General features: G+C 72.0%; 56 protein-coding genes and 1 tRNA gene (1 of these 57 only partly in view). 34 read left to right on the top strand and 23 right to left on the bottom strand.

Going from position 1 to position 55038, the window contains the following annotated elements; genetic code table 11:
• The 3 genes from SOM13_RS09510 to SOM13_RS09500 all read left to right on the top strand — a co-directional run.
• Positions 1–427, top strand: the end of a protein-coding gene (locus SOM13_RS09510; protein ID WP_320479541.1) for a sugar ABC transporter permease. 530 nt of this gene lie to the left of the window's left edge; only the last 427 of its 957 coding nucleotides appear in the window; its start codon lies beyond the left edge, outside the window; it ends in the stop codon at positions 425–427.
• Positions 428–516: 89 nt separating this feature from the next.
• Entirely contained in the window at positions 517–1350 is an 834-nt protein-coding gene (locus tag SOM13_RS09505) for a carbohydrate ABC transporter permease (RefSeq protein WP_320479609.1), read from the top strand.
• Between the two features lie 115 nt (positions 1351–1465).
• On the top strand, positions 1466–2800 hold the full coding sequence (locus SOM13_RS09500; protein ID WP_320479540.1) for an ABC transporter substrate-binding protein: 1335 nt from the start codon (positions 1466–1468) through the stop codon (positions 2798–2800).
• A gap of 145 nt (positions 2801–2945) precedes the next feature.
• Here the strand turns inward: SOM13_RS09500 and SOM13_RS09495 are convergent, their stop codons facing one another.
• On the bottom strand, positions 2946–4088 hold the full coding sequence (locus tag SOM13_RS09495; RefSeq protein ID WP_320479539.1) for a hypothetical protein: 1143 nt from the start codon (positions 4086–4088) through the stop codon (positions 2946–2948).
• Between the two features lie 420 nt (positions 4089–4508).
• Between SOM13_RS09495 and SOM13_RS09490 the strand changes: the two genes are divergently transcribed.
• Both SOM13_RS09490 and SOM13_RS09485 read left to right on the top strand, forming a co-directional pair.
• Positions 4509–4955, top strand: coding sequence for a hypothetical protein (locus SOM13_RS09490; RefSeq protein ID WP_243214999.1), 447 nt, complete (start codon positions 4509–4511; stop codon positions 4953–4955).
• Positions 4956–5122: 167 nt separating this feature from the next.
• A complete protein-coding gene (locus SOM13_RS09485) occupies positions 5123–5695 on the top strand; it encodes a helix-turn-helix domain-containing protein (RefSeq protein ID WP_192060776.1) in 573 nt (190 codons plus the stop codon).
• Positions 5696–5850: 155 nt separating this feature from the next.
• Here the strand turns inward: SOM13_RS09485 and SOM13_RS09480 are convergent, their stop codons facing one another.
• Positions 5851–6306 carry a hypothetical protein gene (locus tag SOM13_RS09480; protein ID WP_320479538.1) on the bottom strand — a complete coding sequence of 152 codons (456 nt, stop codon included), beginning with the start codon at positions 6304–6306 and terminating at the stop codon, positions 5851–5853.
• A gap of 227 nt (positions 6307–6533) precedes the next feature.
• Between SOM13_RS09480 and SOM13_RS09475 the strand changes: the two genes are divergently transcribed.
• From SOM13_RS09475 to SOM13_RS09450, 6 genes are all read left to right on the top strand, one after another.
• Entirely contained in the window at positions 6534–7286 is a 753-nt protein-coding gene (locus SOM13_RS09475; protein WP_243214995.1) for an SDR family NAD(P)-dependent oxidoreductase, read from the top strand.
• Between the two features lie 207 nt (positions 7287–7493).
• A complete protein-coding gene (locus tag SOM13_RS09470; RefSeq protein ID WP_192060774.1) occupies positions 7494–8171 on the top strand; it encodes a response regulator transcription factor in 678 nt (225 codons plus the stop codon).
• Positions 8164–9699 (top strand): HAMP domain-containing sensor histidine kinase, encoded by a 1536-nt coding sequence (locus SOM13_RS09465; RefSeq protein WP_320479537.1) that lies wholly within the window; start codon positions 8164–8166, stop codon positions 9697–9699. The genes SOM13_RS09470 and SOM13_RS09465 overlap by 8 nt, the downstream gene beginning before the upstream one ends.
• A 221-nt stretch (positions 9700–9920) precedes the next feature.
• Entirely contained in the window at positions 9921–10562 is a 642-nt protein-coding gene (locus SOM13_RS09460) for a PepSY domain-containing protein (RefSeq protein WP_320479536.1), read from the top strand.
• A gap of 152 nt (positions 10563–10714) precedes the next feature.
• On the top strand, positions 10715–11581 hold the full coding sequence (locus SOM13_RS09455) for an alpha/beta hydrolase (RefSeq protein WP_320479535.1): 867 nt from the start codon (positions 10715–10717) through the stop codon (positions 11579–11581).
• Between the two features lie 10 nt (positions 11582–11591).
• Positions 11592–12641 (top strand): biotin/lipoate A/B protein ligase family protein, encoded by a 1050-nt coding sequence (locus SOM13_RS09450; protein ID WP_320479534.1) that lies wholly within the window; start codon positions 11592–11594, stop codon positions 12639–12641.
• A 152-nt stretch (positions 12642–12793) separates the two neighbouring features.
• Here the strand turns inward: SOM13_RS09450 and SOM13_RS09445 are convergent, their stop codons facing one another.
• Entirely contained in the window at positions 12794–13078 is a 285-nt protein-coding gene (locus tag SOM13_RS09445) for a GNAT family N-acetyltransferase (protein WP_192060769.1), read from the bottom strand.
• 153 nt (positions 13079–13231) lie between these two features.
• Here SOM13_RS09445 and SOM13_RS09440 point away from each other — a divergent pair, with 153 nt between their 5' ends.
• Positions 13232–14221, top strand: a complete 990-nt coding sequence (locus tag SOM13_RS09440; protein WP_192060768.1) for a DNA-methyltransferase — start codon at positions 13232–13234, stop codon at positions 14219–14221.
• Positions 14222–14286: 65 nt separating this feature from the next.
• Here SOM13_RS09440 and SOM13_RS09435 read toward each other — a convergent pair whose 3' ends face one another.
• The 3 genes from SOM13_RS09435 to SOM13_RS09425 all read right to left on the bottom strand — a co-directional run bounded on the left by SOM13_RS09435 (position 14287) and on the right by SOM13_RS09425 (position 15387).
• Positions 14287–14412 carry a hypothetical protein gene (locus SOM13_RS09435; protein WP_256415641.1) on the bottom strand — a complete coding sequence of 42 codons (126 nt, stop codon included), beginning with the start codon at positions 14410–14412 and terminating at the stop codon, positions 14287–14289.
• Positions 14412–14561 (bottom strand): hypothetical protein, encoded by a 150-nt coding sequence (locus SOM13_RS09430; protein WP_192060767.1) that lies wholly within the window; start codon positions 14559–14561, stop codon positions 14412–14414. The genes SOM13_RS09435 and SOM13_RS09430 overlap by 1 nt, the downstream gene beginning before the upstream one ends.
• Before the next feature lie 196 nt (positions 14562–14757).
• Positions 14758–15387 (bottom strand): MarR family winged helix-turn-helix transcriptional regulator, encoded by a 630-nt coding sequence (locus tag SOM13_RS09425; RefSeq protein ID WP_320479533.1) that lies wholly within the window; start codon positions 15385–15387, stop codon positions 14758–14760.
• A gap of 366 nt (positions 15388–15753) precedes the next feature.
• On the opposite strand from SOM13_RS09425, the gene SOM13_RS09420 reads away from it, so the two are divergent.
• Together SOM13_RS09420 and SOM13_RS09415 are read left to right on the top strand one after the other, a co-directional pair.
• The gene (locus tag SOM13_RS09420; protein WP_320479532.1) at positions 15754–16572 is read left to right on the top strand and encodes a M15 family metallopeptidase; all 819 of its coding nucleotides are present in this window, start codon (positions 15754–15756) and stop codon (positions 16570–16572) included.
• Positions 16573–16576: 4 nt separating this feature from the next.
• Positions 16577–16816, top strand: a complete 240-nt coding sequence (locus tag SOM13_RS09415) for a hypothetical protein (protein ID WP_192060764.1) — start codon at positions 16577–16579, stop codon at positions 16814–16816.
• Positions 16817–16920: 104 nt separating this feature from the next.
• Here the strand turns inward: SOM13_RS09415 and pgm are convergent, their stop codons facing one another.
• Entirely contained in the window at positions 16921–18540 is a 1620-nt protein-coding gene (pgm, locus tag SOM13_RS09410; protein WP_192060763.1) for a phosphoglucomutase (alpha-D-glucose-1,6-bisphosphate-dependent), read from the bottom strand.
• Between the two features lie 69 nt (positions 18541–18609).
• On the opposite strand from pgm, the gene pheA reads away from it, so the two are divergent.
• Positions 18610–19569: a prephenate dehydratase gene (pheA, locus tag SOM13_RS09405; RefSeq protein ID WP_320479531.1), complete on the top strand. Its 960-nt coding sequence runs from the start codon at positions 18610–18612 to the stop codon at positions 19567–19569.
• An 82-nt stretch (positions 19570–19651) separates the two neighbouring features.
• Here pheA and SOM13_RS09400 read toward each other — a convergent pair whose 3' ends face one another.
• Entirely contained in the window at positions 19652–20704 is a 1053-nt protein-coding gene (locus tag SOM13_RS09400; protein ID WP_192060761.1) for a diacylglycerol/lipid kinase family protein, read from the bottom strand.
• Between the two features lie 61 nt (positions 20705–20765).
• On the opposite strand from SOM13_RS09400, the gene serS reads away from it, so the two are divergent.
• The 8 genes from serS (at position 20766) to SOM13_RS09360 (ending at position 27883) form a co-directional block, all read left to right on the top strand.
• Positions 20766–22031 carry a serine--tRNA ligase gene (gene serS, locus SOM13_RS09395; RefSeq protein WP_320479530.1) on the top strand — a complete coding sequence of 422 codons (1266 nt, stop codon included), beginning with the start codon at positions 20766–20768 and terminating at the stop codon, positions 22029–22031.
• Entirely contained in the window at positions 22028–22864 is an 837-nt protein-coding gene (locus SOM13_RS09390) for an HAD family hydrolase (protein ID WP_192060759.1), read from the top strand. Before serS ends, SOM13_RS09390 begins: the two co-directional genes overlap by 4 nt.
• 156 nt (positions 22865–23020) lie before the next feature.
• Positions 23021–23105 (top strand) — tRNA-Ser (locus tag SOM13_RS09385).
• Positions 23106–23263: 158 nt separating this feature from the next.
• On the top strand, positions 23264–24283 hold the full coding sequence (locus SOM13_RS09380; RefSeq protein WP_192060758.1) for a glycoside hydrolase family 6 protein: 1020 nt from the start codon (positions 23264–23266) through the stop codon (positions 24281–24283).
• Positions 24284–24354: 71 nt separating this feature from the next.
• On the top strand, positions 24355–25041 hold the full coding sequence (locus SOM13_RS09375) for a histidine phosphatase family protein (protein WP_320479529.1): 687 nt from the start codon (positions 24355–24357) through the stop codon (positions 25039–25041).
• Between the two features lie 135 nt (positions 25042–25176).
• Positions 25177–25812 carry a DUF3090 domain-containing protein gene (locus SOM13_RS09370; RefSeq protein ID WP_320479528.1) on the top strand — a complete coding sequence of 212 codons (636 nt, stop codon included), beginning with the start codon at positions 25177–25179 and terminating at the stop codon, positions 25810–25812.
• Complete coding sequence (locus SOM13_RS09365; RefSeq protein ID WP_320479527.1) at positions 25809–26579, top strand: SCO1664 family protein; 771 nt, start codon at positions 25809–25811, stop codon at positions 26577–26579. The genes SOM13_RS09370 and SOM13_RS09365 overlap by 4 nt, the downstream gene beginning before the upstream one ends.
• Positions 26580–26785: 206 nt before the next feature.
• Complete coding sequence (locus SOM13_RS09360; protein ID WP_320477945.1) at positions 26786–27883, top strand: phosphate ABC transporter substrate-binding protein PstS; 1098 nt, start codon at positions 26786–26788, stop codon at positions 27881–27883.
• A gap of 361 nt (positions 27884–28244) precedes the next feature.
• Here the strand turns inward: SOM13_RS09360 and SOM13_RS09355 are convergent, their stop codons facing one another.
• The 4 genes from SOM13_RS09355 to SOM13_RS09340 form a co-directional block, all read right to left on the bottom strand.
• Positions 28245–29150: an NmrA family NAD(P)-binding protein gene (locus SOM13_RS09355; protein WP_320479526.1), complete on the bottom strand. Its 906-nt coding sequence runs from the start codon at positions 29148–29150 to the stop codon at positions 28245–28247.
• 151 nt (positions 29151–29301) lie between these two features.
• The gene (locus tag SOM13_RS09350) at positions 29302–29994 is read right to left on the bottom strand and encodes a response regulator transcription factor (RefSeq protein ID WP_320479525.1); all 693 of its coding nucleotides are present in this window, start codon (positions 29992–29994) and stop codon (positions 29302–29304) included.
• Positions 29991–31457, bottom strand: a complete 1467-nt coding sequence (locus SOM13_RS09345) for a histidine kinase (protein WP_320479524.1) — start codon at positions 31455–31457, stop codon at positions 29991–29993. The genes SOM13_RS09350 and SOM13_RS09345 overlap by 4 nt, the downstream gene beginning before the upstream one ends.
• 104 nt (positions 31458–31561) lie before the next feature.
• Positions 31562–33724, bottom strand: coding sequence for a serine hydrolase domain-containing protein (locus tag SOM13_RS09340; protein ID WP_320479523.1), 2163 nt, complete (start codon positions 33722–33724; stop codon positions 31562–31564).
• A gap of 164 nt (positions 33725–33888) precedes the next feature.
• Here SOM13_RS09340 and SOM13_RS09335 point away from each other — a divergent pair, with 164 nt between their 5' ends.
• Genes SOM13_RS09335 through SOM13_RS09325 form a run of 3 tightly spaced genes read left to right on the top strand, consistent with a single transcriptional unit; the run spans position 33889 to position 36801 of the window.
• Positions 33889–34590, top strand: coding sequence for an alpha/beta hydrolase (locus tag SOM13_RS09335; protein WP_320479522.1), 702 nt, complete (start codon positions 33889–33891; stop codon positions 34588–34590).
• Positions 34591–34642: 52 nt separating this feature from the next.
• On the top strand, positions 34643–35737 hold the full coding sequence (locus SOM13_RS09330; protein WP_320479521.1) for a type IV toxin-antitoxin system AbiEi family antitoxin domain-containing protein: 1095 nt from the start codon (positions 34643–34645) through the stop codon (positions 35735–35737).
• Positions 35734–36801 carry a nucleotidyl transferase AbiEii/AbiGii toxin family protein gene (locus tag SOM13_RS09325; RefSeq protein WP_320479520.1) on the top strand — a complete coding sequence of 356 codons (1068 nt, stop codon included), beginning with the start codon at positions 35734–35736 and terminating at the stop codon, positions 36799–36801. Before SOM13_RS09330 ends, SOM13_RS09325 begins: the two co-directional genes overlap by 4 nt.
• Here SOM13_RS09325 and SOM13_RS09320 read toward each other — a convergent pair.
• The 3 genes from SOM13_RS09320 to SOM13_RS09310 form a co-directional block, all read right to left on the bottom strand.
• Positions 36699–37478 (bottom strand): type II CAAX endopeptidase family protein, encoded by a 780-nt coding sequence (locus tag SOM13_RS09320; RefSeq protein ID WP_320479519.1) that lies wholly within the window; start codon positions 37476–37478, stop codon positions 36699–36701. The genes SOM13_RS09325 and SOM13_RS09320 overlap by 103 nt on opposite strands.
• 151 nt (positions 37479–37629) lie before the next feature.
• Positions 37630–39126 (bottom strand): DUF6297 family protein, encoded by a 1497-nt coding sequence (locus tag SOM13_RS09315; RefSeq protein WP_320479518.1) that lies wholly within the window; start codon positions 39124–39126, stop codon positions 37630–37632.
• Complete coding sequence (locus tag SOM13_RS09310) at positions 39123–39749, bottom strand: ABC transporter ATP-binding protein (RefSeq protein ID WP_320479517.1); 627 nt, start codon at positions 39747–39749, stop codon at positions 39123–39125. The genes SOM13_RS09315 and SOM13_RS09310 overlap by 4 nt, the downstream gene beginning before the upstream one ends.
• 101 nt (positions 39750–39850) lie before the next feature.
• On the opposite strand from SOM13_RS09310, the gene SOM13_RS09305 reads away from it, so the two are divergent.
• The gene (locus SOM13_RS09305) at positions 39851–40135 is read left to right on the top strand and encodes a hypothetical protein (RefSeq protein WP_320479516.1); all 285 of its coding nucleotides are present in this window, start codon (positions 39851–39853) and stop codon (positions 40133–40135) included.
• Between the two features lie 14 nt (positions 40136–40149).
• On the opposite strand, the gene SOM13_RS09300 is transcribed toward SOM13_RS09305, so the two are convergent.
• Positions 40150–40914, bottom strand: a complete 765-nt coding sequence (locus SOM13_RS09300; protein ID WP_320479515.1) for a DeoR/GlpR family DNA-binding transcription regulator — start codon at positions 40912–40914, stop codon at positions 40150–40152.
• Between the two features lie 56 nt (positions 40915–40970).
• Here SOM13_RS09300 and SOM13_RS09295 point away from each other — a divergent pair, with 56 nt between their 5' ends.
• Positions 40971–41339 carry a DUF4406 domain-containing protein gene (locus SOM13_RS09295; protein ID WP_243215237.1) on the top strand — a complete coding sequence of 123 codons (369 nt, stop codon included), beginning with the start codon at positions 40971–40973 and terminating at the stop codon, positions 41337–41339.
• A 292-nt stretch (positions 41340–41631) separates the two neighbouring features.
• The gene (locus SOM13_RS09290; RefSeq protein WP_192060742.1) at positions 41632–42147 is read left to right on the top strand and encodes a MarR family winged helix-turn-helix transcriptional regulator; all 516 of its coding nucleotides are present in this window, start codon (positions 41632–41634) and stop codon (positions 42145–42147) included.
• Between the two features lie 127 nt (positions 42148–42274).
• On the opposite strand, the gene SOM13_RS09285 is transcribed toward SOM13_RS09290, so the two are convergent.
• From SOM13_RS09285 to SOM13_RS09270, 4 genes are all read right to left on the bottom strand, one after another.
• Entirely contained in the window at positions 42275–43969 is a 1695-nt protein-coding gene (locus tag SOM13_RS09285; RefSeq protein ID WP_192060741.1) for a ribonuclease J, read from the bottom strand.
• A gap of 185 nt (positions 43970–44154) precedes the next feature.
• Positions 44155–45291, bottom strand: coding sequence for an NAD(P)-binding domain-containing protein (locus tag SOM13_RS09280; protein ID WP_320479514.1), 1137 nt, complete (start codon positions 45289–45291; stop codon positions 44155–44157).
• Positions 45288–46568 carry a hypothetical protein gene (locus SOM13_RS09275; protein ID WP_320479513.1) on the bottom strand — a complete coding sequence of 427 codons (1281 nt, stop codon included), beginning with the start codon at positions 46566–46568 and terminating at the stop codon, positions 45288–45290. The genes SOM13_RS09280 and SOM13_RS09275 overlap by 4 nt, the downstream gene beginning before the upstream one ends.
• Entirely contained in the window at positions 46558–47079 is a 522-nt protein-coding gene (locus SOM13_RS09270; RefSeq protein ID WP_320479512.1) for a sigma-70 family RNA polymerase sigma factor, read from the bottom strand. The genes SOM13_RS09275 and SOM13_RS09270 overlap by 11 nt, the downstream gene beginning before the upstream one ends.
• 251 nt (positions 47080–47330) lie before the next feature.
• On the opposite strand from SOM13_RS09270, the gene SOM13_RS09265 reads away from it, so the two are divergent.
• Both SOM13_RS09265 and SOM13_RS09260 read left to right on the top strand, forming a co-directional pair.
• Positions 47331–47768, top strand: coding sequence for an Asp23/Gls24 family envelope stress response protein (locus SOM13_RS09265; protein WP_192060737.1), 438 nt, complete (start codon positions 47331–47333; stop codon positions 47766–47768).
• Positions 47769–47877: 109 nt separating this feature from the next.
• Positions 47878–48267, top strand: a complete 390-nt coding sequence (locus SOM13_RS09260; protein WP_320479511.1) for a phage holin family protein — start codon at positions 47878–47880, stop codon at positions 48265–48267.
• Positions 48268–48418: 151 nt separating this feature from the next.
• On the opposite strand, the gene SOM13_RS09255 is transcribed toward SOM13_RS09260, so the two are convergent.
• A complete protein-coding gene (locus tag SOM13_RS09255) occupies positions 48419–49882 on the bottom strand; it encodes an MFS transporter (RefSeq protein ID WP_243215233.1) in 1464 nt (487 codons plus the stop codon).
• 98 nt (positions 49883–49980) lie between these two features.
• Between SOM13_RS09255 and SOM13_RS09250 the strand changes: the two genes are divergently transcribed.
• Positions 49981–50544, top strand: a complete 564-nt coding sequence (locus SOM13_RS09250; RefSeq protein ID WP_192060735.1) for a TetR family transcriptional regulator — start codon at positions 49981–49983, stop codon at positions 50542–50544.
• A gap of 65 nt (positions 50545–50609) precedes the next feature.
• On the opposite strand, the gene SOM13_RS09245 is transcribed toward SOM13_RS09250, so the two are convergent.
• Entirely contained in the window at positions 50610–51563 is a 954-nt protein-coding gene (locus SOM13_RS09245; RefSeq protein WP_320479608.1) for a manganese catalase family protein, read from the bottom strand.
• A gap of 129 nt (positions 51564–51692) precedes the next feature.
• On the opposite strand from SOM13_RS09245, the gene SOM13_RS09240 reads away from it, so the two are divergent.
• Positions 51693–52997 (top strand): mannosyltransferase family protein, encoded by a 1305-nt coding sequence (locus SOM13_RS09240; RefSeq protein ID WP_320479510.1) that lies wholly within the window; start codon positions 51693–51695, stop codon positions 52995–52997.
• Positions 52998–53710: 713 nt separating this feature from the next.
• Here the strand turns inward: SOM13_RS09240 and SOM13_RS09235 are convergent.
• A complete protein-coding gene (locus SOM13_RS09235; protein ID WP_243215231.1) occupies positions 53711–54184 on the bottom strand; it encodes a GNAT family N-acetyltransferase in 474 nt (157 codons plus the stop codon).
• Positions 54185–54235: 51 nt separating this feature from the next.
• Between SOM13_RS09235 and SOM13_RS09230 the strand changes: the two genes are divergently transcribed.
• Positions 54236–54910, top strand: coding sequence for a TetR/AcrR family transcriptional regulator (locus tag SOM13_RS09230; protein WP_320479509.1), 675 nt, complete (start codon positions 54236–54238; stop codon positions 54908–54910).
• Positions 54911–55038: the final 128 nt, after the last annotated feature.

Genomic DNA, 55038 nt, shown 5'->3' with positions numbered 1-55038 from the left:
CGACGGCGGCACCGTCCTCTGGGCCATCGCGAACGTCGTCACCTGGGTGTTCGTCGGCTACAACATGCTGATCATCTACTCGTCGCTGCTCGCGATCCCCACCGAGATCTACGAGGCCGCACGGCTCGACGGGGCGTCGCAGTTCCGCATCGCCGTCGCCATCAAGATCCCGCTGGTGATCCCGGCCATCGTGCTCACCGCCGTCTTCTCGGTGATCGGCACCCTGCAGCTGCTCACCGAGCCGCTCGTGTTCCGCCAGTTCACATCGACCATCTCGTCGACGTTCACGCCGAACATGCTCGTCTACTCGACGTCGTCGGTGCCCAACTTCAACCTCGCGGCCGCGTTCAGCGTCGTCCTCGCGGTCGCCACGTTCATCCTCTCGATCGGATTCCTCCGGTTGACCCAGCGGAAGGCCGACCAGTGACCGTCGACGCCCCCATCCGTCCCGCCGAGTCGTTCGACGACAAGACGACCCCCGCCCGCCAGCGCGGTCGCGGCCCCCGCGAGAGCGTCATGTCGCGCTCCGCCGCGATGATCATCATGGGCGCGTTCACGCTCTACTTCCTGATCCCGATCTTCTGGCTGCTGGTCTCGTCGACCAAGACGCTCGACAACTTCAACACCAGCGCCGCGCTGTGGTTCTCGCCCACGTCGCTGCAGGACTTCGCGGGCAACATCGCGCAGCTCTTCACCTACAACGACGGCATCTTCCCGCGGTGGATGGTCAACAGCATCGTCTACGCGACGATCGCCGGCGGTCTCGGCACGATCCTCTCGGCGATGTGCGGCTACGCGCTGGCGAAGTACCGGTTCCGTGGTCGCGAGGCGCTGTTCAACATCTTCCTGGGCGGCGTGCTCGTGCCGGCGACGGCCCTGGCGCTCCCGCTGTTCCTGATCTTCAGCGAGGTGCAGCTGACCGACACGTTCTGGGCGGTGTTCCTGCCGAGCATCGTCAGCCCGTTCGGCGTCTACCTGAGCCGCATCTACGCGGCGTCCAGCGTGCCCGACGAGATCGTGGAGGCCGCCCGCATCGACGGCTCGAGCGAGCTCCGGACCTTCTTCACCGTCGCGATCCGACTCATGTCGCCGGCCCTCGTGACCGTGTTCCTGTTCCAGTTCGTCGCGATCTGGAACAACTTCTTCCTGCCCCTGGTGATGCTGCGCTCGCAGGAGCTGTTCCCGGTGACCCTCGGTCTCTACACCTGGAACTCCAACGTCAGCCAGTACCCCGAGCTCCGCACCCTGGTGCTCGTGGGGGCGTTCGTCTCGATCATCCCCCTGCTGATCGCGTTCCTCAGCCTGCAGCGCTTCTGGCGCAGCGGCCTGGGGGCCGGCGGTCTCAAATAAGCCACCCCTCCCGGGTCACCCGACCCGCACCTCCTCGACCTCCAACCCGTACGGAAACGACGTCGTTCCCTCCCGAGACCGGGCTCCCCGGTCTCGCACCCCGATTGGAAATCACATGAAGAAGTCCAGAGTCCTCTCGATCGCGGCGGCCGCCGTGATCTCGACCATCGCCCTCGCCGGCTGCAGCGCCGGCAGCGGCTCCGACGGCGGATCCGGCTCCGGCGACGCCGCCTCGTGCGACGCGTCGTCCGGTCCCGTCACGCTCAACTTCACGACCTGGGTCCCCAACATGGACAAGGTCGTCGCCCTCTGGAACGAGGAGAACCCCGACGTCCAGGTGAAGGTCTCGATCGTGCCGAACGGCAACAGCGGCACCTACCAGAACTTCTTCAACCAGCTGAAGGCGGGCAACGCGCCCGACATCGGGCAGGTCGAGTACGACACCCTCCCCGCGTTCCGGGTGCAGGACGGCCTGGCGAACATCGCCTCGTGCGAGGGAGTGAGCGACGCCGAGGCCGACTTCTCGGACGGTCTGTGGAACCAGGTCACCTTCGGCGAGGACGACAGCGTCTACGCGATCCCCCAGGACTCGGGCCCCATGGCCCTCTACTACCGCAAGGACCTCTTCGAGAAGGCTGGACTCGACGTCCCCACCACGTGGGAGCAGTACGCCGAGGACGCCGTGAAGATCAAGGAGATGGGCGGCAGCATCACGAACTTCGCCAAGGGCGACGTGAACCAGTTCGCCGGTCTCGTCTCGCAGGCCGGCGGCCAGTGGTTCGACACCAGCGACGGCACGTGGAGCGTCGACATGACCGACGAGGCCTCCACCAAGGTCGCCGACTACTGGCAGGACCTCATCTCGAAGGACCTCGTCACGACCCTGCCGAGCTTCACCGACGAGTGGAACAACGCCTACAACACCGATCAGGACTGGACCTGGGTCTCGGCCGTCTGGGGTGCCAACACCATCTCGAGCGGCGCCCCCGACACGTCGGGCAAGTGGGCCGTCGCGCCCATGCCGCAGTGGGAGGAGGGCGAGACCGCGTCGGCCGCCTGGGGCGGATCGTCGAACGTCGTCTTCAAGGGCAGCGAGCACCCCGCTGAGGCCTCGCAGTTCCTGGTCTGGCTGAACACGTCGACCGAGGCGCTCGACGCCCTCAACAAGGAGGCCAACCTGTACCCGGCCTCGAGCACCGGCGCCGAGCTGCCGGCCCTGACCTCGGGCGTCGAGTTCTACGGCGACCAGGCCATCTACGAGGAGTTCGCGACCGCGGCCGAGAACATCCAGCCCTTCACCTGGGGCCCCACGATGACGCAGACCTACAGCGACATCTCCGACGGCTTCGGCACCGCCGCCTCGGGCGACGGCACCCTGCTCGAGGCCCTCGAGAGCGGCCAGGAGAAGACGATCGCCGCCCTCGAGGCGCAGTCGATCGCCGTCAAGTAACAGCACCTGCAGTGACGGCGCCCGCGCCGGGGGAGTCCTCCTCCGACGCGGGCGCCGTCGTGCGCCCGGGGGTCGGAGCCGGAGCCGAGGAGGCGCGGGTCGACCTCGCCGAGGAGGCGCGGGTCGGATCCCGAGGAGGCGCGGGTCAGATCTCGAGGACGCCGTCGACTGCCGCCGACCGCGGGGGCATCTGCCCGGTGGCGACGTCCTCTTCGAGATGGACGTCGACGTAGTCCCACGACTCGGGGTACCCGGCGTCATCGAACACCCGGTACCTCCTGCTCAGGCGGAGGAACGGCACAGCGGTGTGCTCGAACGAGACGACGAGCTCGGTGTCGGGCCAGGCGCCCCAACGCTCGACCACGACGTCGCGGTACGCGCTGCGACCCCGACGCGGGGCGGGGTGGTCGTGCGTCCACACCACGACCGGCTCGGCCAGGGCCTCCAGGCGCCGGCTCAGTGCGGCGACGGCCTCGTCGCGGGCCGTCGCGTCGCCGTCCCAGAGCGGCCAGGTCGCGCCGACCACGCCGGTGAGGTCGAAGCGGTCTCCCCAAGTCTCGTGGAGGACGGTCTCGGCCTGCTCCTGCGCCTCCCAGTCGTCGTCGTGCTCGAGCGGGACGGCCGTCGACGGGAGTGAGCCGGTGTCGATCGACGACGGGAGTCCGGCCCTCGTGTCGACCCGAGCCTCCCGAGGCTCGTAGACGACGTTCCAGCCCCATCCGTCGGGCGAGGCGATCTCGCGCGGGCCCGTCGCATGGAAGCGGATCACGAGGTCGTCGCGGTCGAGTCGGACGCCGTCGATGAGGTGGTCGACCCGGACCATGTCGCGCTCGCCCCGCGGGCCGACGCGGATGAGATCGCCGGGCGAGGTCGGCAGCGGGTCGGCGGGCTCGCGTTCGGGCAGCGGGTCGTCGTCGTGCTCCACCCCGTCGGCGCCGACGAAGTGGTAGGTGTACTGCGTGGCCGTCATGACGAGGGTGTCGTCGCTGTCGCTGTCGAGGTCGAGGTCGGCTTCGCCGTCGGTCCCGTGCTGGTGGTCGTCGTCGTTCACGCCGTGATCGTCGGGCACATCGGTCCCGGCCTCGGGCCAGAACGGCTCCTCGGGCATCGGCTCGAGCATGGCGGGGTCGGGCGATCCCTCCTCGCCCGCATCGTCGGACGACTGCTCGAGCGGGTCGTCCTCGCCCATCCAGAACGACGCGCTCGCTGCGGGGGTCGCCGGCCCATAGACCCACCCTGTCGTCGCCGACCGGGCGGTGCGTCCCCAGGTCGTGTGCGGCGGTGACACCCTCGGAGGTGAGATGGACTGCGGTGTACTCCATCGCCTCGACGATATTTTCGGCGCCGCCCGTGTCGGATTCGTACACGACCCATGCACCCGACTCCGTGGGTACGACGGAGGCACCCGTCACGGCTCGCCGCGGCACTGATGCGTCACCCCACGTGATCAACGTCGATGCGCCGCCCCCGTCGACGACCGCAGCCACCGGTCGCGTCGCATCGGGGATCAGAGTCAGGTCGCCGACGGCGACGGCGGCGAGAGGGACGAGCGGGTCACGGGAATTCGTCGGCACGAGTCGACGCTAGCGGCCTCCCCTCCACCCGGTGCCTCGGAGCGAGTTCACCCGCCGGGTGCTTTCCCAGTGGCCCCCTTCCCGCCGGGCTCGCTCGGGCATACTGTATGCCACACGACGAGCGAGGAGTCACCATGGCGACCGATGGATTCAGCGCGACCGAGAAGGCGGCGATGAAGCAGCGGGCCGCCGAGCTCCGCGCCGAGGCGAAGCAGCAGAAGGCGGCCGACAGAGCCGCGGCCGACCTGCAGAGCGTGCTCGACGCCCACTTCGCCATGACGGAGTCGGAGCGGCTGCTCGCCGAGAACCTCCACGCGATCGTGCTCGAGCAGGCGCCCCAGCTGCTGCCGAAGACCTGGTACGGGTTCCCGTCGTACGCCGGGCCCGACGGCAAGATCGTCGTGTTCTTCCAGCCGGGTGCGAAGTTCGGCACGAGGTACAGCACGGTCGGGTTCCAGGATTCTGCGACGCTCGACGAGGGGTCGCTCTGGGCCACGTCGTTCGCCTACACCGCGATCGACGACGACTCGACGGCGCGACTCGTCGCTCTGATCCGCCAGGCGACGCAGGGCGCCGAGTAGGGCGGACGGCCGGCACCGCGCCTCCTTCCGTGCCATCCGGGCGTCGATGAGTCACGACGCGCCGTGTGACTGCCGGGGCGGCGGCGTGTCGTGACTCATCGAGCCGCTTCGCCTCGGCTGCTCGGCTGCCGGGCTGAGTGCTGCGGATCTGGCATAGGGTCTTGCCTATGACGCAAGACATGATCGACGAGGTCGTCCGCCAGCGGATCCGCGGGCTGCGTGTGGCCCGGGGGTGGACCCTCGAGGCGCTGTCGTCGCGCTGCTACCTGTCGACGTCGACGCTGAGTCGCATCGAGACCGGGCACCGGCGCATCGCGCTCGACCAGCTGGTGCCCATCGCGCAGGCGCTCGGCACGACGCTCGATCAGCTGGTCGAGCCCGAGGGCGACGACGACGTCGTGATCCGGCCGGAGCCCGAGGCGAGCGCAGGCCTGACCGTCTGGCTGCTGTCTCGGGAGCGCGATCGTCGGGGCGTGACGATCGCGAAGATGCGCATCACGTCGGAGCGGGAGGTCGGCGAGCCCCGTGTGCACCCGGGTTACGAGTGGTTCACGGTGCTGAGCGGCACGGTGCGGCTGCGTCTCGGTGAGCGGGAGATCCTCGTGCGGCAGGGGCAGGCGGCGGAGTTCTCGACGATGACGCCGCACGCGATCGAGGCGCACGAGGGGCCGGTCGAGGTGCTGACGATCTTCGACCACGACGGCGAGCGGGCGCACCTGCCGGGGCACCGCGGCGCCTGAGCGCCGGCGTCTGCGTCGGCTCGTCGAGCAGGGAGTGCTCTCGCGATTCGCCTATTACGCATCGATGCGTAATAGTCGGTCGGCGGGATCGCCCCCGCCCCGCCCCCCCCGCGATTCGGTTGCTACGCATGGATGCGTAATAGCCGATCGGTGAATCACCGCCCCCCAGGGGCCTGTCCCCGAGGGCTCGGCGGTCGGTAGGCGTCGTGTGGATCCGTCGAGGAGACGCGACGCGCGGGGTGCGCCGCGGCGACCGGGTGCGGGGCGGTGCCGGCCCGTTCGGCCGGGGCGGTGGTGTCCGGGGCGGTGGTGTCCGGGTCGGATGAGCCCCGCGCGAGGCGCGGAGGCCAGGTCGTCACCACGATGCTCAGGACGAACGCGGCGAGCAGACCGAGAAGACCGACGGCGAAGGCGCCCGGCGCGAGGGCGCCCGTGATGATGCCGGGCATGGCTTCGTCCGGCGGCAGGCAGACGCCGTCCACGTTGCAGGTCAGGGAGCCGTATGCGGCTCCAGGCGGATGGACGCCTCGTACGGAGAACATCGCGACGACCGAGCCGATGATCACGACGGACGAGGCGAGGGCGAGGGCGCTGATGGGAGAGCGGGGCACGACCTGAGCATATGACGACCGTCATGTCTGAAGCCTCGGGCCGGGGTGACGGGACGCGCGTTTCGAGGTCGACCCGCGCCTCCTCGGTATCCCATGGCCGTGACGGATTCGGGCTGGGCGACACGTGTTGCTCGGAAACCTATGCGGGCGTATGGTTCGAAGGGTGGGCTCATCGACGAGCCCGACCGGCCCCGACGGCCGGCCCCGAACGACGGAAGGCACGCATCATGGCTCGATTCGACAACAGGACCGCACTCGTCACCGGCGGCGGGAGCGGCATCGGCGCCGCGATCTCGCGCTCGCTGGCCGCAGAGGGCGCCTCCGTGGTCGTCACCGACATCAAGCTCGACGCGGCGCAGTCCGTCGTCGACGAGATCGTCGCAGCCGGCGGAACCGCCGCGGCCTTCGAGCAGAACACGGCGAAGGCCGAGCAGTCGGAGGCGGCCGTCGAGTTCGCGAAGACGACCTACGGTGCCCTCCACCTCGCCGTGAACAACGCCGGCATCGGCGCCCCGGCCGCCGACATCGGCGACTACGACATCGCCGCGTGGGATCGCGTCCGCGGAGTCGACCTCGACGGTGTCTTCTACGGCCTCCGCTACCAGCTGCCCGCCATGGTCGAGGCCGGCGGAGGAGCCGTCGTCAACATGAGCTCCGTGCTCGGCTCGGTCGGCATCGCGCAGAACGCCGCCTACGTCGCGAGCAAGCACGCCCTCGTCGGTCTGACCAAGGTCGCCGCCCTCGAGTACTCGGCCCGCGGTGTCCGCACCAACGCCGTCGGGCCCGGGTTCATCGACACCCCGCTCGTCCGCTCGTCGCTCGACGGCGACGCGCTCGCCTACCTCGAGTCGCAGCACGCGACCGGCCGACTCGGCACCGACAAGGAGGTCTCGGCGCTGGTGCTGTTCCTCCTCAGCGACGACGCGTCGTTCATCACGGGCAGCTACCACCTCGTCGACGGCGGCTACTCGGCGCGCTGACCCGCGCCTCCTGCGCTCCCCAGCGTCGAGGAGTCACGACACGCCGCGCACCCCCGGGCAGCCGCGGCGTGTCCTGACTCCTCGAGCGGGCAGGCCCGGGCTGCCTCGGGCGACCCGGAGGCCGAGGAGGCGCGCTTCAGGCCTGCTTCAGCGCCGGCCCGTCAGAATGGGCGGGTCGCGCACCCGGCGCGCCGTCAGGAGGCCCCCGTGCGCGTGCTCGTCGTCGAAGACCAGGCCGCGCTCGCCGAGGGGCTCCGGCTGGGGCTCGAGGCCGAGGGCATCGCGGTCGACGTCGCGGCCACCGGCACCGACGGCCTCTGGCGCACCCGCGAGGGCAGCTACGACGCCGTCGTGCTCGACATCATGCTGCCGGGCATGAGCGGCTACGCCGTCTGCCGATCCATGCGCGAGGGCGGCGACTGGACCCCGGTCATCATGCTCACCGCCAAGGACGGCGAGTGGGACCAGGTCGAGGCGCTCGACACGGGCGCCGACGACTACCTCACCAAGCCGTTCTCGTTCGTCGTGCTGCTCGCGCGACTGCGTGCCCTCGTCCGGCGCGGCGCCCGCGAACGCCCGGTCGTGCTCGAGGCCGGCGACCTGCGCGTCGACCCCGCCTCGCGCACCGTGCACCGCGGCGACACCGCCGTCGAGCTGACCAGTCGCGAGTTCGCGGTGCTCGAGTTCCTGATGCGGCACGTCGGGCAGGTCGTCACGAAGCGCCAGGTGCTCGACGGCGTCTGGAACGACGACTTCGAGGGCGACCCCAACATCGTCGAGGTCTACGTGCGGCACCTCCGCAACAAGGTCGACCGGCCGTTCGGGCGCGAGGCGATCGTCACGATGCGCGGCGCCGGGTACCGACTGGAGGCTCAGGGTGGCTGACGGGCCCGCGGTCGGGCGCCGCGCCTCCCTCCGGCTGCGGATCACGGTGGCCGCGGTGCTCGCGGTCGCCCTCACGCTGGGCGTCTTCACCCTGGTCTTCGCGCTCGTGCAGCGGGCCGTGCTCGACGACGCCCCGCGGTCGGCGGCCCAGACCGACGCCGACCGGGTCGCCTCGGCCATCGAGGCCGGCACCGCGCCCGCGACGGCCGCGGCGGGCGACACCGACGACGGAGCGGTGCTCGTCGTCGACCGCACCGGGGCCCTGCTCGCCGCCGGGGGAGACGACGATCTGCTCGAGCACCTCACCGACGGCAGCGTCGGAGACCCGTCGGCGCTCGGCCCCACGGCGCGGATCGACGGCGACACGTACGTCGTGGCGACCGAATCGGCGACCCGACCGGGCGACGACGCCTCGAGCGGTTCGGGTTCGGGCTCGGGCTCGGGTTCGGGTTCGGGCTCGGGTTCGGGCTCCGTCGACTCGGACGACGACACCGACACCGACACCGACACCGACACCGACACCGATTCCGACGTGGACGACGCCGACGCCGACACGAACGCCGACCCCGCGGCGACCGTCACCGTCGTCGCCGTGAGATCCCTCGAGGAGGCGCGGGCCGCCTCCTCGGCCAGTCTCGTCACGCTCGGGGTCGCGATCCCGGTCGCTCTGCTGGTGCTGGCCGTGACGACCTGGCTCGTCGTCGGCCGGGCGCTCCGCCCCGTCGAGGCGATGCGCCGCGAGGTCGACGCCGTCACGGCGGCTCAGCTCGATCGGCGCGTGGCCGACCCCGGCGGCACCGACGAGGTCGCCCGACTCGCCCGCACGCTGAACGACATGCTGGCCCGGCTCGAGTCGTCGGCCGCGGCCCAGCGCCGCTTCGTCGGCGACGCCTCGCACGAGCTGAAGACGCCCCTCGCGACCATCCGCCAGCACGCCGAGGTCGCCCTGCTGCACCCCGAGAGCATCGACGGCGCCGCGCTCGCGGGCACGGTGATGACCGAGGAGGCGCGGCTCACCGGGCTCGTGCAAGGCCTGCTGGTCCTCGCTCGCGCCGACGAGGGAGCGCTCGGCGTCACCCGTCGCCCCGTCGACCTCGACGACCTCGTGGTGACCGAGACGGCGCGACTGCGCGGGGCGACACCGGGTCTCGCCGTCGACGCGACCGGCGTCGGCCCGGCGCGGGTCGACGGCGACGAGGGGCTGCTCGGCCAGGTGGTGCGCAACCTCCTCGCCAACGCCGCCCGGCACGCCGAGACGCGGGTCGCCGTGTGGCTGGTCGAGCGGCACGGGCGGGCCGTGCTGACGGTCGACGACGACGGAGCCGGAGTGCCGCAGGCCGACCGCGAGCGCGTCTTCGACCGGTTCGTGCGACTCGACGAGGCCCGCACCCGCGACTCGGGCGGCAGCGGTCTGGGGCTCGCGATCGTCCGCGAGATCGCCCGCGTGCACGGCGGCACGGTCACGGTCGGCGAGTCCCCTCTGGGCGGCGCGCGCTTCGTCGTCGACCTGCCCGCCGGCGCGGCCTGAGCGGACGGGACGGGCCGAACCGCGCCTCCTGACGTGTCGGCCCGGGCCTTGTGAATAGGCCGAACCGCGCCTCCTGAACGGGTTGACCCGCGCCTCCTGAACGGTTCTTCAGCGGGCTTCAGTGTCGCTTCAGGGCCCCCGATCCAGAGTGATGTCATCAGCTCGACCGGCGCCCCCGCCGCGTCGGAAGCCGGCCCCAGGGCCCCACGATCGGAGACACCGTGAAGAAGAAGACCATGATCATCGCCGGAGCGGCCGCGGCCGTCATCGTCCTCGCCGGTGGCGGCATCGCCGTCGCGTCGACCCTGGACGACCGCGTGTCGGCGTCCGACCGCGAGTCCGTCTCGCAGGCGGCGCTCGCCGAGGTCGGCAGCGGCGTCGTGACCGACGTCGACCGCCTCGACGACGGCCTCGAGGGCTACGAGGTCGACGTCACTCGCGACGACGGCCGCGAGGTCTCGGTGCTGCTCGACGGCGAGGGCGCCGTCGTGTCGAGCCGGGTCGACGACCGGGGCGACTCGCGCGACTCGGACGACGACGGCTCGACCGGCTCGACGGGCTCGACCGGCAGCGTCGACGCGGATGACCGCGACGGCGACGACGTCGCGACCGGCTCCGCCCCCGGCGCGCCCACCACGGGCGACCGCGACGACGCCGAGCTGACCGGGGCCGACTACGACCGCGCCTCGGCCGCCGCGATCGAGGCCGCTGGCGGCGGTGTCGTCACCGACGCCGACCGCAGCGACGACCGCGACGTGGCCTACGAGGTCGACGTGCGCCTCGACGACGGCACCGAGGTCGACGTCGACCTCGACGCCGACTTCGGCGTGGTGCGCACCGACGTGGACTCGCCCCGCCGCTGACCGACGGGCTCCGCAGCCGAGGAGGCGCGGGTCGGCTCCGATGCCGACCCGCGCCTCCTGCGGTCTCCGCCCCTCCCTCCCGGCCGCGCCCGCCCCGATGTCGTACCCGGCGGCGCCCGCCCGATGTCGTACCCGACTGGCAGGATGACCCCGTGCCCCAGTTCATCCCCGCCCGCGGCGATCACACCTTCGTCGATCAGCACGGTGTCACCGTCCACTACTACGTGTGGCGTGCGGCCACGCCCAAGGCCGTCGTGCAGATCGCGCACGGCGTCGCCGAGCACGCGTTGCGCTACGAGGCGCTCGCCCACGATCTCGTGCGGGCCGGCTACACGGTCTACGCCGACGATCACCTCGGGCACGGCGAGACCGGGCTCGGCCAGTGGGGCGGCGATCACACGAAGCTCGGTCGTCTCGGCCCGTCGGGTCTCGCGGGCACGATCGAGGCGATCACCCAGCTGACGGGCATCATCCGGGCCGACGAGCCCGGTCTGCCGCTGGTCGGCCTCGGGCACTCGTGGGGATCGCTCATGATGCAGAAGATCGTCGACCGGCAGGCGTCGCTCTTCGACGCCGTCGTGCTGAGCGGCACGGCCTACCGCATGCCGGGCAGCATGAACGGCGGCGATCTCAACGCCCAGCACGCGCACGAGGGCGGCACCGGGTTCGAATGGCTCAGCCGCGACACCGCGGTGATCGAGCGCGCCGTCGCCGACCCCCTGATGACCGTCGCGACCGTGGCGAAGCTGTTCGGCTACCGCGACGCGCTGCGGCTCTTCGGGCGGCCGTCACGATCGCTCGACTCCGACCCGCCGCTGCTGATCCTGGTCGGCAGCGACGATACCCTCGGCGGCGAGGCGAGCGCCCGCAGGCTCGCGTCGGCGTACCTCGGTCGCAGCGGCCTCAGCGACGTCGAGCTGATCGTCTACACCGGCGCCCGGCACGAGGTCTTCAACGAGACGAACCGAGACGAGGTCGTGGCCGATCTCGTCCGGTGGCTCGACGACCGCGTGGCCTAGGCTGCGACTCATGCACGGTGAGTACAAGGTCCCTGGCGGCAAGCTCGTGGTCGTCGATCTCGAGGTGGGCGACGGGCGCATCGCCGGGTTCCGGCTCGCCGGCGACTTCTTCCTCGAGCCCGACACGGCGCTCGACGCCATCGACCGGGCCGTCAACGGCCTGCCGGTCGAGTCCGATGCGGCGACGATCGCCGCGGCCATCCGTCGAGGTCTGCCCGACGACGCGGTGCTGCTCGGCTTCAGCCCCGAGGCCATCGCGGTCGCCGTCCGCCGCAGCCTCTCGAAGGCCACCGACTGGCGCGACTACGACTGGCAGATCATCCACGACGAGCCGGTCTCGCCCAACATGCACCTCGCGCTCGACCAGGTGCTGACCGAGGAGGTCGGCGCGGGTCGCCGCGGCCCGACCCTGCGCTTCTGGGAGTGGAACCAGCCGGCCGTCGTGATCGGCAGCTTCCAGTCGCTGAAGAACGAGGTCGACCTCGACAACGCGGCGACGCACGGCTTCGAGGTCGTCCGTCGGATCAGCGGCGGCGGCGCCATGTTCATGGACGCCGAGTCGATCGTCACCTACTCGCTGTACGCACCGGGCGAGCTCGTGCAGGGCATGAGCTTCGCCGACTCGTACGCGTATCTCGACGAGTGGGTGATCACGGCGCTCAAGTCGCTCGGCATCGACGCGTTCTACCAGCCGCTCAACGACATCACGTCGGCGAAGGGCAAGATCGGCGGGGCCGCGCAGAAGCGCCTCGGCAACGGCGCCCTGCTGCATCACGCCACGATGTCGTACGACATGGACGGCGAGAAGATGGTGCAGGTGCTGCGCATCGGCCGCGAGAAGATGAGCGACAAGGGCACGACCAGCGCGGCGAAGCGCGTCGACCCGCTGCGCAGTCAGACCGGGCTGCCCCGCACCGAGATCATCGAGCGGCTCAAGCAGACCTTCGCCGGGCTGTACGGCGCGACGACGGGTGGCGTCACCGACGACGAGCTCGCTCAGGCCGAGCAGCTCGTGACGACGAAGTTCGCGACGCCGGAGTGGCTGCGCCGCGTCCCCTGAGCGCCCCCGCGCGCCGTCCGGCCGCGAGGGTCGCCGGCGGCGAGTGCCGGCGGCGACGGTGGGCAGAAACGGCCCTTCGTGCGGCCGCAAGGGGCGCCATCTGACCACCGTGGTCGCCGCCGGCGACGGCGCCGAGGGGCGGACGGCCCGGGTCAGCGGTTGAGGAGCTCGCGGTAGTCGACGTGCTCGTCGATGTAGTCGACCACGAACGGGCAGAGCGGGACGACGCGGCGGGTGCTGTTCTCGCGCACGTCGTCGAGCGCGCCCTGCACCAGCTGCGCGCCGAGGCCGGTCGAGCGTCGGCTCGGCTCGATCTCGGTGTGCGTGAAGCGGATCTCGTCGCCGACGATCTCGTAGGCGGCGAAGCCCACGGTCGTGTCGCCCTCCACGAGGGCGTACTGGTTCTGGTCCGGGCGGTTCTCTACTACGGCGTTCATCCCGTCACGCTACGCCCGCCGCCCCCGACCCGCCCTCGCCCCCTCCGTCGCCCTCCGTCCCCCTCCGCCCCACTCCGCTCCGGTCGGGGCCGGCCCGCAGGAGGCGCGGCGAGGGTGGGCGGAGCCGGCCCCGGCACGCGACAGAATGGAGGCATGCCCCTGAACTGGACCAGCGCCTCCTCGAGCCTCGTGGTCCAGGGTGACAATCTCGAGGTGACGCCGCGGCTGCCCGACGAGGCGTTCACGGTCGTCTACCTCGACCCGCCGTTCAACACGGGGCGGGCGCAGAAGCGGCGGACGACCACCTCGGTCCGCAGCGCCGACGACTCCGTGACCGCCGTCACGGGTTTCAAGGGCGTCGCGTACGAGCGGATCCGCGGCGACCTGATGCGCTACGACGACCGTTTCGACGACTACTGGTCGTTCCTCGAGCCGAGACTCGCCGAGGCCTGGCGCCTGCTCGCCCCCGACGGCACCCTCTATCTGCACCTCGACTACCGCGAGGCGCACTACGCGAAGGTGCTGCTCGACGTGCTGTTCGGTCGCGACAACTTCCTGAACGAGATCATCTGGGCGTACGACTACGGCGCGAAGAGCCGCAACCGGTGGCCCACCAAGCACGACACGATCCTCGTCTACGTGAAGGACCCTGCCCGGTACCACTTCGACTCCGAGACGGTCGACCGCGAGCCCTACATGGCTCCCGGGCTGGTCACACCCGAGAAGGTCGCGCGGGGCAAGCTGCCGACCGACGTCTGGTGGCACACGATCGTGTCGCCGACGGGCCGTGAGAAGACCGGCTACCCGACGCAGAAGCCCGAAGGCGTGCTGAGACGCATGATCCAGGCGTCGAGCCGTGAAGGCGACTGGGTGCTCGACTTCTTCGCCGGCAGCGGCACGACCGGAGCCGTGGCCGAGTCGCTCGGCCGGCGTTTCGTGCTGGTGGACAGCAACGAGGAGGCGGTGGCCGTGATGCGCAGGCGGCTCCCGCAGGCGGACGTCACCGTGGTCAAGCCCCGCGCGACGCGCAAGCCGGCCGCTCGCAAGCCAGCCGCCGCTCGCAAGCCGGCGACCGCGAAGCCGGCCACCGCGAAGCCGGCGACCGCGAAGCCGGCACGGACGACGGTCGCCGAGGCGGACTGACCTCGTGAGACCGCCCCTGTCGCGGGGAGGTCGAGGCCGCAGGCCCGGCGCTTAGCAGGAGGGGTTCAGGCGGCGGTCTGCGTGATCTGCTGACCGTGGTCGACGGCGTGGGCGCCACCGGCCGAGACGGTGCCGCGGACGACCGCGACCAGCTGCTCGTGCGTGAGCGACTGGAGCATCTGGGCGTTCATCAGAGGAGTCCGAGGGCGGTGCCGACGGCTGCGCCGAGGCTGACCACCGTGCCGAGAGCGGCGACGACGATGACGACGACCGTCGTGTCGTGGCCGGCGTCGATCGGGTTCGAGCGACGTCCTCGAGGCGTCGGGGTGAGTGCAGTCATGTCCTGCTCGTTTCTGGCATCCCTGCGATGCCGGCTGATCCATCGTGATCGGTGCTGCGGTCACGGGTCGACCAGGGGCCGATCCGTGCGACTCCGGCCGTGAACCGGGGTCGGTGGCCCCGCCGTGAATCGGGGCCGTCCGATGAGACTGGCAGAGGGTGCCTAGGTTGTCTAGACACTCTCCGGCTCGATTCGTTCAGCGGATACGGTTCTCGGAGCCGGTCGGTTCGTGGCTCCCGGCCGTGCTCTGGGCCGGGTGCTCGGCCGGGCCGTTGGCTGAGCTGTCGGCCGTGCCGTCGGCCGGGCTCTCCGCTTCGGCGGCGTGGTCGTCGATCGACAGCGCCTCCGACATCGAGTCGAGGAACGACGCGACGACCGCCTGCTCGTCGGCGGACATCGACTCGGCCGTCACGATCATGCGTCGGTGCATGGCAGACAGCGTCGAGCGGACCTCGACGTGCGAGTCGTTCGTGACGGTCAGCAGCACGCCGCGCCGGTCGGTCGGGTGCGGGTTGCGCCGCAGGTGCCCGCTGGCGACCAGTCGGGCGATCAGGACCGAGGTCGAGGCCGAGGTGATGCCGAGATGGGTCGCGAGGTCCTTCGCGTTGACGTCCTCGCCGCGGCGGGACGCCCGCACCAGGAATCTCAGAGCGGCCAGGTCGGTGTCGCCCATGCCCATCGAGTCGCGGGTCCGCTTGCGCATGTCCGACTCGGCGGAGCGGTAGCGGCGCAGGGCGTTGAGCACCTCGACCCCGCGCTCTTCGGCGCTGCTCGTGTACCAGTAGCCGGTGGCGTCGTAGAGGGCCGAGGGTCTGTTGGTCGCCATGCTAGAGAGACTAGCTTCACCGGCGGCGAACATGCCAAGGGCCGCACCTCGAGACGAGGGGCGGCCCTTGTGGTCGTCGCACCTCCCGCGTGAGCTTCACGGGCAGGGTACGCCGGGGATGAGACGACCGGGGAGGTGGCTAGCACCTCCAGCAAGGAACACGCTACCCCCTTGCGGGGCCGGTTCGGTCCGCGGTGACGGATACCGAGGCGACCTCCAGCTTCCGACCCGTGCCCTACGAGCACCCGCCGCGAGCCTGATGCGGACCCGACGCGAGCCCGACGCCGGCCCGGTCCGGACCCGCCCCGGACCCGACGTGGGGCGGGCTCCTGATCGCCGCCGAGCCGACGAACTAGGCTCGACGCGATGACCTCCCGCCCCTTCTCGTCCCGCACGGCGATCCTGCTGCCCCTCGCCGCGATCGTCGCCGCGGCGCTGCTCGCGTCGTGCTCGGCGGCGACTCCCGCGCCCACGTCTCCGGCCTCGCCCAACCCGTCCGAGACGCCCACGGCGGCGACGCCGGTTCCCTCGGAGACCGAGGAGGCGCCTCCTGCGTCCCCGACGACGCCCGCCTTCGACAGGTCCGCGCGGTCGATCGACGACCCCTCGAGCCTCTGGGTCGTCAGCGACAAGCTGCGTCCGCTCGACCCCGTCGACTACGCGCCGACCGATCTCGTCACGCCCGACGTGCAGAGCCAGAACCCGCCCACGCTGCGCGCCGAGGTCGCCGACGCGGTCGTCGAGATGTTCGCCGCGGGGGAGGCGGAGGGTGCGGGGGTGTTCCAGGTGCAGAGCGCGTACCGGTCGTATGACACGCAGGTCACCGTCTACGACGGCTGGGTGCAGCGACTCGGGCAGACCCAGGCCGACGCGCAGAGCGCCCGCCCCGGGTTCAGCGAGCACCAGACCGGGCTCGCGCTCGACATCAGCCCCGTGCCCCTCAGCTGCGCGCTGCAGGCGTGCTTCGGCGACACCCCGCAGGGGAAGTGGCTCGCGGCGAACGCCTGGCGCTTCGGGTTCTTGCTGCGGTACCCCGCCGACAAGGTCGCGGTGACCGGGTTCACCTTCGAGCCGTGGCACTTCCGGTACATCGGCACGGACCTCTCGACCGAGATGCACGAGACGGGCGTGACGACCCTCGAGGAGTTCTTCGACCTGCCCGCAGCGCCCGGCTACGCCGGCTGACCCCATGCGACGTCCGCCCGCCGACGAGAAGCCCGCCACAGGTCGACAGCTCGTCATCATCGGCCTGGTCTTCGTCGCACTCGGCGTGGGGGCGTTCCTCGCTTTCAGCTACTGGGACTGGCGCGGACGGATCGAAGGGATCGCCCTGTTCGGCGTGCCGGTCGGCATCATCGTGATCTTCTGGGGCATCGTCCTGTCGGCCCGCGACACGGTGCGTCGCCTGCGCGCCCGTCGCGACGACTGACGCGCGGTCTCGGGGCAGCAAGACGGGCGTGTTCGTCCGACAAGGGCGACCGAAGTCGCCCGTCCGTCGCGAACACGCCCGTCGGGCGGTGCGGGAGGCGCGGCTCAGCCCTGCAGCGCGGCGTCGACGATCTGCTTGGCCTCGGCCTGCACGCGGGCGAGGTGCTCGGGCCCCTCGAACGACTCGGCGTAGATCTTGTAGACGTCTTCGGTGCCCGACGGGCGGGCGGCGAACCACGCCTTGTCGGTGACGACCTTGAGACCGCCGATGGACGCGCCGTTGCCGGGTGCCTCGGTGAGCTTGGCGGTGATCGGGTCGCCCGCCAGCTCGGTCGCCGTGATGTCGTCGCCGCTCAGCTTGCCGAGGCGGGCCTTCTGGTCTTTCGAGGCGGCGGCGTCGACCCGTTGGTAGACGGGGTCGCCGAACTTCTCGACGAGCTCGGCGTACAGCTGCGAGGGCGTCTTGCCCGTGACGGCGAGGATCTCGCTCGCGAGCAGTGCGAGCAGGATGCCGTCTTTGTCGGTCGTCCACACGGTGCCGTCGTGGCGGAGGAACGACGCGCCCGCGCTCTCTTCGCCACCGAAGCCGACCGAGCCATCGACGAGTCCGGGTACGAACCACTTGAACCCGACCGGGACCTCCCACAGGCGTCGCCCGTGCGACTCTGCCACCTGGTCGATGATGCTCGACGAGACCAGCGTCTTGCCGATGGCGGCGTCGTCGCGCCACTGCGGGCGGTGCGTGTAGAGGTAGTCGATCGCGACGGCGAGGTAGTGGTTGGGGTTCATCAGCCCGCCGTCGGGGGTGACGATGCCGTGGCGGTCGGCGTCGGCGTCGTTGCCGGTCAGCACGTCGAACTCGTCTTTGCGGTGCACGACGCTGGCCATGGCCGAGGGGCTCGAGGGATCCATGCGGATCTTGCCGTCCCAGTCGAGGGTCATGAAGCGCCAGGTCGGGTCGACGCCGGGGTTGGTGACGGTCAGGTCGAGGCCGTAGACGTCGCGGATGGCGCCCCAGTACGCGACGCTCGCGCCGCCCAGGGGGTCGGCGCCGATGCGGACGCCGGCCTTCTTGATGGCCTCGATGTCGATGATGTTGGCGAGGTCGCCGACGTAGCCGCGGAGGAAGTCGTGCCGACCCGGGCTGCCGTCGCCGCGCACGACGTCGACGTTGCCCGCGGCGATTATCTCGTTGGCGCGGGTGGCGATCCAGTTCGTGGCCTCGCTGTCGGCGGGGCCGCCGTGCGGCGGGTTGTACTTGAAGCCGCCGTCGCGGGGCGGGTTGTGGCTGGGGGTGACGACGATGCCGTCGGCCTTGTCGGTGTGCGCCGGGTCGGCGTTGTACACGAGGATCGCGTGGCTGAGCGCGGGGGTCGGCACGTAGCCGCCCTCGGAGTCGGCGAGCACGTGCACGCCGTTGCCGACGAGCACCTCGACCGCCGTGCGCTCGGCCGGCCCGCTGAGGATGTGCGTGTCGCGCCCGATGAACAGCGGCCCGGTGATGCCCTGGCCCGCGCGGTACTCGACGATCGCCTGCGTGATGGCGGCGATGTGCGTCTCGTTGAACGCCGAGTCGAGCGACGAGCCGCGGTGACCCGAGGTGCCGAAGACGACCTTCTGCTCGGGGTCCGAGACGTCGGGCACGAGTTCGTAGTACGCGGCCGAGACCTCTTCGGGGTCGATGAGGTCGCTGGCTTCGGCGGGGGTTCCGGCTCGGTCTGTCATGAGGTCATCCTGGCACCAGCCGCCGACGTTCGTCGCAGTGTCTCCACAGGCCTCAGTAGGCTCTCGGACATGCCGACCACCGCCTCCTCGTCGATCTACAGCTATCTGGGCCCGGCGGGCACGTTCACCGAGGCCGCGCTGAAGCAGGTGCCCGAGGCCGTGGGTGCCGAGTGGCGCAGCGTGAACAACGTGGGCGAGGCGCTCGCCGACGTCGTCGCGGGTCGCAGCACCGCCGCCATGATCGCGATCGAGAACAGCGTCGAGGGCGGCGTCAGCGCCACTCAGGACGCGTTGGCGACCGTGCCGGGCCTCCGCATCGTGGGCGAGTACCTGGTGCGGGTCGACTTCGTGCTCGTGGCCCGTCCGGGCACCCGCCTCGAGGAGGTGCGGGTCGTCAACGCGCACCCGGTCGCCTACGCCCAGACCCACCTCTGGCTCGAGGCCAACCTGCCCGGCCACGGTCACATCCCGGCCAGCTCGAACGTCGCGGCCGCCGCCGACCTGCTGCGCGCCGACCGCGGCCAGGGCGAGGCGGACGCCGCCGTCGCACCGCCCGGCATCACCGCCCACCACGACGTCGAGGTGCTCGCGACGGGCATCGGCGACAACGCGAACGCCGTCACGCGCTTCGTGCTGGTCAGCCGCACGGTCCCCGTACCGCCGGCGACCGGCGCCGACAAGACGAGCCTGATCGTCGAGCTGCCCGTCGACGGCGCCGGCGCCCTGGTCGACATGCTCGAGCAGTTCGCGACCCGGGGCATCAACCTGAGTCTCATCCAGTCCCGACCGATCGGCGACGCCCTCGGCCGGTACCGGTTCGTGATCGACCTCGAGGGTCACGTGCTCGACGAGCGCGTGGCCGACGCCCTGCTCGGCCTCAAGCGGTTCAGCCCGAACGTGACGTTCCTCGGCTCGTACCCGCGCGCCGACGGCTCGCCTGTCGAGGTGTCGCCCCGGTACGACGACGAGGCCTTCGTCGACGCCCGCGACTGGCTGCGCGGCCTCGTGTCGGGCGTGGACCCGGCGTAGCGGGCGGCGCGGACGCCAGAGCCAGCGCGGCCAATCGGGCACCGGTGCAGCGGCCCCAGCGGCCCCAGCGGCCCCAGCGCGACTAAGCGGGAACCCGCACCGTGAGCGCCCCGGGGTCGACCACCGCGCGCAGCGCGACCGCCTTGCCCACCGAGTCGCCGTCGATCTCGAAGTCCTGGGCGCTCTCGAGCCGCACGACGAGCTTCTTCCCCTTGTTGTAGCGGAGCGTGCGCACCTCGCGCGAGTTCGCGGCCATGATGCGGCGCCCGACGTGGCTGCGCCGCAGCACCCCGTTCTCCCACACGATCTTGATCCAGATCTGCGCCCAGCCGATGACGCCCTCGGGCCTCAGCGCCACGATGTCGAAGATGCCGTCGTCGACGGCGGCGTCGGGCAGCAGCATTATGTTCGCGGGCAGCAGGCCGCAGTTGCCGACGATGATCGTGTGCGCGCTCATCGTCTTCGTCTCGCCGTCGTCGAGCTGGTACCGCACGTCGATCTTGTTGTCGTCGCGCAGCGCCCGGGCGATGGCGTCGACGTAGGCGAGCCAGCCGACCCGTCTCTTCAGCTCGTCGTTCGTGTTCGCGAGCATCTTGGCGTCGAGCCCGACGCCCGCCATCACGACGAACACCTTGGTCTCGCGGTCGCCGTTCTCGCGCTCGATGTCCACGACGCCGAGATCGATGTCGCGGTCGCGGCCTCGGAAGGCCGTCGCGATCGAGTCGTCGAGGCGGTCGAGCGTGAGCGACAGGTTGCGGGCCAGCAGATTGCCGGTTCCCGAGGGCAGCAGCGCGAGTGAGGCGTCCGACCCGCGCAGCGCCTCGGCCACCGCCCGGACGGTGCCGTCGCCGCCGGCCGCGATCACCATCGACGCACCGTCGGCGAGCGCGGTCGCCGTCACCGCGCCTCCTGGATCCTCCTTCGACGTCTCGTAGTACCGCGTCGGGCCCCACCCGGCGTCGTCCTGGTGCCGGAGCACCGACGCGCGGATGGTCTTCAGGTCGACCTTGATCGGGTTGTAGACCACGGCTGCCGTCCGCACGGCGGTCGCATCGCGACCCGCCCCACCCTCGGAGGCGGCCGACGGGGCCTCGGTCGACGAGGGCCTCTCGGCGGGGGAGGAGGAGGTCGTCATGCAGCAAACCTAGGCGACGCCGGACCGAGGAGGCGCGGCGAATCTCTTTTAGGATGGTCGCGTGATCGATCCCCAGCTGCTGCGCGACGCCCCCGACCTCATCAAGACGAGTCAGCGTGCCCGGGGTGAGTCCGAGTCGGCGGTCGACGACGCCGTCGCGGCCGACACGGCCCGCCGGGCGGCCATCGCGGCGTTCGAGGAGCTGCGAGCGGAGCAGAACGCGTTCGGCAAGACCGTCGCGAAGGCTCCGAAAGACGAGAAGAAGGCGCTCGTCGCCCAGGCGCAAGAGCTGGCCGGCCGGGTGAAGGCCGCGCAGGCCGAGTCCACCGAGGCCGACGCCGCCTTCGACCGCGCCATCCGGGCGATCGGCAACCCGATCATCGACGGGGTCCCCGCGGGCGGCGAAGAGAACTTCACCACCCTGCGCGAGGTCGGCACTCGACGCGAGTTCGACTTCGAACCGCTCGACCACGCCGACCTCGGCGAGAAGCTCGGGGCGATCGACATCAAGCGCGGCACGAAGGTGTCGGGCTCGCGGTTCTACTTCCTGCGGGGCATCGGCGCCCGACTCGAGCTCGGCATGATGAACATGGCGCTCGACCTCGCCCTCCAGAACGACTTCACGCCGCTCATCACCCCGACGCTGGTGCGGCCCGAGATCATGGCCGGCACCGGGTTCCTCGGCGCCCACGCCGACGAGGTCTACCACCTGCCCGCCGACGACCTCTACCTGACCGGCACGAGCGAGGTCGCGCTCGCCGGGTACCACGCCGACGAGATCCTCGACGTCGAGTCGGGGCCGATCCGCTACGCCGGATGGTCGACCTGCTACCGCCGCGAGGCCGGCGCCGCCGGTCGCGACAACCGCGGGATCCTGCGCGTGCACCAGTTCAACAAGCTCGAGATGTTCACCTACGTGCACCCCGACCAGGCCGAGACCGAGCACCTCGCGCTCGTCGCGTTCCAGGAGCAGATGATGCAGGCACTCGGTCTGCACTACCGCGTGATCGACGTCGCGGCCGGCGACCTCGGTTCGAGCGCGGCCCGCAAGTACGACATCGAGGCCTGGGTGCCGACGCAGGGCACCTACCGCGAGCTCAGCAGCACCTCGAACTGCACGACGTTCCAGGCGCGTCGCCTCGACATCCGCTACCGCACCGAGAGCGGCAAGACGGCGCCGGTCGCGACGCTGAACGGCACGCTGGCGACGACGCGCTGGCTCGTGGCGATCCTCGAGACGCACCAGCAGCCCGACGGTTCGGTCGTGGTGCCCGAGGCGCTGCGCCCCTACCTCGGCGGCCTCGAGATCATCGAGCCGGTCGCATGACGAACGCCTCGGCCGCCGCGGCGGCTCTGCCCGACGACGAGCAGTGGCTCGTCTGCCTCGACATCGACGGCACCATCATGCAAGAGACCGGCACGATCAGCGACGCGGTCTCCGACGAGATCCGGCGCCTGGCCTCCGACGGCCACCAGGTGATGATCGCCACCGGTCGCTCGGTGTCGATGACGCTGCCGGTGCTCGAGCGGCTCGGTCTGGTCTCCGACTACGTCGTCTGCGCCAACGGGGCCATCACGCTCGGCCGTGACGAGACGGCGCCGACCGGCTACCGGCAGGTCTTCGTCGAGGAGTTCGATCCCACCGAGGTGCTGACGACGATCCGCTCGAACCTGTCCGAGGGCGGCTACGCCGTCGAGGATCGCGACGGGGTGATGCGCTACTGCGGCACGTTCCCGGTGATCGAGGCCGCCGGCAACGCCGAGAAGGTCGAGTTCGAGCGACTGGGCGAGCGACCCGCGACCCGCGTCGTCGTGGTGTCGCCCGACCACGGCACCGACGAGTTCCTCGAGGTCGTCGAGCGCATGGGGCTGTCGAAGGTGAACTACAACGTCGGGTGGACGGCGTGGCTCGACATCGCCCCCGACGGCGTGACGAAGGCCACGGCACTCGAGCGGGTGCGCGGGTGGCTCGACGTGCCGCGCGACCGGGTGCTCGCGGCCGGCGACGGACGCAACGACATCGACATGCTGCGCTGGGCCTCGGCCGAGGGTCGCGGCGTGGCCATGGGTCAGGCGCCCGACGACGTGGTCGAGGTCGCGAGCGAGCAGACCGGCAGCGACCTGGAAGACGGCCTGGCGACGGCGCTCGCGACGCTCTAGGTCGCAGAACCCGGGCGAGTCCGGCCATAACGGGCGTCGGCACCCGCCCGGCCTGGCCGCACACGCCCGCCTTCGCGCTCATGGTCGCCCCCTGGCGCCTCCGGCGCCGTCCGGTAGACTCGGCGGCGGTCGCCGGGGTACGCCCCGTGCAGGCCGGGAGGGCTGTCCGAGCGGCCGATGGAGCTTGTCTTGAAAACAAGTGGGCAGAGATGTCTCGTGGGTTCGAATCCCACGCCCTCCGCATCCGACCGGCACCGCGCCTCCTCGGCGGACGGCTGTCCGATATCCGCTGTGCCCCGAAGACGGGGCTACGCCGCGCGACGAGACATGGTGCACTTGGTGAGGCCGTGAGCACATCCGCCCACACCCGAGGCCCGACACCCCGCAAGGATCCATCCCATGACCCGTCTCGCATTCGCGAGCGTCGTCGCCGTCGGTGCACTCGTTCTCGCCACAGGCCTCGCCTCCATCGTCCCGGCCTCGTCGGCTGACGCCGCGACGACCGGCACGGCCACCGTCACGCGCGCCACGATCAAGACCGCCCCCACCAGCACGATCTACGCGGGCGGGCTCTACGTGCAGAAGTCGAGCGAGGCCTCGCGCGCCGCCGACGCCCTGGCGAAGCAGGGCCGCACGAAGGACGCCGCCGCCGCCCGCACCATCGCCGGGCAGTCCGTCGCCATCTGGCTGGGCTCGTGGTACACCGACGCGCAGCTCGTCGAGGTCGTCCGCTACAACCTCGCCGAGGCGAAGAAGGCCGGCACGACCCCCGTCTTCGTCACGTACGACATCCCGAACCGCGACTGCGGCGGCTACTCGGGAGGAGGCGCGGCGTCGTCCACCGCGTACCTCGCCTGGAACCAGCGCATCGCCGACACCCTCAAGGGCCACAAGGCCGTCGTGATCGTCGAGCCCGACGCGCTCGCCCACCTCAGCAGCTGCCCCGAGCTCGCGACGGGTCGTGAGGCCCTGATCAAGAAGGCCGTCACGGCTCTGAGCAACGCCGGGGTGCCCTCGTACATCGACGCCGGCAACTCGAACTGGGTGCCCGCCGACGTCATGGCGAAGCGGCTCGTCGCGGCGGGGGTCGGCGTCGCCCGGGGCTTCGCGACCAACGTCTCGAACTACTACCCGGTCGCCGCCGAGAACGCCTACGCGCAGAAGGTGTCGAAGGCGGTAGGAGGCGCGAACTACGTCATCGACGTCTCCCGCAACGGACGCGGCTGGAAGGGCACCTGGTGCAACGCGCCCGGCGCCGGGCTCGGCGTGAACCCGCACCGCACGAGCGGCACGGGCAAGCTCGACGCCCAGCTCTGGATCAAGACGCCGGGCGCCAGCGACGGCCCGTGCGGGGGCGGCCCGGCCGCCGGCGTGTGGTTCCCGTCGTACGCGACGGCCCTGGTGGCCAACCGCCCGTAGCGGGGTAGCCGGCGACGGGTGCGCCGGCGGACGGGTGCGTCGACAGCGGGCCCGCCCGTAGGCTCCGGGGTATGGCAACAGTCCTCCTCGTGCGGCACGGCCGCACCACCGCGAACGCCAGCGGTCTGCTCGCCGGTCGCACGCCCGGCGTCGATCTCGACCGCGTCGGCCGCGAGCAGGCGGCCCGCACCGCCGAGCGCATCGCCGACATCCCGGTCGTCGCGGTCGTGTCGAGCCCGCTCGACCGGTGCCGCCAGACCGCCTCGTTCATCATCGACCGCCAGCAGGGGCCGCTCGACAGCCCGCTCGACGACGGCATCACCGAGTGCGACTACGGCGACTGGCAGGGTCGCTCGCTCGGCGACCTCGCGAAAGAGCCGCTCTGGTCGGTGGTGCAGTCGCAGCCCTCCGCCGTCGTGTTCCCGGGCGGCGAGGCGATGGCGACGATGCAGTCGCGGGCGGTCGCCGCGGTCCGTCGCCGCGACGCCGAGATCGAGGCGGAGCACGGGCCCGGCGCCGTCTGGGTCGCCGTCAGCCACGGCGACATCATCAAGTCGGTGCTCGCCGACGCGCTCGGCATGCACCTCGACCTCTTCCAGCGCGTCTCGGTCGGCCCCGCCTCGGTCTCGATCGTCCGGTACGGCGCGCACCGGCCCGACGTGATCGCGACGAACACCGACTCGGGCGACCTGTCGTGGCTCCGGGCTGCGGCCCCGACGGGCGACGCACCCGTGGGCGGGGGTGCGGGGCACGCCTGACCGGCGCCGCGCCTCCTGACGGGGCCGCGCCTCGCGCCTTCAGGAGGTGCGGGTCGCGCCTGACCGGCACCGCGCCTCCTGACGGGCACCGCGCCTCCCGGGTCACTCGGCGGGTCACGCTCGTAGGATGAGCGCATGCCAACAATCGTGCACGGATTCGACTGGCCCGACCGTTTCGTCGTCGGCACCATCGGTCAGCCGGGGGCACGCGCCTTCTACCTGCAGGTCCGCGCCGGGGCCCGCGTCGTCAGCGTGGGGCTCGAGAAGCAGCAGGCCGCGGTGCTCGCCGAGAAGGTCGACGAGCTGCTCGACGAGCTCAAGGCGGCCGAGGGTCGCGGCAACCCCGTCACCATCCCCACCGACACACCGGCCGAGCTGCTCGACGACGAGCCCCTCGACCAGCCCGTCGCCCCCGAGTTCCGCACCGGCGCCATCAGCCTCGGCTGGGACCCGTCGACCGCGCAGGTGGTCATCGAGGCGTTCCCCCTGATCGAAGACGACGGCACCGAGTCCGACGACTCCGAGCTAGGTTCCGGCGGCGGTCTCGACGGGTTCTCGTTCGAGCCGTCCGCCGACGACCCCGAGCTCGCCATGCTGGCCGAGGCGGTCGAGCCCGCCGAGCTGCTGCGCGTCCGCATCCCCGTGGGCACGGCGAGGGCCTTCGCCACCCGCACGCTCGGCATCGTCCGCGCCGGTCGTCCGCTCTGCCCACGCTGCGGCAACCCGCTCGGCCCCGAGGGCCACGACTGCCCCGCCGGCGACCTCTGGTGAGCGACGAGGTCGACCTCGACGGCGCCGAGCTCGAGCTCACGGCGCGACTGACCACGGCCTCGAACGCGACCTTCGTCGGGCTGATCGGCGACCGCGAGGTCGTCTACAAGCCGAGCCGCGGCGAACGCCCTCTGTGGGACTTCCCCGGCGGCGACCTCGCCCGGCGCGAGGTCGCCGCCCACCTCGTCTCCGAGGCGCTCGGCTGGGACATCGTGCCGCGCACCTGGCTGCGCGACGGACCGCACGGGCCCGGCATGGTCCAGCTCTGGTGCGAGATCGACCCCGAGCACCCCGCCGTCGACCTGCTGCCGACCGACGAGGTGCCGGGAACCGGCTGGCGCACGGTGCTCGAGGGCTCCGACGAAGACGACCGGCCCGTCTCGCTCGTGCATGAAGACAGCACGGCCCTCCGCCGCATGGCCGTGTTCGACGTCGTCGTCAACAACGCCGACCGCAAGGGCGACCACGTGCTCGCCCTCGCAGACGGCCGCCGCCACGGGGTCGACCACGGTCTGACCTTCCATGTCGAGCACAAGCTCCGAACCGTCCTCTGGGGCTGGATCGGCGACGAGCTCGACGACGACGAGACCGCGGCGCTCCGACGACTCCGCGCCGACCTCGACGGCGACCTCGGCGTCGAGCTGGCCGGCCTGCTGACCGAGGAGGCGCGGGTCGCGACGATCGCGCGCCTCGAGACCCTGCTGGGCGCGGGCCGGTTCCCCGCACCGTCGGGGGAGTCGTCGGCGGTGCCCTGGCCGCTGTTCTGAGCTGACGCTGCTCTGAGCTGACGCTGCTCCGAGCCGGCGCCGTTCTGCGCCGGCGATGTTCTGCGCCCGCGCGTCGGATCGTGACCGTGCTGAGACCGTCCGTTCACCGACAGGACACGGACAGGACGTGAGTGAGACACGAGCTGCAGTCAGATTCTTCTGAGCACCTCGAATCCCTTGCTTTCAGCACCTCACGAAGGAACCCGATGAAACTCAAGCGCACTGGTACCGTCCTGGCGATCGCCGCCGTCGGCACCGTCCTCCTCGCCTCCTGCGCCTCGAACGAAGGCGGCTCGACCAGCCCCTCCGAGAGCGCATCCTCCGACCTGTCCGGCACGATCTCCGGCATCGGCGCCTCGTCGCAGCAGTCGGCCCAGGAGGCCTGGGTCGCCGCCTTCCAGACCGCCAACGAGGGCGTCACCGTCAACTACGACGCGCAGGGCTCGGGCGGCGGGCGCGAGAGCTTCATCTCGGGTGCCGCCGACTTCGCCGGCTCCGACCGCGCGTTCAAGGCCGAGGAGCTCGAGTCGAGCACCTTCGCCGGCTGCACGCCCGACACCGACATCGTCGAGCTGCCCGCCTACGTCTCGCCCATCGCCGTCATCTTCAACGTCGAGGGCGTCGACGAGCTCAACCTCTCGCCCGCCACGATCGCCGGCATCTTCAACGGCTCGATCACCACGTGGGACGCCGACGAGATCGCCGCCGACAACCCCGACGCCGAGCTGCCCAGCACGGCCATCACCGCCGTGCACCGCTCGGACGACTCGGGCACCACCGAGAACTTCACCGACTACCTGCACGCCACGGCCCCCGACGTGTGGACCGAGGAGGCCGACGGAGTCTGGCCCCTCGACAGCGGTGAGGGCGCCAACCAGACCACCGGCATGATCGACGCCGTCACCAACAGCGACGGCACCATCGGCTACGCCGACGCCTCGCGCGCCGGTGACCTCGGTGTCGCCAAGATCAAGGTCGGCGACGAGTTCGTCGAGTACTCGGCTGACGCGGCCGCCGCCATCGTCGACGCCTCGCCGCGCGAAGAGGGCCGGGGCGAGGGCGACATCGCCATCGAGCTCGACCGCACCTCGACCGAGGCCGGCGTCTACCCGATCGTGCTGATCAGCTACCTGATCGCGTGCGAGTCGTACGAGGACGAGGCGCAGGGCGAGCTCGTGAAGTCGTACCTCAGCTACGTCACGAGCGAGGACGGCCAGCAGGTCGCCGCCGACGCCGCCGGCTCGGCTCCCATCTCGAGCGAGCTGTCGACCGAGGTCGCCAGCGCCATCGAGCTCATCAAGTAGCACCGCGCTCCAGCGCGAGGCCGTCACCCCTGCGGGGTGGCGGCCTCGCTGCGTCGCGGGTGCCGTGCGGGTGCCGTGCGGGTGCCGTGCGGGTTGGGCGGGGCGCCGTGCGGGTTCGGCGGGTTCGTGTCATCGCGGGCGGGTCAGCGCTGACCCGCCGCGGATGACGGGAACCCGCCGCACCCCCATCGGATCGGGAGGCGCGGGTCGGGAGGCGCGGGTCGGCCGGGCGCCGTGCTGCGGGTTGGGCGGGGCGGCGCCGTGCGGGTGCGGCGGGTCCGTGTCATCGCGGGCGGGTCAGCGCTGACCCGCCGCGGATGACGGGAACCCGCCGCACCCCCATCGGATCAGGAGGCGCGGGCTAGGGGCGCGCCGCGAGGTGCTGCTCGAGCACGTCGCGCACCGTCGTCCAGCGGTGGGGGCCGTAGCGGTCGTCGTCGACGTGGTGCAGCTGCGCCTGGCCGCTGAACATGCTGACGAAGTACTGCATCCCCTGCCAGGCGGGGAACGTCTCGTCGCCGCTCTTCGACAGCCGTCGCCCGATCGAGCTCATCGCCGAGAGCGTGCCCGTCGTCCCGGCCCAGAGGAGCTTGAACGGGGTGCCGGTCAGCTCGGTCATCGTCGCCGCGACCTCCCGTGCCGACACCTGCGACCCGGCGACCTCGACGACGCGCGGCGCCTGCGGGTCGAGCGCCGCGAGCGCGGTGATCCGGGCGACGTCGTCCTTCGTGGTGAAGTCGAGCACCTGATCGGCCGACGACCAGAACAGCACCCGGCGGCGGTCGAAGAGGATCATCGGCGCGTCGCCGGTCAGCAGGTCGGTGAACATGCCGTTCAGGATCGACGTCGCCTGGATCGGCGCGGCGTCGACGTCGGCGGCGAACTCGCGGCGCAGCTCGAAGTTGCGGTTGGTGCCGGGGCTGATGCGTCGGTAGTCGGCCGAGTAGTCCGACGGGATGAAGCGCGGCACACCCGCCACCACGGCGGCTGCGAGCAGCGCCCGCTGCGCGTCGACGATCACGGGCCGCACGCCGCTGACCGCCGAGACGACCACCTCGACGCCCGAGACCGCGGCGGCCAGCCCCGCGTGGTCGGTGTAGTCGGCGGTGACGACGTCGATGCGGTCGTCGGCGCCGAACAGCGTGGCCGCCGTGTCGCTGCCGGGCCGGGTCAGGACCCGCAGGTGGACGTCGTGCTCGAGCAGTTCGCGGACGATGCGGCGACCGAGGTCTCCGGTGGCGCCGGCGACGAGGAGGGTGGTGGTCATGGCTGCGGATCGCAATCTGTCGGCCGGTCGACGGGTGGTCGCCAGGGCTCGGGTGGGGGAGGCGCGGGTCGGGGAGGCGATGGCTGGGATCGGGGAGGCGCGGGTCTGGCCGGCGGGATCCGGGAGGCGCGGCCGGGGTCGCGGGGAGCGCTCAGGGCAGCAGACCCGATCGGAACGCCCAGACGACGGTCTGCAGCCGATCGCGTGTGCCGAGCTTGGTCATGACGCGGGTGAGGTGCGACTTGACCGTACTCGTCTCGACGACCAGCCGGTCGCCGATCTCGTCGTTCGAGAGCCCGTCGCCGAGCAGCCGCACGATCTGCTGCTCGCGCTCGGTGAGCACGTCGGGCGAGGGCTCGACGGCCATCGTGCGGCGGCGCCGGGTGAACTCGGCGATCACCCGGCGGGTCGTCGCGCCGTCGATGGCGGCCTGCCCCGCCGCGAGGCTCCGCACGGCGGCGACGAACTCGTCGGGCTCGACGTCCTTCAGCACGAACCCGCTGGCCCCGGCCTCGAGCGCGCCGAACACGTACTCGTCGAGGTCGAAGGTGGTGGCGACGAGGACGGCCGGAGGCGCGGGGGACTCGACCCGCGCCTCCGGCCCTGCGGAGCCCGGCGCGGGGTCGCCGCCGCCGACGATGGCCCGCGTCGCCGCGATGCCGTCGCCCGCGGGCATGCGGACGTCCATCACGACGACGTCGGGTCGCACCCGGCGGACCAGCTCGACGGCCTCGCGCCCGCCTGCCGCCTCGCCGACGACCTCGATCCCGCCGGACGTCTCGAGCACCACCCGGAACCCCGTCCGCACGATGGCCTGGTCGTCGACCAGCACGACGCGGATCACGCTGGCTCCCCGGGGGTGACCTCGGTGCCGGTCTCGACGGGCAGCTCGAGCCGCACGCGCCAGCGCTGTGCGGCCCCGGCTGCACCGGCCCCGGCTGCACCGGCCCCGGTCGGCGCGGCCACGCCCGCCTCGAGCGCTCCGCCGACCAGCGCCGCCCGTTCGCGCATGCCGACCAGTCCGTACCCGGGGGTGTGCTCCGTGCCGCCGTCGGCGGGCAGGTCGTTCTCGACCACGATGGTCAGCCGCTCGGCGGTCGCGTCGATCGAGAGCTCGACCACCGCGCCGGGGCTGTGGCGGCGGGCGTTGACCAGCGCCTCCTGGACGGTGCGGAACGCCGTCACGTCGGCCAGCGGCGCCAGCACGGGCAGGGTGCCCTGCGACCGGACCTCGACGACCGCTCCGGAGGCGCGGGCCGAGTCGACGAGGCCGGGCACGTCGCCGAGACCGGGCACCGGCACGGTGCCGTTCGCGTCGTCGCCGGTCTCGCGGAGGATCCCGACGATCGACCGGAGGGCGTCGAGGGTCTCGCGGCCCTGCGCCCGCACGCTCCGCAGCGACTCCTTCGCGCGGTCGGGGTCGGCGTCGACCAGTCGCTCGGCCGCCCCCGCCTGCACCACGAGACCGGTCAGATGGTGGGCCGCGACGTCGTGCAGCTCGCGCGCCATGCGGGTGCGCTCGGCGGCGACCGCCTCGCGGGTGCGCGTCGCCTGGTGCTCGACCGTCTCGGCGGCCCGCGCCCGGGCGTCGCGGTCGTGGCTGCGCCGGAGGGCGACCCACGAGCCGACGGCCGCGCTGACCCCGATGACGAGCACGCCCGTCGCGAGGAGTGCGAGGACCTCGACGACGACGCCGGAGGCCCCCTCGCCGTACAGCTGCGCGCCGGGCGTCGAGACCGCGTCGCCGCCGCCCAGTCGCCGGGCGACGACGTCGGTCGCGCCGACGACGGCCCCGACGGTCGCGACGCCGATCGCCCCGAGCGACGCCCCGACGGCGACGCGCGTCGACCGGAGCGAGCCCACCGTGTAGGCGGCGACGACGGGCGCAGCCGTCCAGAGGGCGATGCCCGACGGCACGACGGCCAGCAGACCGGCCTGAAGGACCGCGACGACCAGCAGCACGGCGACCGGTCTGACCCGTCGCAGCGCGAGCGGCGCGCACTGGACGACGGCCAGCACGACCATCACGGTGATCTGCGGGCTCGAGGGCCCGCGCGGCGCGACGCCGAGCTCGCCGGTGGCGAGGAGCCCGCCGAGCAGGGCGAGGGTGACCACGCCCCACACGGCGGCGAGCACGATGTCGCGACCGAGAGGGGAGCGGACCCCGAGGCGACCGAGCACCCGCCGCGTCGTCGCGACACCGGGGCCGGTGCCGGCGCCGGGGGCGAGGGCGCTGGCGTCGCGTGCCCCGGCGTCGACTGCCCGGGCGTCGAGGGCCCCGGCGTCGGCGGCCTGGTGCGATGTCATCGTCCGAGCATGCCAGGTGCCGGTCGGCGCGGTGGCGCCGTCCGACCGCGACGGTGAGCGGTCGCGCCCCGGAGTGCCCTGTGGAGGAGTCGTCGGCCCGTGCATCAGAAGCTCACGCTCGGAGCGATGAGGCGGAACGCGAACGCGAACCCGGCGAGGGCGACGAGGGCGACGACGACGAGCACCCGGCCGGTGACGACCGCCCAGCCGCGTCGTGCCCGGACGGCCTGCCACGCGACGATCGCGGCGGGCACGACGGCCAGCACGCCGAGCAGCTGAAGCGCCTGCAGCACCCGCAGGGTCGTGGCCGACACCTCGGCGAACGACATGGCCTGCACGGCGACGACCGCCCAGCCGACGAGGGCGAGCATCGTCGACGCCTGCCCGAGTCGGGAGAGCAGCAGCGTCCGGTCGCGACGGCGCGGTGCGGTGCGGGGCGCGACGGCGGTGCCCGGAGCCGGGGCGGTGCCGCGGCGGGAGCTCGACCCGAGACCGGCGAGCGCGGTCGCGGGCCAGACGATCAGCGACACCAGCAGCACCACGACGGAGGCGATGACGAGGGGCAGGGCGACCGACGCCGCCTGCCAGGGCTCCGCCCGCAGCATGGTGAAGGAGGCGCCCCACGAGATGGCGGTCACGGTCGCGTCCGGGTCGGTCGCGTCGTCCGTCCGCGTCGCGAGCACGGCGTCTCCGCCCACCTCGCGCCACAGGTCGGGCTCGATCTGCTCGTAGACGCCCGTGGTGACCCCGAGCGGCTTCGGGGTGACCGAGACGGTGCCGTCGGCGCGCGGGGCGACGACGGTCTGACCGCTGAGCGCCAGCAGCGACCCGAAGTTCGTCACCGGCGAGCGCGACGAGACGTACGTGCCCGCCAGCGCGGCGGCGTCGGAGCCGGCCGACTCGGCGTCGGAGCCGCTCTCCGCGACCGCACCCGCGCCTCCTCGGCTGTCGCTCTCGTCGGCGCTCTCGTCTGCGCTGCCGCCCGTGCTCTCACCCGCGTCGCGCAGGTAGCGGTCGGCGAAGCCCTGCAGCACGGTGGTCCGCAGGTCCAGGGAGTCGGTAGCCGAGCGCCCGCTGCCGTTCATCGTGATGAAGATGCCCGCGTCGTGCTCGGGGAAGATCCGCATGGCCGTGTGGAACACCTGGGTGTCGCCGTCGTGCCCGAAGGCCGGGACGCCGGGGGTGCTGTCGTCGAAGAACGCGAGGTCCATGCGCTGCCCGGCGGCCAGGGTGCCGAGGTCGTCGGAGTCGAGGGCGGGGCGGTGCATCTCGGCGAGCGCGTCGTCGCCGAGCAGCGAGGCCCCGTCGGGCAGCTCGCCGAGATGCGCGAGCATGAAGCGGGCCATGTCGGTGGCGCTCGAGGTCATCGCGCCGGCGGGGGCCGCGTTGACGACCTCCGTGGGCGACGCCGGCTTCGAGTCGTCGGCGTAGCCCTTCGCGAGGCGGGCGTCGAGGGCGTCGGGCAGCGGCTGCTCGAACGACGACGAGGTCATCCCCGCCGGCTCGAACACGTCGTGCTGCAGCAGCTCGGCGAACGGCTCGCCGCCGACCCGCTCGGCGATGTAGCCGGCGAGGGTGGCGCCGTAGTTCGAGTAGGCGGGCGTCGTCCCGGGCGCGTAGACCTGCGCGGGCGGCGCGGCCGAGACGGCGTCGTGCAGCGACACCTCGCTGCCGGGGGTGCCGATCAGGCCCGAGATGACCTCCTCGAAGCCCGCGGTGTGCGTCAGCAGGTGCCGCAGGGTGATCGCGCCCTTCGGGGTGTCGAGGTCGAAGTCGAGGTACTGCTGCACGTCGGCGTCGAGGTCGAGGTCGAGGTCGCCGCGTTCGACGAGCTGCATGATCGCCGTCGCCGAGACGACCTTCGAGACGGAGCCGACGCGGAACAGGGTCTCGTCGGGGTCGACGGGCACGACCGTCCCGCTCTCGGTGCCCGTGTCGGCGACGCCGTAGCCCCGTGCGGTGAGCAGCTCGCCGCCCGAGACGACCGACACGGACGCCCCGGGGATCCCCGTCGTCTGCAGCGCCGAGCCGACGGCCCCGTCGAGCCAGCCGTCGACGTCGTCGGCGGTCAGGGTGTGCCCGCCGGGCTGGTGGCGGGGAGGCGCGGGAGGCGCGGTGTCGGCGGTCGCGCCGCTCGCGGCCCCCGCGGAGCACGCGGCGAGCGGCAGGGCGAGGGCGACGGCGGCCGTCGCGGCGGCGAGTCGGGGCAGGAGGCGCGGCGCACGGGGGCGACGCCGCGGCGGTCGGATGGTCGGTGTCGTTGTCATACCTCTACGCTCGCCGTCGCGGCCGCGCCGCACAGGAGGCGCAGGTCGGGACATCGCCTACGACCTGAGTCGTAGGCGGCCGGCCCGCGCGTCGCCCCCGACCCGCGCCTACACTCCGGGGCGACCCCTGCGCCCGTCGAGTCGTCTCTGGAGGCCCCATCCCCGTGACCGCGCCGTCCCCGCTCCGTCTCGCGCGCCTCCTCGTCTGGTGGGTGCGGGACTACGCCTACGCCGCGCACTGGCAGCTGCGCGCGGTGCTCGCACCGCGGGGCGAGGCCGAGTACCTCGCGGGCGACGGGAGACCCGTGCTCGTCGTGCCCGGCGTCTGGGAGACCTGGGCGTTCCTCCGACCGCTGATCGCGCGGGTCCACGCCGAGGGGCACCCCGTGCACGTGCTGTCGGCGCTCCGCTGGAACGGCCGACCGGTCGAGGCGGCGGCACGGGACGTCGCGGCCCACCTCGAGCGGCACGACCTCCGCGACGTGGTCATCGTCGCCCACAGCAAGGGCGGTCTGATCGGCAAATACGTCATGGCCCGGCTCGACCCCGACCGCCGGGTCGACACGATGGTGGCGATCTGCGCGCCCTTCTCGGGGTCGAGGTACGCCCGATGGCTGCCGCTGTCGACCCTCCGCGCGTTCTCGCCCCGCGACGCCACGACGATGCTGCTCGGACGCGACGAGAGCGTGAACAGCCGCATCGTCTCGATCTACGGGGAGTTCGATCCGCACATCCCCGAGGGCAGCGAGCTGCCGGGGGCCGAGAACGTACGGCTGTCGGCGGGCGGGCACTTCCGGGTGCTGGCGCTGCCGCGGACGATAGCCACGGTGCTCGCCGTCGCAGCGGGGTCGCCCCGCCGAGGGTGAGACGGCCGCTTCGGCATGCTGAATTTGTTGCGCTAGCGCGTACACTCTAAGCATGTCTGTGTCAGCGGAGGGTCGTCTAGCCGGCCTCACCGCGGGCCAGTGGGGGATGCTCACTGCTGTCCAGGCGAACGGCGAGGGCATCGCTCGAAGCACGATCGCGCGACGCGAGAAGGCAGGCACGCTCGAACGGATGCGACCGGGCGTCTACCGGCTGCCCGGTGTGCCGACGGATCGTCTGGATGACATTCGGGCCGCGTGGCTGGCCAGTGATCCTGCAGCCATCGCCCGCGATCGACTCGTCGACCCCGATGTCGTCGTCGGTGGCGCCGCCGCAGCGTGGGTCCACGAGATCGGGGACCTCTACCCGGCCCCGTACCTGCTCTATACGGCGAAGCGCCGTCAGACCGCGCACGACGACGTGCGCTACAGCCGGCGCCACCTGTCTCGGGCCGACGTGATGATCCTCGACGGCCTTCCCGTCACCACCCGAGAGCGCACGATCGCAGATCTCCTGGACGAGGGCGACCTCTCCCTCGTCGCCGACGCTCTGGGCGACGCGGAACGCTCCGACGACGACCTCGACATCCCGGCTCTCGTCCGACACCTCGATGCCCACGCGAAGCGACTGGGTCACGCGAACGGCACCGACGTGTATGCCGAGCTGCGGACACTCGCCGGCGTCGACGCGGCACGCCTCAAGGACCTCGTCGTCAGGACCGACCTCACGGAACGCCTGAGCGCTGAGCTCGGCCAGCAGATGCAGCAAGCCCTCGCCCCGATCCTCTTCGAGCTGAACGCATCTGTCGAAGGAATGGGCCCCGACACGTTCGCGCCCCTGCGAGAGCAGCTCGACGAACAGGCCGAGCGGATGATGGCCCCTTTCCGCAAGCAGCTCGACGAACAGGTGCGGCGGCTGACAGCCCCCACCCGCGAAGCCCTGAGGGGATACCTGTCGCCGTATCCTCCCCGCGTGAAGCTCCCCAGCGCGGCGCTGCCTGAGATCGCCCTGCCGCCAGCCATCCAGGCAATGCTGCGCGACCTCGCGCAGCACAGCGCGCGAACTGCGGTGCAGACGGGAGGGCGACCGGAGGGCCGTGCGCGAAGCGGGGAGGTCGACCGCGAGACGATCGACGAGGAGGTCCGATGACTGAGAGTGACGGCTACGCGACGCCGGAAGCCACCTGGGCGGCTATCCGGTCAGCTGCGAAGAACAGCGCTGCAGCCGTCGGCGTCCAGTCGGCGACGCTTCAGCAGCTGCTCCTCTTCGACCGTCTGCTGTCTCGTGTGTTCGAGGGAGAGGGTCCGTTCGTCTTGAAAGGGGGAACGCGCATGCTCGCATTCATCCCCCGTGCCCGGGCGACGGTCGACATCGACCTCGAAACCGTCGCAGCCAGCGTCGACGATGCGGTCACGGCTCTGGACGGACTCCTCGAGCGCGACAACGGCGATCGCCTCCGCTTCGTCCGCGTCGGCAAGAACCAAGGTTCAGGCAGTGCAGACCAGCCGAATGTGACGATGATCAAACTCATCTATGAAGCCGTCGGCACCCGTCAGCGGGTCAAGCTCGACCTCGCGATCCACGACCGCGCTGGAGCCGCGACCGTCCGGGCGAATCCGAGTTTCCGTGTTCCCCTCGGTCGCGACGTCCCCGCGCCGGAGTACGTGATGATCGCCGTCGAGCAGCAGATCGCCGACAAGGTCGCCGCCATGATGGAGCGACACCATGGTGGCGACGGGCGCTCCTCGCGGGCGAAGGACCTCGTGGACCTCGCCCTCATCGCTCAGAACCTGCCCTGCGACGCCACGATGCTGCGCGAGGCGCTCGACGTTCAGTCAGCCACTCGTCACCTGGATCCTTTCACTGCGATCGATGCGTCCAGCTCCATCCGAGGCACGTTCGCCACGGTCGCGAAGAAGGCCCCGGATCTCGAGCTCACCTGGCAGGAAGCCGAGGCGCTGGCGAACCGGATGGTCGCGCCGGTCCTCGACGGCTCCGTGAGGTCTGGCCGATGGGACCCCTTCGGAGCACGTGGGCGTAGCGCGTCAAGCGGAGATGAGGCGGGCGGGTTCGACGCGGTCCTCCTCTGCGAGCACGATCATGTCGCTGCTCAGCCCGAGACGGCCGCCAGGGTCACCGCGGTCGCAGCCGTGTTCAGGACGACGTGCATGCAGACCGGTGCCCAGAGGGTCCGGTGGAACTCGCGCAGGTAGGCGAGCGACAGGCCGAGGAGGAGCATGTACGGCAGCAGGATCGGCACGCCGTGGCAGGCGGCGAAGATCGCGGCGCTGATCAGCGACGCCGGCAGCGGGCCGAGGCGCCGCCGCATCCCGCCGTGGACGAGCCCGCGGAAGACGACCTCCTCCCACAGCGGGGTGAGGAGGGCCACCCCGACGAACGTCGCGACGATCTGGACCGTGCTCGTCCCGCCGAACAGCGTGTCGACGGCGTCGCCCCGGCCGGCGGGAGCCCCCGTGATCGCCACGGCGGCACCCTGGACCGCGAGCAGCAGCACGAAGATCGACGGGATCTGCCAGAGCAGATGGAGCATCCGGGCGGTGGGCCGTCGCAGACCGACGTCGCGCCATCCGCTCCCCGCACGACGGAGACCGAGATGCAGCGTCAGCAGCATCACCACAGGGTGCGCGACGAGCGCCGCCGCCAGCACGGGGACGGCGGCCGCGCGCGCACCGGGGATGAACAGCAGCCCGAGCACGACGGCCCCGAAGAGGACGACCGTGGCGGCGAGGAGGATCGCGACGAGGGCGACTGTGGCGCGGGGGCGGAGCGACGGGAGCATGCCTCCGTCGACGCCCTGCGGACGGACGTCGCGCCGGTCGACGGCGGCAGGAGGTGCGGGTGGCGCCGTCGGGGCGTGCTCGTGACTCACGGGTCCTCTTCTCGTCGGCGACCGGTCGGCGCGTCGGGCCGCGACCCCAGTGTGGGCGATGGGTCGCCGCCGCGACTCGACCGGACGGATGAGATCCCGCGGCCCGCGGCCCGCCGCTGGCCGCCGGCCGCCCGGCGCTCGGCGGGAGGGGTCAGGCCCGGTGGCGCCAGCGCTGGGCGATGACACCGGCGACGAGGCCCGCAGCGGCCAGGAGGGCGAGCGGCGCGTCGAGCCCGACCGTCGCCGCGGCGCCGATCACAGCGGCGAAAAGCAGCCCGTCGAGTGCCCAGAGCACGCGGACGGCCGCCATCGGGTCGCCCATCGGCGACGAGATCGGGGTGAGGAGCACCGGTGGCAACGGGCCCTTCAGCGCCTGACCGATCCGGAGCAGCAGGGTCGTCACCCCCAGCGCCATCGCCGAGAGGATCGGGGCTCCGTTCGCCGCCGAGAGCGACACCACCACCGCGGCCGAGACGAGCACGAGCACGACGACCGCGAGGGGGAGCATCGAATGCGAGACGAGCAGCCTCCCGTCGCCGATGCCGTAGAGCGGCACGTCGGCCGCCACCGCTGCGGCGTGCCGGATGCCGTCGGTGAGCGGCCCCGTCGCGGTGAAGACGATCAGCCCGGCCGCAGCACCGAGCAGCCAGCCTGGGCCGGGTGACACCACCGCGTAGCCGAGCAGCAGTCCGCCGACCCCCAGGGCGATCAGCCCGACGACGAGTCGACCGGGCGTGCGGGCGGCACCGATCGCGTCGCGCACGAAGAACGCGACGCCGAGACCGTGCCCCGGTCGCACGGCCCGCACGCGACGGCCCACGTGGGGCGCCTTCTGGTAGACGGTCGCCGCCGCCCCGAACTCCGTGCCCAGGGCCGAGCTCGTCGCGGCCTGCCACCGCGCCGCCTGGACCGCAGTCTCCGCCGGGTGCAGCCGCGACAGCAGGGCCGGCACCACGGCGACGGCCACGAGGGCGAGTGCGACGAGCCCGACCAGAGCCCCGAGCGGAGGAGGGGCGGCGCCGAGCGGGTAGGCCAGGCCGACCCAGCCCCACGGGGTGCTCGCCTGCAGGGCGGGCGACTGCAGGCCGCCGCTCGCGAGGGCGACGATGCCGATCGCGACGGGCAGGGCGACCCGCGGGTGCGTCTGCCCGGCCAGCCAGGCCGCGCTCGCGACGACGCCGCCCAGCGCCCCGACGATCGTGAAGACCACGGCCTGCTCGGCGCTCGCGAACCCCCGATGAGCCAGGGAGGCGCCGGTCAGGCCCGCCGCGCCGGTGCAGATAGCGACCACGAGCGCCCCGCATCTCAGCAGCGGGCCGCGGAAGACGACGCGATAGGGCAGGTCGCTGGTCGCCAGGGCATGGAGGAGGAACGGCGGCAGCAGCGCGGGCCCGCGCTCCCGCCCGAGCAGCAGGGCGGCCGCCCAGACGGCGGCGACGATCAGGCCCGCCGACGCGGGCGCGGTGGACGCCGTCAGGGCGGCGATGCCCTCCGTGCCGGTGAGGCCCTGCCACAGCGCGCGTGCGAGCGGGGCGACGACGACTCCGGCCACCGCGACGAGCAGGTAGCCGAGGTAGAGGCGGTCACCGGTCGTCGTGGTCGAGCGTGCGCGCCAGATCGCGACGGCCGGGCGGGGGCGCGGGCTCATGCCGCCGGGTCCAGCTGCAGGAAGCGGTCGCCGATCGCCTCGGCCAGCGGTCGGCTGTGGGTGGCGACGACGAGCGTCGCACCGCCGTCGCGGCGGGCGCGGAGTGCTCGGCCGACCACCTCGAGGTGGTCGGGGTCGAGTCTCTGCTCCGGCTCGTCGACGATGAGGACGTCGAACGGCCGGGCGAGCACGAGGGCGAGGCCGAACAGCTGCGTCTGCCCCGACGACAGCTCGTGCGGGAACCTGCGCCCGAGCGCGCTCAGGCCGAGCTCGGCGAGCACCGACCCCGCGAGCGATCCGGCGGTCGACTCGTCGACCCAGGTGGCGGCGACGAGCAGCACGTGGTCGGCGACCGTGAGATCGGGTGCCATCGGCGGCAGTCCGATCATCGAGGCGACGCGTCGGCGGAAGCCGCGATCGCGCGGATCGACGGCGTCGCCGTCGATGCGCACGACTCCGCTCGTCGGTCGACGCGAGCCCGCCAGCACCCGCAGGAGCGTCGTCTTGCCCGCGCCGTTCCCGCCCCGGACGACCAGCGCCTCCCCGGGGCTGACGACGACCGAGACGGGCGAGAGCAGCGTCGATCCGCCTGTGGCGACAGCCACTCCGTCGGCATCGATCATGCGTCGAGGGTAGCGGCCGGGCCCCGCCGCCCGCCGCTCGGCGGGACGGGTTAGGTCGTGCTGGCTTTCGGCGGAGCGATCGGGTGCCCTACCTTCTGACCATGGAGATGCTGAACTGCTTCAAGTGGTCGCACGAGGGTCACTCGTACATGGCCTGCGACTTCGGCGCCTTCGTCCAGATCCGCCACTGGATGTCCGACTCGGAGGTGCGTCGGTCGGTCGACATCGCCGAGGGTCGCGAGTGGTCGCACAAGGTGCAGTCGAAGGGCACCCGCTTCACCGTGCGGGCGGAGTCCGGATCCCCGTTCTCGGTGACCGCCCCCGTGCTCGTCGCCGATCAGCTGCTGCGTCTGCTCGAGCGCGTGGCGCCCACGACGACGCCCTGACCCGGGCCCGGTCGTCAGGCCCGCCCGCCGGCCTCGACGATGCGGGTGCCGGTCTCACGGAGGTCGGCGAGGGCCTCGCCGCCGCCCGTCACGTCGAGCACCAGACCGGAGACGCCGTCGAGCGGCAGCACCTGGTGCGGTGACGCGGCGCCGATCTTCTCGCCGCTGCCGAGCACCCAGGTCTCGGCGGCCCGCGAGGCGAGGACCCGCTTCATCGCCGCCTCCTCCGGGTCGCCGGTGGTGAGACCGGTGGATGCGCGGATGCCCGTCACACCGAGCAGGAACAGGTCGGCGTTCACCCGCGACGCGGACTCGACCGCGGCCGCGCCCATCGCGACCGCCGAGTGCTTGAATAGCCGACCGCCGATCAGGATCACGTCGGCGTCGTGCTCGAGGAGCGCGGCCGCGATCGTCGGGCTGTGCGTGACGATCGTCAGCTCGAGGGTCGTCGGCAGGAGGCGGACCAGATCGAGGGTCGTGGTGCCCCCGTCGAGGATCACCGTCGCCCCGGTCTGCAGCAGATCGAGAGCCGCCGCCGCGACCCGGCGCTTGCTGTCGGTCGCGATGTCGGCCCGGGTCGCGTAGTCGGCGACGGCGGGCGAGGCCGAGACGGCGCCGCCGTAGACGCGGGTCAGCAGCCCCTCGGAGGCGAGCTCGCGGAGGTCGCGTCGGATGCTGTCCTCGGAGAGGCCGAGCTCGACCGCGATCTCCTTCGCGACGATGCGCCCGTCGCGGCGCAACCGCTCGAGGAGCACGTCTCGTCGTTCTGCTGCCCACATGTTCTCACTCTTTCACGATTATGCATGTTTGTTCGTGTTTGCCCTAGTGTGCGGGCATGACCACTTCACTCATGATCCTCATCGCCGGCCCGTACGCGTCGGGGACCGACGGCGACCCCGCTCTGATGCAGCAGAACCTCGAGCGTCTCGAGACGGCGGCGTGGCCGCTCTTCGAGGCGGGTCACCTGCCGGTGATCGGCGAATGGGTCGCTCTGCCCGTGCTCCGCAGCGCGGGGGCCTCCGGGCCGACCGATCCGCTGGCCGCGCAGGTCATGTACCCGACCGCCGAGAGACTGCTGCAGCGCTGCGATGCCGTGCTGCGCCTCCCCGGCTCGTCGCGCGGGGCGGATCAGGACGTCGCCATCGCTGAGGCCCGCGGCCTGCCCGTCTACCACGACCTGGCCGACGTGCCCGGGGTGAGGTGAGGCGGGGGCGCGTACCCCTACGTGCCGCCCGCCTCGCCGATCGACTCCCCGAAGAGTCGGCACCGGTTCTCACCCGAAGAGGACCGGTTCGGCTGACCCCTGTCTAGTTGCACGACAGTCGTTCCCCTACTCGGCCAGGCTCTTTAACAGGAACTGGTTGAAAAAGTATGCCTGGTCGCCTGTCTCGTCGCGTCGAGGGGGAGCGGGGGTGCTGTCGACTGTGCTTCGATGTCGTTCTGCGGATGTTCACCGAGACCAGACGGATGCTCGCGGACCGATTCGAAAGGTCCTGATGGGTTCCGATGCGTCACCTCTTTCTCTGACACAGCCTCCCGACGACGAGGCCCTCGATCCGCTGTCGGCATCGGGCCGGGTGCTCGCCGCGATCTACGAGATGCAGGACGCCGAGGCTCTGTACCGCGCCCGTCTCCGACGGAGGCTGGCCGTCAGCGCCAGCGAGCTCGCGACGGTGCAGTACCTCGCGCGCCTCGGCAGTCGCGGACTCGAGGCCCGGGTCATCGACGTCGCCGCGCATCTCGGCGTCACCACCGGCGCCGCCTCCATCATCGTCACCCGTCTCGCCGCCCGGGGGTACATCACCAAACGGCCCGACCCCCGCGACGGCCGGGGGCAGCACCTCGACCTCACCCGCGTCGTCCGCGACGCCGTCGCGAGCGCGGCAGGCACCGGATCCCTGATCGCGATGACCCGCGTGGCGGCTCTCTCGGACCGCGAATCGCGGCGGATGGTCGCCCTGCTCTCGGGCATCACCACGGGGTTCGTCTCGGGTGCGCCTCCTGAGGTCTGAGCCCGGAGTCCGAAGCCCCGGGCGGGTGGGGCGCCCTGGGGCGCTTCACCCGGCCCGCCTGGGCCGGCGCTGACGACGGAAGAGGGCCCCGGCTGATGCCGGGGCCCTCTTCATGCGACAGGGGTGATCAGTCGGCGTCGACGACGACGGTCGTGATGACCGGGGTGCGACGGTGACGGCGCAGGAACCAGCGGCTCAGCCCGTCGGCGATGGCGTTCTCGGCGCCGGCTCCGTCGACATGACCGCGTGCGGTGGCCTCGGCCAGCGCCTTGGTCGCGACGTCTTCGGCCTGCGACATCCAGCCGGCCTCCTCGACGAAGCCGCGGGGCAGGAACTCGACCGGGTCGACGAGCTTCTGGGTGCCCTCGTCGAAGATGCCCAGCACGGTGATGTGGCCCTCTTCGGCGAGCGAGAGACGGTCTTTCAGCGCGTCCTCCGTCGCGACGCCGATGGTGGCGCCGTCGACGAAGACGTACGGGGCGGGGATGCGGCCGGCGATGCTGGCGCGGCCCCGGTCGAGGTCGACCACGACGCCGTCCTCGACGACGAGCACGCGGTCCTCCGGCACGCCGGTGGCGACGGCGAGGTCGGCGTTCGCCGTGAGGTGGCGCCACTCGCCGTGCACGGGCAGGACGTTCTTCGGCTTGACGATGTTGTAGCAGTAGGTGAGCTCGCCGGCGCTGGCGTGACCCGAGACGTGCACCTTCGCGTTGCCCTTGTGCACGACCGTGGCGCCCCAGCGGATCAGGCCGTTGATGACGCCGTAGATGGCGTTCTCGTTGCCGGGGATCAGCGAGCTGGCGAGCAGGATGGTGTCGCCCTCGCCGACCTTGATGATGTGCTCGCGGTTCGCCATGCGCGACAGTGCGGCCATCGGCTCGCCCTGCGAGCCGGTGCAGATGAGCACGATCTTGTTGTCGGCCATCTTGCTCAGCTGCTTGAGGTCGACGACGAGGCCCTTGGGGATGTTGAGGTAGCCGAGGTCGGACGCGATGCCCATGTTGCGCACCATCGAGCGACCGACGAAGGCGACCTTGCGGCCGTGCTTGTGAGCGGTGTCGAGCACCTGCTGGATGCGGTGGACGTGGCTCGCGAAGCTCGAGACGACGATGCGCTTGGGCGCCTCGCGGAAGACGCGGTCGATCGCCGCGCCGAGGTCCTTCTCGGCGGTGGTGAAGCCGGGCACCTCGGCGTTGGTGGAGTCCGTCATGAAGAGGTCGACGCCCTCGTCGCCCAGACGGGCGAAGTGGTTGAGGTCGGTGATCCGCTTGTCCATCGGGAACTGGTCCATCTTGAAGTCGCCCGTGTGCAGCACGATGCCGGCGCTCGTGCGGAGGGCGACGGCCAGACCGTCGGGGATGGAGTGGTTCACGGCCACGAACTCGAGGTCGAACGGGCCGGCCTGGTGGCGGTCGCCCGCGGCGACCTCGTGCGTGATCGGGGTGATCTTGTGCTCCTGCAGCTTCGCGGTGATGAACGCGAGGGTGAGCTTGGAGCCGATCAGCGGGATGTCGGGGCGCTCTTTGAGGAGGTAGGGCACGCCGCCGATGTGGTCTTCGTGACCGTGCGTCAGCACGATGGCCTCGACGTCTTTCAGACGGTCTCGCAGCGGGGTGAAGTCGGGCAGGATCACGTCGATGCCGGGCTGCGTCTCTTCGGGGAAGAGCACGCCGCAGTCGACGACGACCAGCTTGCCCTTGTTCTCGAAGAGGGTCATGTTGCGACCCACGTCGCCGAGGCCGCCGAGCGGCGTGACGCGCAGGGCGCCGCGCTTGAGCGGCTGGGGCTTCTTGAGGTCGAGGGAGTGCTTGGTGGTCTGCATAGAGGATCTTCTGTCTCTGAGGTGGGTTCTGCGGGCCGCACCTCTGGGCCAGGTGCGCGTGGTCGTACGGGTGGTGCTGATGATGCGGATGGTGGAGCGGAGATCGGGAATCAGGTGCCAGCGATCTCGGGTGGTGCGAGAAGTCAGGGCGCGAACGCGTCGCGGGCCGTCGAGGGCCGAGGCTCCTAGTTTCGCACGCCCCCGCTGTCCGCCGCACCGCCCTCTTCGGCGAGGCGGCGGGCGACCGCGGTGACGGCCGCCCGACCCGCGCGATTCGCGCCGATCGTCGACTGCGACGGGCCGTAGCCGATCAGGTGCACGCGGGGGTCGAGTCGGGCGGCCGTCCCGTCGAGCGGCACGCCGCCGAGCGGGCCGCGCAGCCCGAGACCGTCGAGGTGCCTCAGATCGGCGCGGAACCCCGTGGCCCAGACGACCGCGTCGACGCTCGTGCTCGAGCCGTCGGGCTCGATGACGTGCCGTGCACCGAGCGCCGCGAACATCGGGCGACGGACGAGCACGCCCCGCCGGCGGGCCTCGACGGCGTACGAGGTCCAGCCGAGGCCGGTGTACGACACGATGCTGGCCGGCTCGCGCCCGGCCGCGGCGTCGGCCGCCACCCGGCGCTCGACGTCGACGCCGTCGAGGCTCTGCGTGAAGTCGTGGTCGAGGAACACCGGTTCGCGACGCGTGTACCAGAGCGTCGTGGCCACGCGGCTGATCTCGTCGAGCAGCTGCACCGCCGAGATGCCGCCGCCGACCACGGCGACCCGGAGACCGGCGAACTCGTCGGCGGAGACGTAGTCGCGGGTGTGCAGCTGCCTGCCCGTGAAGACGTCGCGCCCCGGCAGGTCGGGGACGCGGGGTGCGTTCCAGGTGCCGGTGGCGTTGATGACGACCCGCGCCTCCCAGGCTCCCGCGGTGGTGTCGACCCGCAGGTCGCCGTCGGGGTCGTCGTCGACCGCGCGCACCCGGTCGACGTGCACGGGGCGCACGATCGGCAGCCCCTCGGCGGCCTCGTAGGCGGCGAAGTACCGGGGGACCGCGAGGCGGCTCGGCTCGCCGGGGTCCACCGGCGGCAGCGGCATGCCCGGCAGGTCGAAGATGCCGTTCACCGTGGCCATCCGCAGCGACTCCCAGCGGTGCTGCCACGCGCCTCCGGGAGCCCGGTCGGCGTCGAGGACGACGAAGGTGCGGTCGCCCGGGGCGTCGGTCGGGCGGGCGTCGAGCGCGGACGTGAAGCCGCGACGCCGCAGGTGGTGGGCGGCCGACAGCCCCGCCTGCCCACCGCCCACGACGACGACGGTCGCGTTCCGTGCGCTCATCGCGCGGCGATGACGCTCTCGGCGACCTGCACGAGTCGCGGAGCCTGACCGGCGTCGACGGGCCCCTCGTAGATCACGCGCATCCACGAGTCGTCGACGAGGACGTCGAGGTAGCAGATGCTCGACATCCCGTCGCACTGGAGGAGCCCGTCTTCGGCACCCGTCACCGTCACCGTCGTGAACCCGTCGGATGCGCCCGGTCCGGCGACGGCGTACTCGCGGAATCGTTCGTAACCCCACCGTGCTCCGGCCGAGACGTTCACCTGGATGCTCGTGTAGATCGGCAGGCCGTCGTCGTCCTGAGTCGTGCCCTCCGACTGGCAGTCGTACTCGTCGGAGGCTGCGGCGACGAGCGCGTTGCGACCGTCCGGGCTGGCCTCGGACCATGATGCGTCCAGCGACGGGTCCGCGAAGATCGTCCCCAGGGGCGTGACCAGGTCGAGCGTCGAGCAGTCACCCGTCACGACCCAGCGTCGCGAGGCGGCGTCGGCGGCCCACGGCGCCCTGGCCTCGAGGGGGCGCACGACGTCGGCGATCCGTCCGAGCTGGGCCACGACGAGATCGGTCGTGTCGCCGCCGAACTCCTGCGACTGCTCGTAGCCGGCCTCGATCCAGTAGTCGCCGACGACGACGGTGGCTGCACAGCGGAGAGCGTCACCGCAGGCCAGGGCCGAGTCGTCACCGAGTCCGAGGTCGGCGCCGGCGCCGCCCTCCCGCTTGGCGGCGAGGGCGTCGGCGGACGCCGGGTCGTCGAGGCTGATGTCGACCTCGAACACGGCGAAGTCCGCCTCGCTCGACGACGTCCACTGGCAGGTCTGGACTCCGTTCTGACGGAGCGACGCGTCACGGGGCGTGAAGACCAGGCCCTCCTCCTGCGCGAGCTCCGGCGCGCGCAGCAGCGACGTCAGCGACGACTCGGTCGCGAGGGTCGCGCAGTCCATCGGCAGATACGGCTGCGGCGTGCCGCCGACCGGCTGGGTCGAAGGAGGCGCGCTCGGCTCGGGCGTCGGGGTCGCGGTGGGCGTCGGGGCCGGGGGAGCCGAGACGGAAGCCGACGGCTCGGGCTGCGCGAGACCCTCGAAGGGCGAGGGCACGAAGCCCATCGCGACGGCGCCGCCGGCGCTGCCCAGTCCGATGAGGGCGACGAGTCCGAACGCGATGCCGAAGCGCCGACCGGGTCGACGACGGGTCGTGTCGGCGGCCCGCTCGAGGACGTCCTTCTTCATCGAGACGAGCATGCGGGTGAGGTCGTCACCGGTGGGGGGCTCAGTGTTCATCGTGCGTCACCGCCTTTCGCAGTCGCGAGCGTGTTCGGGAGACCCGTTTGGTGACCGCCCCGACGGTCATGCCGAGACGGTCGGCGGCCTCGCGGTACGAGAGGCCCTCGATCAGGCAGAGCTCGCAGATGGCGCGGTCGTCGGGCGAGAGGGCGTCGATCGCCTCGCGGACGAAGCGCAGCATCTCGCGCGCCTCGGTTCCATCGGGCGCGACGAGGTCGTCGGGCAGCGCATCCGCCGCCGCGAGGGCGAGCTTGCGGCGCTGATTCGCAGCGTGGTTGCGGCAGACCACCAGCAGCCACGGCAGCAGCGAGTCGGTCGGCAGGGTCAGCCCGTTGCTCTTCTTCCAGAGCGTGACGAAGGTGTCCTGCACGATCTCCTCCACGTCCATGCGACTCGGCGCCAGAGCCCACGCGTACCGCGTGACCGTCGTGGCGTACCGGTCGAACAGCGCGGACAGCGCCTGTCTGCTGCCGGTCGCGGCGCGCTTGATCAGGTCAGCGTCGCTCATCGTGTGCGGATCCACATCCACCCCCTCACTAGAGGAGTGTCGCGTAAACGCCGATCCTGACCGAATCGGTCGGAATCCCTCTTCCGAAACCGCTTGGCCGCGAAACGAGTGCTCGGCGGCGTCTGTCTGGAAGCTCGCTGAGGGGGCGTGACCCCTGCCCCGATGGATGCGTCTGAATGATGTGTCCGCTTCACGGACTCGATGCCCGGGCCGCTCGCCCCGCATCGTCAGGAACGAAACAAGGAGAGATCATGAGCAACGTCACCCCCGCCACGACCGGGACCGCCGCCGCCAAGCACACCGCCTCCGACGCGGCCGGCAAGAACACCATCGTCGACGGCGTCGTGTCGAAGGTCGCGGGGATCGCTGCTCGCGAGGTGCCCGGGGTCCACGACCTGGGCAACGGCGCGGCCCGTGCCATCGGCGCCATCCGCAACGTCGTCAACCAGCAGGACCGCGGCCAGGGCGTCTCCGTCGAGGTCGGCGAGAAGCAGGTCGCCGCCGACATCGTCATCGTCGCCGAGTACCCCGTCGAGCTGCAGAAGGTCGCCGACGACGTCCGCAAGGCCGTCACCGACGCCATCACGCAGGTCGTCGGCATGGAGGTCGCCGAGGTCAACGTCACCGTCTCCGACGTGCACATCCCCTCGGACGACAACGACGACGCCGACGAGAGCCGCGTCCAGTAGTCGCTCGCGACACCCTCCGGCCGCACGGCCGGTGACCCTCCGGACGGCCCCCGCCCACCCTCGGCGGGGGCCGTCCGTCTGCCCTCAGACCCTCGAACCAGGAGCCATCATGACCGACGACAGCACCCCCGAGACCTCCTTCGCCGACCGCCTCCGCGGCCAGATCGGCAGCAAGGCCATCGACCCCGTCATCCGGGCGGTCCGCACCGAGATCGGCGCGGCCCGCGACGAGATCGCCGGGCGGGCGCGTGATGCTCGCGCCGGCATCGTCCTCGTCGTCGTGGGGGTCGTCCTCGCGCTGATCACCGTCGCGCTCGCCGCGACCGCGGGCGTCACGGCCCTCGCGCTCGTGCTGCCGCTCTGGGCCGCGACCCTCGTCGTGTTCGGCGTCTTCGGCGTCGCGGCAGCCCTCGTGCTCGCCGGCGGCCTGCGCGCCCTGAAGCGCGGCGTGCCCCCGGTGCCGGCCGACACCGTCAAGAACCTGACCCGGCGGCACTGAGCCGACCCGCGCCTCCTCGGTGCCCGGCCCGGCCCACGCCTGTCCGTGAGTCACGACACGCCGCGTCCCCCGAGGAGGCGCGGCGTGTCATGACTCCTCGACCGGGCTCTCGAGGCGAGGCGAGGCGAGGCGAGGCGGGGCCGGTCCGGGCTCAGCCCATGTGGACGACGGGGCCCGAGGGCAGCAGGTCCTCCTTCGAGCCGCGGATCATGAAGAAGCTGATCGGCGCGGCCACGAGGGCGGCGACCGCGGCCCCGACGAAGGCGGCCTGGTAGCCGTCGACGAGCCCGCCGAGCCCCTGCAGGTCGCTGCCGGCCACGGCCGAGGCGTACAGGTTCGTGTAGACCGCGAGTCCGATCGACCCGCCGATCTGGATCATGGCGTTCGACGTGGCGCTCGCGGCGCCGGCCTCGTGCGGCGCGACGCCGGCGAGGGCCAGGTTCTGCATCGGCACGAAGATGCCGGCGAGGCCGACGCCCATCACGATCAGCGCGGGCAGCACATGCGTCGCGTAGGCGCCGTCGACGGTGATGAACGACAGCCAGAACAGGCCGGCCGCGGCCACGATCGGGCCGACGATCATGAGGATGCGCGGGCCGACGACCGGCAGCAGCTTCGTCAGGATCGGGGCCATCACCATGATGACGAGGGTCATCGGCAGGGTCGCGAGACCGGCCTCGAGCGGGCCGAAGCCGAGCACGATCTGCAGGTGGAAGGTCAGGTAGAGCAGCGCGCCGATCATGACGCTGCCGACGATCAGCTGCACCAGGAACGCCCCGCCGCGCACCCGGTTCGTGAGCACGCCGAGCGGCAGGAGGGGGTGGTCGCTGCGCTTCTGGATCAGCACGAACAGGGCGAGGAGCCCGGCGCCGAGCGCGATGAAGCCGATCACCACGGCCGAGTCCCAGCCGTCTTCGGCCTGCGTGAAGCCGTAGACGAGCGAGGCGAGCCCCAGCGCGACGACGATCGTGCCGGCGACGTCGAGGCGGTTGTCGCCCTCGGCCTTGCTCTCGCGCACGACGAGCGCCGCGGCCACGATGGCCACGATCACGATGGGCACGTTGACGAGCAGGCACCAGCGCCAGCTGACGAACTCGGTGAGCACCCCGCCGAGCACGAGGCCGACGGCGGCGCCGGCACCCGAGATCGCGCCGAAGACGGCGAACGCGGTGTTGCGCTCGCGACCGCGGTCGAAGGTGGTGGTGAGCACCGCGAGGGCGGCGGGGGCGAGCAGCGCGGCGAAGACGCCCTGCAGGGCGCGCGCCGTGACGAGCAGCTCGCCGGTCGAGACGAGGCCGCCGAAGGCGGAGGCCGCACCGAAGCCGATCATGCCGACGATGAAGGTGCGCTTGCGACCCCAGAAGTCGGCGATGCGCCCGCCGAGCAGCAGCAGGGCGCCGAAGGCGAGGGCGTAGGCCGTGACGACCCACTGGCGGTTCTCGTCGCTCAGGCCGAGCTCGGCCTGGGCCTGGGGCAGGGCGATGTTGACGATCGTGCCGTCGAGCACGACGACGAGCTGCGCGAGCCCGACGATGACGAGCACCCACCAGCGGCGGGGCGAAGGAGGCGCGGTGCGGGTCGCACCGGTGGCGGGCGTTGCTTCTGAGGTGGTCACTGTTCTCCTGGATCGGGGTGCCGCACGACGAGCGGCCGTCGTGGACGGATCGATACTACCTACTGGTTGGTTGGCTCGTAAGCGGCTACGGTCATCTCATGGCCTACGACGCTGACGAGACCCGCCGCCGCATCCTCGCGGCGTCGACGGCGGAGTTCGCAGAGCACGGCCTCGCGGGCGCCCGCGTCGACCGCATCGCCGCCGCCGCCGGCTGCAGCAAGGAGCGCCTCTACGCGCACTTCGGCGACAAGGAGGCCCTGTTCACCGCGGTGCTGAACCACTCGTTCGCCGAACTCGGCGTCGCCGCCGCCCCGCACTTCGCCACCGCGCCCGACTTCGCGGTCGCCATCTACGATCATCTCGTCGAGCACCCCGAGAACCACCGTCTGCTCGGCTGGGCCCGTCTCGAGCAGCGACACGACTGGGCGTCGTCGTTCGCCGTCCTCGACGAGGTGAGGCGCACCTCCGTCGGGCATCTCGATCGCCTCATCGGCGACGATGTGGCGTGGTCGGTCGACGACGTCTTCGCTCTGGTGCTCTCGATCGCGACGGCGTGGCTGCAGCTGCCGGGGCTGCCGCACGCCGCCGCCGGAGGGCCCGATCGCGCCGTGCAGCGCGAGATCGTGCGCGAGGCCGTCGCGCGCCTCCTCGGCTCGGCCTAGACCCGCCCCACAGCTCGGGCGTCGGCCGCAGAGCGACCGACGCCCGGAGCGGGCCTCGCAGCCGGCTACTTGGCGGTGGGTCCGTAGAAGCCCTCGATCTCGTCGAGCTCCATCTCGGCGGTCTGCTGGATGAGCGCCAGCAGATCCTCGTCGAGTCCCGGCGCGAACTCCTCGAGGCGCTCGGGCGCGATGGTCGAGGGGGCGCCCTGGGGTGCCTGCTCGTTCGAGACGAGCTCGGTGCCGTCGCTCGACGGCGACGAGCCCTGGAAGATCTTGCCGGCCTCCGACTTGCCGTCGAGATCGAACGTGTACTGCTTGCTCTGCAGCCCGAGGTCGAGCAGCTCCTTCACCTCGGGGAACTTCTCGGCGTTCGTCTTGGGGATCGGCAGCAGCTTGCCCCAGTCGACGCCGAGGGTCTCGAGCGCCTTGGCGTAGGCGTTCTCGTGAGCCTGGTCGCGGACGATGAGGTACGCGACGGTCTTGCGGGCGACCGGGTTGTCGGTCATCTCGTAGATGCGGCTCTTCTGCAGACGCCCCGTCGACTCGAGCATGAGGTTGTACAGCAGGTCGAGGGGCAGGTTGCCGCTGTTGTAGACGTAGCTGCCGCTCCACGGGTTGCCGACCGAGTCGACCGGCAGAGCGCCCTGCGCTCCGACCAGGTAGTGGTGGATGTTGCCCGTGTCGAGCGCGATGTTCAGCGGGGTGGCGCCGCCCGCGCCGGGGGTGTCGAGCGGGTCGGTGAGCTTGCCGGTGTAGTCGGGGCTGCCGTCGAGCAGGCGCGAGATCGTCGTGCCGATCAGCTCGACGTGGCTGATCTCCTCCGTGCCGATGCCCTGGATGAGGTCGCGGTAGGGCTTCGCCGCCGCGCCCCGGAAGTTCATCGCCTGGAAGAGGTACTGCATCATGGTGCGCATCTCGCCGAACTGGCCGCCGAGGCCCTCCTGCAGCGCGTTCGCCGCGGCGGGGTCGGGCTCGCCGTCGGCGATGTCGTTGATCCAGGTCTGCGCGTGGAAGTACATGTCGCCTCCTGATCGTGGCGGCACGTGCCGCCTCGGTCACCCTGCGCCTCCTTCGGGGGGTCTCGCGGCGTCGTGCACCAGCTTCTCAGCGGAGGCGTACCCCGTTCGGCGACGCCCTAGGCTCGCTGCGTGCTGCAGACCGTCGCGACCCGGGTGAGGTCGGCTCCGCCCCTGCTCGTCGTGCTCGGCCTCTACGCCCTGTCCCGGCTGGTGTCGAGCGCCTGGCTGGGCGGGCTCTTCGCGCTCGCGACGACCCGCGGGTGGGAGTTCGCCAGCCATCGCAGCGACCCGGGCTTCGCCTCGTTCTCGGGATCGTGGGACGCCAGCTTCTACCGCACCATCGCGCAGCAGGGGTATCCGACCGAGCTGCCGGTCGACGGGCGGGGTCGCGTCGAGCCGAACCCGTGGGCGTTCCTGCCGGTGTTCCCGATGCTGGTGCGGGGCATCGCCGCCGTGCTGGGCGTCGACCTCGCGGGCAACTCGTTCTTCGCCATCGGGCTGGTCGTCGCCACCATCGCCGGCGGCGGTGCCGCCGTCCTCCTGCACCGCATCGTCGCCGAGACCGTCGGCGCCCCGAACGCCCTCTGGGCCGTCGCCCTGTTCTGCTTCGGACCGACCTCGTTCGTGCTGCAGGTCGCCTACGCCGAGAGCCTCATGCTGCTGCTCGTCTTCGCGGCGCTGCTGATGATGATCCGTCGGCGGTACCTGCTGATGATGCCGTTCGCCGTCGTCGCGGCGTTCACCCGGCCCGGCGTGCTGGCGCTGGCGCTGGGGCTGGCCGTGACGGGGGTGGTGCGCTTCGCGCGGGGTGCTTGGGGTGCGCGGGGTGTGCGGGGTGCGGGGGGTGCGTGGGCTGGGCGGCGTGCGGGGACTGCGCGGGGTGCGTGGGCTGCGCGGGGTGCGCCCGGGGCTGACTCGGCGCGCGACGGTTTCGGGAGGCGTGAGCAGGTCTCGCTCGTCGTCACCGGGCTCGTCGTGGCGGCGGCGGGTCTCGCGTGGCCGGTCGTGGCGGACGTCGTCACCGGGCGGTCGGGGGCCTATCTCGACACCGAGCTCTCGTGGTGGGTCGGATTCGTCGGGCGTCAGCACTTCACGCCGTTGACGCCATGGTTCGTGATGGCGACGACCTTCCTGGGCGTGGCCGGGGCGGTCGTCGTGGTCGGCGTGCTGGCGGCCGTGGCGTGGTTCTTCTCCCGTCGCTCGACCCGGTCGCTCGGCATCGAGGTCTGGTCGTACTCGGCGGCCTACGTGCTGTATCTCGTGGCGGTGTTCCTGCCGCAGCAGAGTCTGCCGCGGCTGCTCATGCCGATCGCGCCGCTGCTCGGGCACCCCGCGATCGCACCGTCGCCGCGCCTCCGGAGGTCCCTGCTCGTCGGCGGCATCGCCCTGCAGCCCGTCGCCGTGGTGCTGCTCTGGTTCGTCGGGTACCCGTAGCGGGGTCGGGCGCGACGGCCCGGAGGGGCCGGTGCTCGTGCGACACGACCCGCGAGTCGGAGTCTCGCCCTGGCCTGGGCCCCGCCCCTGGGCTGGCGGCCGGGGTCTGGGGATGCGTAGTCCCGTCGGCAACTCCGGACTCGTGCGCGAACGAGAGCCCGGGCGACGCGTCGGGGCGGCCAGTGCGTCAGGGGCAGGAGTTGCCGACGCGCGCCGGGTCGTCGGGGGGCGGCGTTGCTCGCGATGCTCGGGGTGCGCGTGCTGGCGGGGTCGGCGGGGGTGGTCGGCAACTCCTGCTCCGTGCGACGCCGGGTGCTGCCGGTGCCGCGTGTCGCCGTGGTGCGTGACGAGAGGCAGGAGTTGCCGACGCGGGGGTGTCGGGGGCGGCGATGCTCGGGTGTGCGCGTGCTGGCGGGATCGGTCGGCAACTCCTGCTCCGTGCGACGCCGGGTGCCGCCGGTGCCTCGTGTCGTCGTGGTGCGTGACGAGAGGCAGGAGTTGCCGACGCGGGGGTGTCGGGGGCCGCGGTGCTTACGGTGCGCACGGTGCGCTCGGGGCGCTCGTGGCGCTCGGGACTTCCGGTGCGCGCGTGCTCGCGGTGGCTGGTGCTCGTGCGGGGGCGGTCGGTAACTCCGGCTCCGTGCGGCGCTGGGTGCGATGGTGCCGCGTGTCGCCGTGTCGCGCGTCAGGAGGCAGGAGTTGCCGACGCGGAATCAGCGCAGGTCGCGGGAGTAGCAGACCGAGAGGTCGGCGCCGGCGTAGGGGCCGAAGCCGGGGATGGTCTCGTACCCCTCGCGCTCGTAGAAGCGGATCGCGTCGGGTTGCAGGGTGCCGGTCTCGAGCACGACGCGTCGGGCTCCGAGCCCCCGGGCGGCGTCTTCGAGCGCCCGCAGCACGGCGGTCGCGACACCCGAGCCGCGAGCGGTCCGCTCGACGAACATGCGTTTGATCTCGACGGTGTCCGGGCCGACCACGGCGTCGTCGAGCGGGCGGAGGCCGCCGCAGGCGACCGCCCGACCGTCGGGGTCGCGGGCGACGATGAACACCGGGACGTCGGAGGCGGTCGGGACCGCGCCCGGTTCGTGGTCGTCGCTGCCGTATCGGGCGTCGAGCTCGCGGCGTTGGGCGCGGCGCAGCTGGTCGGCCTCGGGGTTGTCGAAGGGGATGGTCTCGATCTGCCAGGTCATGCTCGTCCTTTCGTGACGATCGTTACGGTAACAGGCGTTACGCTGTGTGTCATGCCTCGCACCCGAGACGCCGACGCGACCCGCCTCCGCCTGTCCGAGGCCGTCTTCACGACGCTCGCCGACCGGGGGCCCGTGGGCCTCACGCTGCGGGCGGTCGCCGAGAGGGCCGGGTGCACGACGGGGCTCGTCCTCCACACGTTCCCGAACAAGCAGGCCCTCCTGCTGCACGCGCGCGATGTGCTGCACGAACGCACCAGGCTCCGCGCCGACAGGGTCGAGTCCGACGCGAGCGACCCGGCGGCGGCGCTGCGGGCCGTGGTCGCAGCGGCACTGCCGACCGACGAGGCGACCCTCGCCGAGGCCCGCGTCTGGATCGGGTTCCTGGCCGCCGCGCTCAGCGACCCTGTGCTGGTCGAGCGCCACGCGGACAACAGCGGGGCCTTCGCCGACCGGCTGGCGCGACTGCTGACGGCGGCCGACGAGGTACGTGCCACCGAAGTCGACGCCACCGAATCCGGCGCCACCGAAGACGGCGCCTCCGAAGACGGCGCCATCGGAGGCGGCGCCGCAGGAGACGTCACCGTGCGGGCTGCCGCGCTCGCCGCAGCGGTCGAGGGCGTCTCGTCCTTGGCGGCGGGCGATCCCGAGCGATGGCCTCCGGTGCGACAACGCGCGGTGCTCGACCGGGCCGTGTCCGATGCTCTCGGCTGGCGCCTCCCCGGCTGAGCTCGGCGAGCCTGCCCCGGGTAGCACCGCCTGGTGTCGAGCCGCACGGCGCCGTGCCGAGCCGAGCCGCCCCGAGCCGTCCCGCGCCCCGCCGCGCCGCTCCGAGCCCCGCCGCCCCGCGCCGCCCC

Source organism: Frigoribacterium sp. CFBP9030 (assembly GCF_034045195.1).
Classification (GTDB): domain Bacteria; phylum Actinomycetota; class Actinomycetes; order Actinomycetales; family Microbacteriaceae; genus Frigoribacterium.
The sequence above is the reverse complement of the archived record's forward strand: the minus strand, read 5'-3'. Positions and strand labels throughout refer to the sequence as shown.

Excerpts from the sequence above, each read along its gene's own strand:
- SOM13_RS09505 (WP_320479609.1), top strand. The coding sequence starts at position 517 with ATGTCGCGCTCCGCCGCGATGATCATCATGGGCGCGTTCACGCTCTAC.
- SOM13_RS09500 (WP_320479540.1), top strand. The coding sequence starts at position 1,466 with ATGAAGAAGTCCAGAGTCCTCTCGATCGCGGCGGCCGCCGTGATCTCG.
- SOM13_RS09490 (WP_243214999.1), top strand. The coding sequence starts at position 4,509 with ATGGCGACCGATGGATTCAGCGCGACCGAGAAGGCGGCGATGAAGCAG.
- SOM13_RS09485 (WP_192060776.1), top strand. The coding sequence starts at position 5,123 with ATGACGCAAGACATGATCGACGAGGTCGTCCGCCAGCGGATCCGCGGG.
- SOM13_RS09475 (WP_243214995.1), top strand. The coding sequence starts at position 6,534 with ATGGCTCGATTCGACAACAGGACCGCACTCGTCACCGGCGGCGGGAGC.
- SOM13_RS09450 (WP_320479534.1), top strand. The coding sequence starts at position 11,592 with ATGCACGGTGAGTACAAGGTCCCTGGCGGCAAGCTCGTGGTCGTCGAT.
- SOM13_RS09445 (WP_192060769.1), bottom strand. The coding sequence starts at position 13,078 with ATGAACGCCGTAGTAGAGAACCGCCCGGACCAGAACCAGTACGCCCTC.
- SOM13_RS09440 (WP_192060768.1), top strand. The coding sequence starts at position 13,232 with ATGCCCCTGAACTGGACCAGCGCCTCCTCGAGCCTCGTGGTCCAGGGT.
- SOM13_RS09435 (WP_256415641.1), bottom strand. The coding sequence starts at position 14,412 with ATGAACGCCCAGATGCTCCAGTCGCTCACGCACGAGCAGCTGGTCGCG.
- SOM13_RS09430 (WP_192060767.1), bottom strand. The coding sequence starts at position 14,561 with ATGACTGCACTCACCCCGACGCCTCGAGGACGTCGCTCGAACCCGATC.
- SOM13_RS09425 (WP_320479533.1), bottom strand. The coding sequence starts at position 15,387 with ATGGCGACCAACAGACCCTCGGCCCTCTACGACGCCACCGGCTACTGG.
- SOM13_RS09420 (WP_320479532.1), top strand. The coding sequence starts at position 15,754 with ATGACCTCCCGCCCCTTCTCGTCCCGCACGGCGATCCTGCTGCCCCTC.
- SOM13_RS09415 (WP_192060764.1), top strand. The coding sequence starts at position 16,577 with ATGCGACGTCCGCCCGCCGACGAGAAGCCCGCCACAGGTCGACAGCTC.
- pgm (WP_192060763.1), bottom strand. The coding sequence starts at position 18,540 with ATGACAGACCGAGCCGGAACCCCCGCCGAAGCCAGCGACCTCATCGAC.
- pheA (WP_320479531.1), top strand. The coding sequence starts at position 18,610 with ATGCCGACCACCGCCTCCTCGTCGATCTACAGCTATCTGGGCCCGGCG.
- SOM13_RS09400 (WP_192060761.1), bottom strand. The coding sequence starts at position 20,704 with ATGACGACCTCCTCCTCCCCCGCCGAGAGGCCCTCGTCGACCGAGGCC.
- SOM13_RS09390 (WP_192060759.1), top strand. The coding sequence starts at position 22,028 with ATGACGAACGCCTCGGCCGCCGCGGCGGCTCTGCCCGACGACGAGCAG.
- SOM13_RS09380 (WP_192060758.1), top strand. The coding sequence starts at position 23,264 with ATGACCCGTCTCGCATTCGCGAGCGTCGTCGCCGTCGGTGCACTCGTT.
- SOM13_RS09375 (WP_320479529.1), top strand. The coding sequence starts at position 24,355 with ATGGCAACAGTCCTCCTCGTGCGGCACGGCCGCACCACCGCGAACGCC.
- SOM13_RS09370 (WP_320479528.1), top strand. The coding sequence starts at position 25,177 with ATGCCAACAATCGTGCACGGATTCGACTGGCCCGACCGTTTCGTCGTC.
- SOM13_RS09360 (WP_320477945.1), top strand. The coding sequence starts at position 26,786 with ATGAAACTCAAGCGCACTGGTACCGTCCTGGCGATCGCCGCCGTCGGC.
- SOM13_RS09355 (WP_320479526.1), bottom strand. The coding sequence starts at position 29,150 with ATGACCACCACCCTCCTCGTCGCCGGCGCCACCGGAGACCTCGGTCGC.
- SOM13_RS09345 (WP_320479524.1), bottom strand. The coding sequence starts at position 31,457 with ATGACATCGCACCAGGCCGCCGACGCCGGGGCCCTCGACGCCCGGGCA.
- SOM13_RS09340 (WP_320479523.1), bottom strand. The coding sequence starts at position 33,724 with ATGACAACGACACCGACCATCCGACCGCCGCGGCGTCGCCCCCGTGCG.
- SOM13_RS09330 (WP_320479521.1), top strand. The coding sequence starts at position 34,643 with ATGTCTGTGTCAGCGGAGGGTCGTCTAGCCGGCCTCACCGCGGGCCAG.
- SOM13_RS09325 (WP_320479520.1), top strand. The coding sequence starts at position 35,734 with ATGACTGAGAGTGACGGCTACGCGACGCCGGAAGCCACCTGGGCGGCT.
- SOM13_RS09315 (WP_320479518.1), bottom strand. The coding sequence starts at position 39,126 with ATGAGCCCGCGCCCCCGCCCGGCCGTCGCGATCTGGCGCGCACGCTCG.
- SOM13_RS09310 (WP_320479517.1), bottom strand. The coding sequence starts at position 39,749 with ATGATCGATGCCGACGGAGTGGCTGTCGCCACAGGCGGATCGACGCTG.
- SOM13_RS09305 (WP_320479516.1), top strand. The coding sequence starts at position 39,851 with ATGGAGATGCTGAACTGCTTCAAGTGGTCGCACGAGGGTCACTCGTAC.
- SOM13_RS09300 (WP_320479515.1), bottom strand. The coding sequence starts at position 40,914 with ATGTGGGCAGCAGAACGACGAGACGTGCTCCTCGAGCGGTTGCGCCGC.
- SOM13_RS09295 (WP_243215237.1), top strand. The coding sequence starts at position 40,971 with ATGACCACTTCACTCATGATCCTCATCGCCGGCCCGTACGCGTCGGGG.
- SOM13_RS09290 (WP_192060742.1), top strand. The coding sequence starts at position 41,632 with ATGGGTTCCGATGCGTCACCTCTTTCTCTGACACAGCCTCCCGACGAC.
- SOM13_RS09285 (WP_192060741.1), bottom strand. The coding sequence starts at position 43,969 with ATGCAGACCACCAAGCACTCCCTCGACCTCAAGAAGCCCCAGCCGCTC.
- SOM13_RS09280 (WP_320479514.1), bottom strand. The coding sequence starts at position 45,291 with ATGAGCGCACGGAACGCGACCGTCGTCGTCGTGGGCGGTGGGCAGGCG.
- SOM13_RS09275 (WP_320479513.1), bottom strand. The coding sequence starts at position 46,568 with ATGAACACTGAGCCCCCCACCGGTGACGACCTCACCCGCATGCTCGTC.
- SOM13_RS09270 (WP_320479512.1), bottom strand. The coding sequence starts at position 47,079 with ATGAGCGACGCTGACCTGATCAAGCGCGCCGCGACCGGCAGCAGACAG.
- SOM13_RS09265 (WP_192060737.1), top strand. The coding sequence starts at position 47,331 with ATGAGCAACGTCACCCCCGCCACGACCGGGACCGCCGCCGCCAAGCAC.
- SOM13_RS09260 (WP_320479511.1), top strand. The coding sequence starts at position 47,878 with ATGACCGACGACAGCACCCCCGAGACCTCCTTCGCCGACCGCCTCCGC.
- SOM13_RS09250 (WP_192060735.1), top strand. The coding sequence starts at position 49,981 with ATGGCCTACGACGCTGACGAGACCCGCCGCCGCATCCTCGCGGCGTCG.
- SOM13_RS09245 (WP_320479608.1), bottom strand. The coding sequence starts at position 51,563 with ATGTACTTCCACGCGCAGACCTGGATCAACGACATCGCCGACGGCGAG.
- SOM13_RS09235 (WP_243215231.1), bottom strand. The coding sequence starts at position 54,184 with ATGACCTGGCAGATCGAGACCATCCCCTTCGACAACCCCGAGGCCGAC.
- SOM13_RS09230 (WP_320479509.1), top strand. The coding sequence starts at position 54,236 with ATGCCTCGCACCCGAGACGCCGACGCGACCCGCCTCCGCCTGTCCGAG.